This is a genomic window from Thiolinea disciformis DSM 14473 (assembly GCF_000371925.1).
Taxonomy (GTDB): Bacteria; Pseudomonadota; Gammaproteobacteria; order Thiotrichales; family Thiotrichaceae; genus Thiolinea; species Thiolinea disciformis.
The window spans coordinates 1-57,671 of sequence record NZ_AQVE01000005.1; the positions used below are offsets into that span (position 1 = coordinate 1).

58 protein-coding genes (1 of these 58 running past the window's edge) are annotated in these 57,671 nt (G+C 45.7%); 13 read left to right on the plus strand and 45 right to left on the minus strand.

Going from position 1 to position 57,671, the window contains the following annotated elements:
* Positions 1–17: 17 nt before the first annotated feature.
* The 7 genes from A3IE_RS0105060 to A3IE_RS23255 all read right to left on the minus strand — a co-directional run bounded on the left by A3IE_RS0105060 (position 18) and on the right by A3IE_RS23255 (position 7,004).
* The gene (locus A3IE_RS0105060) at positions 18–401 is read right to left on the minus strand and encodes a transposase (RefSeq protein ID WP_083900577.1); all 384 of its coding nucleotides are present in this window, start codon (positions 399–401) and stop codon (positions 18–20) included.
* Positions 402–435: 34 nt separating this feature from the next.
* Positions 436–831, minus strand: coding sequence for a transposase family protein (locus tag A3IE_RS0105065; protein WP_020394512.1), 396 nt, complete (start codon positions 829–831; stop codon positions 436–438).
* A gap of 233 nt (positions 832–1,064) precedes the next feature.
* Positions 1,065–1,649, minus strand: coding sequence for a hypothetical protein (locus tag A3IE_RS0105070; RefSeq protein WP_020394513.1), 585 nt, complete (start codon positions 1,647–1,649; stop codon positions 1,065–1,067).
* Between the two features lie 166 nt (positions 1,650–1,815).
* On the minus strand, positions 1,816–2,418 hold the full coding sequence (locus A3IE_RS0105075) for a 2-hydroxychromene-2-carboxylate isomerase (RefSeq protein WP_020394514.1): 603 nt from the start codon (positions 2,416–2,418) through the stop codon (positions 1,816–1,818).
* Between the two features lie 54 nt (positions 2,419–2,472).
* The gene (locus tag A3IE_RS0105080) at positions 2,473–3,759 is read right to left on the minus strand and encodes a replication-associated recombination protein A (RefSeq protein ID WP_026154788.1); all 1,287 of its coding nucleotides are present in this window, start codon (positions 3,757–3,759) and stop codon (positions 2,473–2,475) included.
* 9 nt (positions 3,760–3,768) lie between these two features.
* Positions 3,769–4,404, minus strand: coding sequence for an outer membrane lipoprotein periplasmic chaperone LolA (gene lolA / locus A3IE_RS22680; RefSeq protein ID WP_020394516.1), 636 nt, complete (start codon positions 4,402–4,404; stop codon positions 3,769–3,771).
* Between the two features lie 32 nt (positions 4,405–4,436).
* Positions 4,437–7,004: a DNA translocase FtsK gene (locus A3IE_RS23255; RefSeq protein ID WP_020394517.1), complete on the minus strand. Its 2,568-nt coding sequence runs from the start codon at positions 7,002–7,004 to the stop codon at positions 4,437–4,439.
* Between the two features lie 157 nt (positions 7,005–7,161).
* Between A3IE_RS23255 and trxB the strand changes: the two genes are divergently transcribed.
* Together trxB and aat are read left to right on the plus strand one after the other, a co-directional pair.
* The gene (gene trxB / locus A3IE_RS0105095; RefSeq protein ID WP_020394518.1) at positions 7,162–8,124 is read left to right on the plus strand and encodes a thioredoxin-disulfide reductase; all 963 of its coding nucleotides are present in this window, start codon (positions 7,162–7,164) and stop codon (positions 8,122–8,124) included.
* Between the two features lie 7 nt (positions 8,125–8,131).
* A complete protein-coding gene (gene aat, locus A3IE_RS0105100) occupies positions 8,132–8,881 on the plus strand; it encodes a leucyl/phenylalanyl-tRNA--protein transferase (protein WP_020394519.1) in 750 nt (249 codons plus the stop codon).
* On the opposite strand, the gene A3IE_RS0105105 is transcribed toward aat, so the two are convergent.
* The 4 genes from A3IE_RS0105105 to A3IE_RS0105120 all read right to left on the minus strand — a co-directional run bounded on the left by A3IE_RS0105105 (position 8,878) and on the right by A3IE_RS0105120 (position 14,923).
* A complete protein-coding gene (locus A3IE_RS0105105; protein ID WP_020394520.1) occupies positions 8,878–9,459 on the minus strand; it encodes a DUF3501 family protein in 582 nt (193 codons plus the stop codon). The genes aat and A3IE_RS0105105 overlap by 4 nt on opposite strands.
* Positions 9,460–9,469: 10 nt before the next feature.
* Entirely contained in the window at positions 9,470–10,816 is a 1,347-nt protein-coding gene (locus tag A3IE_RS0105110; RefSeq protein WP_020394521.1) for a (Fe-S)-binding protein, read from the minus strand.
* A gap of 95 nt (positions 10,817–10,911) precedes the next feature.
* Positions 10,912–11,331: a rubrerythrin family protein gene (locus A3IE_RS0105115; RefSeq protein ID WP_020394522.1), complete on the minus strand. Its 420-nt coding sequence runs from the start codon at positions 11,329–11,331 to the stop codon at positions 10,912–10,914.
* Positions 11,332–11,431: 100 nt separating this feature from the next.
* Positions 11,432–14,923 (minus strand): indolepyruvate ferredoxin oxidoreductase family protein, encoded by a 3,492-nt coding sequence (locus tag A3IE_RS0105120; RefSeq protein ID WP_020394523.1) that lies wholly within the window; start codon positions 14,921–14,923, stop codon positions 11,432–11,434.
* A gap of 95 nt (positions 14,924–15,018) precedes the next feature.
* Here A3IE_RS0105120 and A3IE_RS0105125 point away from each other — a divergent pair, with 95 nt between their 5' ends.
* Positions 15,019–15,924: a LysR family transcriptional regulator gene (locus A3IE_RS0105125; protein WP_020394524.1), complete on the plus strand. Its 906-nt coding sequence runs from the start codon at positions 15,019–15,021 to the stop codon at positions 15,922–15,924.
* On the opposite strand, the gene A3IE_RS0105130 is transcribed toward A3IE_RS0105125, so the two are convergent.
* From A3IE_RS0105130 to A3IE_RS0105140, 3 genes are read right to left on the minus strand one after another with little or no spacing between them, the layout of a single operon-like run.
* Entirely contained in the window at positions 15,921–16,874 is a 954-nt protein-coding gene (locus A3IE_RS0105130) for a S49 family peptidase (RefSeq protein WP_020394525.1), read from the minus strand. The genes A3IE_RS0105125 and A3IE_RS0105130 overlap by 4 nt on opposite strands.
* Positions 16,874–17,542, minus strand: a complete 669-nt coding sequence (locus tag A3IE_RS0105135; RefSeq protein WP_020394526.1) for an HAD-IA family hydrolase — start codon at positions 17,540–17,542, stop codon at positions 16,874–16,876. Before A3IE_RS0105135 ends, A3IE_RS0105130 begins: the two co-directional genes overlap by 1 nt.
* Positions 17,539–18,483 (minus strand): RluA family pseudouridine synthase, encoded by a 945-nt coding sequence (locus tag A3IE_RS0105140; RefSeq protein WP_020394527.1) that lies wholly within the window; start codon positions 18,481–18,483, stop codon positions 17,539–17,541. Before A3IE_RS0105140 ends, A3IE_RS0105135 begins: the two co-directional genes overlap by 4 nt.
* 704 nt (positions 18,484–19,187) lie before the next feature.
* Between A3IE_RS0105140 and A3IE_RS19955 the strand changes: the two genes are divergently transcribed.
* Positions 19,188–22,475, plus strand: coding sequence for an Rne/Rng family ribonuclease (locus A3IE_RS19955; RefSeq protein ID WP_020394528.1), 3,288 nt, complete (start codon positions 19,188–19,190; stop codon positions 22,473–22,475).
* A 74-nt stretch (positions 22,476–22,549) separates the two neighbouring features.
* Here A3IE_RS19955 and A3IE_RS0105150 read toward each other — a convergent pair whose 3' ends face one another.
* Entirely contained in the window at positions 22,550–23,041 is a 492-nt protein-coding gene (locus A3IE_RS0105150) for a low molecular weight protein-tyrosine-phosphatase (protein WP_020394529.1), read from the minus strand.
* A 204-nt stretch (positions 23,042–23,245) separates the two neighbouring features.
* On the opposite strand from A3IE_RS0105150, the gene A3IE_RS0105155 reads away from it, so the two are divergent.
* Positions 23,246–24,292, plus strand: a complete 1,047-nt coding sequence (locus tag A3IE_RS0105155) for a hypothetical protein (protein ID WP_020394530.1) — start codon at positions 23,246–23,248, stop codon at positions 24,290–24,292.
* On the opposite strand, the gene A3IE_RS0105160 is transcribed toward A3IE_RS0105155, so the two are convergent.
* Complete coding sequence (locus A3IE_RS0105160; protein ID WP_020394531.1) at positions 24,289–25,743, minus strand: aminotransferase-like domain-containing protein; 1,455 nt, start codon at positions 25,741–25,743, stop codon at positions 24,289–24,291. The genes A3IE_RS0105155 and A3IE_RS0105160 overlap by 4 nt on opposite strands.
* Positions 25,744–25,916: 173 nt before the next feature.
* Between A3IE_RS0105160 and A3IE_RS19960 the strand changes: the two genes are divergently transcribed.
* Positions 25,917–26,180 carry a DUF1127 domain-containing protein gene (locus tag A3IE_RS19960; RefSeq protein WP_020394532.1) on the plus strand — a complete coding sequence of 88 codons (264 nt, stop codon included), beginning with the start codon at positions 25,917–25,919 and terminating at the stop codon, positions 26,178–26,180.
* Positions 26,181–26,190: 10 nt separating this feature from the next.
* Here the strand turns inward: A3IE_RS19960 and scpB are convergent, their stop codons facing one another.
* The 6 genes from scpB to A3IE_RS0105190 form a co-directional block, all read right to left on the minus strand.
* A complete protein-coding gene (gene scpB, locus A3IE_RS0105170) occupies positions 26,191–26,748 on the minus strand; it encodes an SMC-Scp complex subunit ScpB (protein ID WP_020394533.1) in 558 nt (185 codons plus the stop codon).
* Between the two features lie 2 nt (positions 26,749–26,750).
* Complete coding sequence (locus A3IE_RS0105175) at positions 26,751–27,575, minus strand: segregation and condensation protein A (RefSeq protein ID WP_020394534.1); 825 nt, start codon at positions 27,573–27,575, stop codon at positions 26,751–26,753.
* Positions 27,576–28,616 (minus strand): tryptophan--tRNA ligase, encoded by a 1,041-nt coding sequence (trpS, locus tag A3IE_RS0105180; protein ID WP_020394535.1) that lies wholly within the window; start codon positions 28,614–28,616, stop codon positions 27,576–27,578.
* A 68-nt stretch (positions 28,617–28,684) separates the two neighbouring features.
* Positions 28,685–28,933 carry a hypothetical protein gene (locus A3IE_RS23145; protein ID WP_245539178.1) on the minus strand — a complete coding sequence of 83 codons (249 nt, stop codon included), beginning with the start codon at positions 28,931–28,933 and terminating at the stop codon, positions 28,685–28,687.
* A gap of 40 nt (positions 28,934–28,973) precedes the next feature.
* On the minus strand, positions 28,974–29,366 hold the full coding sequence (locus A3IE_RS23150; RefSeq protein ID WP_245539179.1) for a site-2 protease family protein: 393 nt from the start codon (positions 29,364–29,366) through the stop codon (positions 28,974–28,976).
* On the minus strand, positions 29,367–29,993 hold the full coding sequence (locus A3IE_RS0105190; RefSeq protein ID WP_020394536.1) for an L-threonylcarbamoyladenylate synthase: 627 nt from the start codon (positions 29,991–29,993) through the stop codon (positions 29,367–29,369).
* Between the two features lie 147 nt (positions 29,994–30,140).
* Between A3IE_RS0105190 and A3IE_RS0105195 the strand changes: the two genes are divergently transcribed.
* The 4 genes from A3IE_RS0105195 (at position 30,141) to ygfZ (ending at position 33,189) form a co-directional block, all read left to right on the plus strand.
* Positions 30,141–30,764, plus strand: a complete 624-nt coding sequence (locus A3IE_RS0105195) for a septation protein A (RefSeq protein WP_020394537.1) — start codon at positions 30,141–30,143, stop codon at positions 30,762–30,764.
* 3 nt (positions 30,765–30,767) lie between these two features.
* Complete coding sequence (locus A3IE_RS0105200; protein WP_020394538.1) at positions 30,768–31,067, plus strand: YciI family protein; 300 nt, start codon at positions 30,768–30,770, stop codon at positions 31,065–31,067.
* A gap of 19 nt (positions 31,068–31,086) precedes the next feature.
* Positions 31,087–32,085 (plus strand): peptidylprolyl isomerase, encoded by a 999-nt coding sequence (locus A3IE_RS0105205; RefSeq protein WP_245539180.1) that lies wholly within the window; start codon positions 31,087–31,089, stop codon positions 32,083–32,085.
* Positions 32,086–32,163: 78 nt separating this feature from the next.
* Complete coding sequence (gene ygfZ / locus A3IE_RS0105210; RefSeq protein WP_020394540.1) at positions 32,164–33,189, plus strand: CAF17-like 4Fe-4S cluster assembly/insertion protein YgfZ; 1,026 nt, start codon at positions 32,164–32,166, stop codon at positions 33,187–33,189.
* Positions 33,190–33,254: 65 nt separating this feature from the next.
* Here the strand turns inward: ygfZ and A3IE_RS0105215 are convergent, their stop codons facing one another.
* Together A3IE_RS0105215 and A3IE_RS0105220 are read right to left on the minus strand one after the other, a co-directional pair.
* Entirely contained in the window at positions 33,255–33,860 is a 606-nt protein-coding gene (locus tag A3IE_RS0105215; protein ID WP_020394541.1) for a DUF4114 domain-containing protein, read from the minus strand.
* Between the two features lie 179 nt (positions 33,861–34,039).
* Positions 34,040–35,080 carry an isocitrate/isopropylmalate family dehydrogenase gene (locus A3IE_RS0105220; RefSeq protein WP_020394542.1) on the minus strand — a complete coding sequence of 347 codons (1,041 nt, stop codon included), beginning with the start codon at positions 35,078–35,080 and terminating at the stop codon, positions 34,040–34,042.
* Positions 35,081–35,305: 225 nt separating this feature from the next.
* On the opposite strand from A3IE_RS0105220, the gene aceK reads away from it, so the two are divergent.
* Positions 35,306–37,066 (plus strand): bifunctional isocitrate dehydrogenase kinase/phosphatase, encoded by a 1,761-nt coding sequence (aceK, locus tag A3IE_RS0105225; protein WP_026154790.1) that lies wholly within the window; start codon positions 35,306–35,308, stop codon positions 37,064–37,066.
* Positions 37,067–37,068: 2 nt separating this feature from the next.
* Positions 37,069–37,545 carry a rhodanese-like domain-containing protein gene (locus A3IE_RS0105230; protein ID WP_026154791.1) on the plus strand — a complete coding sequence of 159 codons (477 nt, stop codon included), beginning with the start codon at positions 37,069–37,071 and terminating at the stop codon, positions 37,543–37,545.
* A 38-nt stretch (positions 37,546–37,583) separates the two neighbouring features.
* On the opposite strand, the gene A3IE_RS0105235 is transcribed toward A3IE_RS0105230, so the two are convergent.
* Together A3IE_RS0105235 and A3IE_RS0105240 are read right to left on the minus strand one after the other, a co-directional pair.
* Positions 37,584–39,758, minus strand: a complete 2,175-nt coding sequence (locus tag A3IE_RS0105235) for a prealbumin-like fold domain-containing protein (RefSeq protein WP_020394545.1) — start codon at positions 39,756–39,758, stop codon at positions 37,584–37,586.
* 51 nt (positions 39,759–39,809) lie between these two features.
* On the minus strand, positions 39,810–40,985 hold the full coding sequence (locus A3IE_RS0105240) for a pyridoxal phosphate-dependent aminotransferase (protein ID WP_020394546.1): 1,176 nt from the start codon (positions 40,983–40,985) through the stop codon (positions 39,810–39,812).
* Between the two features lie 284 nt (positions 40,986–41,269).
* On the opposite strand from A3IE_RS0105240, the gene A3IE_RS0105245 reads away from it, so the two are divergent.
* The gene (locus A3IE_RS0105245; protein WP_020394547.1) at positions 41,270–41,884 is read left to right on the plus strand and encodes an OmpW/AlkL family protein; all 615 of its coding nucleotides are present in this window, start codon (positions 41,270–41,272) and stop codon (positions 41,882–41,884) included.
* Positions 41,885–42,012: 128 nt separating this feature from the next.
* Here the strand turns inward: A3IE_RS0105245 and cysM are convergent, their stop codons facing one another.
* From cysM to A3IE_RS0105340, 19 genes are all read right to left on the minus strand, one after another.
* Entirely contained in the window at positions 42,013–42,909 is an 897-nt protein-coding gene (gene cysM, locus A3IE_RS0105250; protein ID WP_020394548.1) for a cysteine synthase CysM, read from the minus strand.
* Positions 42,910–42,915: 6 nt separating this feature from the next.
* The gene (gene acpS / locus A3IE_RS0105255) at positions 42,916–43,302 is read right to left on the minus strand and encodes a holo-ACP synthase (protein ID WP_020394549.1); all 387 of its coding nucleotides are present in this window, start codon (positions 43,300–43,302) and stop codon (positions 42,916–42,918) included.
* Complete coding sequence (pdxJ, locus tag A3IE_RS0105260) at positions 43,299–44,036, minus strand: pyridoxine 5'-phosphate synthase (RefSeq protein WP_020394550.1); 738 nt, start codon at positions 44,034–44,036, stop codon at positions 43,299–43,301. Before pdxJ ends, acpS begins: the two co-directional genes overlap by 4 nt.
* Positions 44,037–44,040: 4 nt before the next feature.
* Positions 44,041–44,745, minus strand: coding sequence for a DNA repair protein RecO (gene recO, locus A3IE_RS21915; protein WP_020394551.1), 705 nt, complete (start codon positions 44,743–44,745; stop codon positions 44,041–44,043).
* 9 nt (positions 44,746–44,754) lie between these two features.
* A complete protein-coding gene (gene era, locus A3IE_RS0105270; RefSeq protein WP_020394552.1) occupies positions 44,755–45,639 on the minus strand; it encodes a GTPase Era in 885 nt (294 codons plus the stop codon).
* Positions 45,632–46,303, minus strand: a complete 672-nt coding sequence (rnc, locus tag A3IE_RS0105275; protein ID WP_026154793.1) for a ribonuclease III — start codon at positions 46,301–46,303, stop codon at positions 45,632–45,634. The genes era and rnc overlap by 8 nt, the downstream gene beginning before the upstream one ends.
* 12 nt (positions 46,304–46,315) lie before the next feature.
* A complete protein-coding gene (locus tag A3IE_RS0105280) occupies positions 46,316–46,696 on the minus strand; it encodes a DUF4845 domain-containing protein (RefSeq protein ID WP_020394554.1) in 381 nt (126 codons plus the stop codon).
* Positions 46,697–46,766: 70 nt separating this feature from the next.
* Positions 46,767–47,537: a signal peptidase I gene (gene lepB, locus A3IE_RS0105285; RefSeq protein ID WP_020394555.1), complete on the minus strand. Its 771-nt coding sequence runs from the start codon at positions 47,535–47,537 to the stop codon at positions 46,767–46,769.
* 58 nt (positions 47,538–47,595) lie between these two features.
* Positions 47,596–49,401 carry a translation elongation factor 4 gene (gene lepA / locus A3IE_RS0105290; protein WP_020394556.1) on the minus strand — a complete coding sequence of 602 codons (1,806 nt, stop codon included), beginning with the start codon at positions 49,399–49,401 and terminating at the stop codon, positions 47,596–47,598.
* A complete protein-coding gene (locus A3IE_RS0105295) occupies positions 49,394–49,660 on the minus strand; it encodes a glutaredoxin family protein (RefSeq protein ID WP_020394557.1) in 267 nt (88 codons plus the stop codon). The genes lepA and A3IE_RS0105295 overlap by 8 nt, the downstream gene beginning before the upstream one ends.
* The gene (locus A3IE_RS0105300) at positions 49,653–51,083 is read right to left on the minus strand and encodes a DegQ family serine endoprotease (RefSeq protein ID WP_026154794.1); all 1,431 of its coding nucleotides are present in this window, start codon (positions 51,081–51,083) and stop codon (positions 49,653–49,655) included. Before A3IE_RS0105300 ends, A3IE_RS0105295 begins: the two co-directional genes overlap by 8 nt.
* Positions 51,084–51,257: 174 nt before the next feature.
* Positions 51,258–52,187 (minus strand): catechol 2,3-dioxygenase, encoded by a 930-nt coding sequence (locus A3IE_RS0105305; protein ID WP_020394559.1) that lies wholly within the window; start codon positions 52,185–52,187, stop codon positions 51,258–51,260.
* Positions 52,188–52,189: 2 nt separating this feature from the next.
* Positions 52,190–52,528, minus strand: coding sequence for a 2Fe-2S iron-sulfur cluster-binding protein (locus tag A3IE_RS0105310; RefSeq protein WP_020394560.1), 339 nt, complete (start codon positions 52,526–52,528; stop codon positions 52,190–52,192).
* 85 nt (positions 52,529–52,613) lie between these two features.
* On the minus strand, positions 52,614–53,438 hold the full coding sequence (locus A3IE_RS0105315) for an alpha/beta fold hydrolase (RefSeq protein ID WP_020394561.1): 825 nt from the start codon (positions 53,436–53,438) through the stop codon (positions 52,614–52,616).
* A 19-nt stretch (positions 53,439–53,457) separates the two neighbouring features.
* Positions 53,458–54,519: an NADH:ubiquinone reductase (Na(+)-transporting) subunit F gene (locus tag A3IE_RS0105320; protein WP_020394562.1), complete on the minus strand. Its 1,062-nt coding sequence runs from the start codon at positions 54,517–54,519 to the stop codon at positions 53,458–53,460.
* Between the two features lie 124 nt (positions 54,520–54,643).
* Positions 54,644–55,006, minus strand: a complete 363-nt coding sequence (locus A3IE_RS0105325) for a phenol hydroxylase subunit P4 (RefSeq protein WP_020394563.1) — start codon at positions 55,004–55,006, stop codon at positions 54,644–54,646.
* 10 nt (positions 55,007–55,016) lie between these two features.
* Positions 55,017–56,549: an aromatic/alkene/methane monooxygenase hydroxylase/oxygenase subunit alpha gene (locus A3IE_RS0105330; RefSeq protein ID WP_020394564.1), complete on the minus strand. Its 1,533-nt coding sequence runs from the start codon at positions 56,547–56,549 to the stop codon at positions 55,017–55,019.
* 17 nt (positions 56,550–56,566) lie between these two features.
* Entirely contained in the window at positions 56,567–56,839 is a 273-nt protein-coding gene (locus A3IE_RS0105335) for an MmoB/DmpM family protein (RefSeq protein ID WP_020394565.1), read from the minus strand.
* 10 nt (positions 56,840–56,849) lie between these two features.
* Positions 56,850–57,671, minus strand: the 3' portion of a protein-coding gene (locus A3IE_RS0105340) for an aromatic/alkene monooxygenase hydroxylase subunit beta (protein WP_020394566.1). Its footprint extends 177 nt past the window's final position; 822 of the gene's 999 nt are visible here — the last part of the coding sequence; its start codon lies beyond the right edge, outside the window; its stop codon occupies positions 56,850–56,852.

Genomic DNA, 57,671 nt, shown 5'->3' on the forward strand with positions numbered 1-57,671 from the left:
TAGACCTCTTTCATAAATCAGTGATTGATCAGTTCACGGTTATAAAGGCCAGCGATTACATTAAAGCGTAAGAGGAGTCGTTTGCGTCGATTGCGGTAACGCGTACTAAGTATTTTAAAGACTTTCAAAGCGGCAAACGCATGCTCAATGGGCATCCGACGGCGATTAATCTCGTGATTGAGCGTCTTTTGCTCGGGTGCTAACGGGCGCCCTTTAGACTTTTTGATAGGGGTTAACGCCTTAAAGTGGAGTGGACAAATACCCTCATAGCCCTTATCCATCACGAAATAAGGACGATAACGCCACGTCTTGACGGTGCGTTTAAAGAGGGTAAAGTCGTGAATCGACCCTTCAGCCCCTTGAGTATTCAAAAGGTATCCCGTGCTCACGTCTAACGCCACTTGGACTTTAAAGGTATGGCACTTTTGTTTACCACTATACCAACGCTGCTGTTTTTTTAGGACGTTCGATCAGTATCTCCGTCGCATCAACCAGTGTGACGACCGGCCTCTCTAAGCCCATCCCTGAAGGGGTCTTAGGCAGCGACAATAGGCCACTGGACATCAGCCGATCTTCGACTCGACGCACTACCCGCCACGCACTGGCCTCGCTAATGCCGTACTGGGTTCCCAGCGTCAATAAGGACGGATAGTCTCGCCAATAGGTCAAACCTAAGGTTAACTGTGATTCAGCACTCAGCTTGCAGGGACGGCCTCGACCACCCTTAAAGGTCTGTAGGTGTGACAATAACTCCATAAAGGTTGAGCGACTAACGCCTAGTACCCGTTTGAACTGAGCGTTGGTTAAGGTATGAAAGGTTGGTGTGTTCATACCCTTCAGGTTAAACGCTAATGACCCCTAATCACCTCTCTACTAGGATCAACGGGGCAACATTTTTGATTTATGAAAGAGGTCTATTGTTTGTAAATTCGTATCTTGCTTATAAATACCTCAATCTAGGGGATTTTATTCTTTTCCTATGAGTCAGGAAGTAACTAATCATGCTTTTAAAAATCAACTCCTTTGTCAACAAAGGGGCCTAGATAACAACTTTCGCACGAGACTTATTTTTTAGGCGATTTGTCATACAATTGATTCACGTTAAGAGCGTCGTGCCGTTTTTTTGCATAGGAAAAAATAGTTTCCCGCCCATCATTAGGTTGATAACCAATGTCACCAACTTGTTTCGCAGAATCGCCTTTTTCATCGTGCCAATCGGTCAACATCGTCTCTTTATTATAGGTACCCCACAGTATTTTCCTGCCATGGCTTGATATGATGGAGCGTTCCAAACTTCCTTCCGCATCATAGAAATAGTCAATGCGATCTAACTCCTGCCCCCTTTCATCTTTCTCTAGTCGAGATACATAATTAAACGAATTATCTACATAGATATATTCAAGCGTACCAATAACCTGATGAAATTTATCTAAATAAACGCTAGAAAGATGACGGCCAAGCTCATCAATTTCAAACGTTTCATCGAGAAATACCGTTCTGTCTGAGTTTAACCAGATAGTTCTTAAAGATCCCCAATTTTCATCAGGATTATCTTTTTCTTGATCTAAAAATCTTTTTCGGATTGAAATACAATCAATGACGCGCTCCATATTTTCTTCATCACGAAAAATAGTTACTACTTCTATCATACTTAGATCTCCATATTTCTTATGAGGGCCTGATAATTTTGCGGGTCGCGGTAGCAGTAAATGATTACCAATTATAAAAGGCATATCTAGAATCTAAAGTATTTTCTTTAGGCAGCTATCGCCCCACAAACGCTAAGCTAGTTATAAATAAAACTAAAGGCAAAGCTTACCAACCACCACGCGCTAGCCATAACTCGACTTGCGGCAAACGATCATTGCCCCAAAACTGTTCACCATCCACGATTACAAACGGTGAACCAAATACACCTTTGTCTAGCGAAGCTTGCACCGCCTTTTTGAAACGCGTCTTCACTGCATCCATCTGAATAGCGGCTTCCAAAGCTAACGCATCAATACCTAAGCCTTCAGCGATATCTTTAAGCGTAGCTAGCTGCAATAAATCACGCCCTTCCGCGAAAGCCGCCTTATAAGCCGCTTTGGCAAAAGCTTTTGCCAAGTCTGGATTCTGATCGTGCAACCAATAAAAGGTACGCCCTGCAGCTAAAGTTGCTGCGGGAAAGGTGGCCGGTGGCATATAGGGAACACCTTCCAAACGTGCTGTGCGCGCAAAATCATTCACTGAATAAGCGCCCAACAAGGGAATTTCAATGAGTGGTTTGGAACCCACCGCTTGAAATGCTGGACCTAATAAAATCGCATGCCAATTCACGCTACGCCCGTAACGTTCTGCAATAGCATCGATCTTATAATGGGCTAAATAGCCATAAGGTGAGTAGAAATCAAAATAAAAATCAATCGCTTGAGACATAAGAGCATCTCCTCAGTTTATGATTGAAGCATAAACCCATTAGCGCTTTATACGCTACTCACCACGCAAATGACGCAGTTTCTCACGAATTTTCAGCTCTAAACCGCGTTCTACCGGCTCATAATAGCGGCGGCCTTGGAGTAACTCTGGTAAGTAGGCTTCGCCGGTTGCGTAAGCATTCGGCTCGTCATGCGCATAGCGATACGCTTTGCCATAATCGAGCTTTTTCATGAAGGTAGTAGGTGCATTGCGCAAATGCAAGGGTACTTCGAGCGAGCCAGAAGCCTGTGCATCTTTCAAAGCGGATTTATAGGCCACGTAAGCCGCATTACTTTTGGGGGCGCACGCTAAATACAATACCGCTTGTGCCAACGCCAATTCACCTTCAGGGCTACCCAAGCGCTCATAACTATCCCAAGCATTTAAGCATAACGCTAAAGCCCGAGGATCAGCAGTACCAATATCCTCAGTTGCCATGCGCACCAAGCGCCGCGCCACATATAAAGGATCGCAGCCAGCATCAATCATGCGACAAAACCAATACAAGGCCGCATCCGGATCGGTACCGCGTACCGATTTATGCAAAGCAGAAATTTGCTCATAAAACAAATCGCCACCCTTATCAAAACGGCGTGGTGCAACTTGTACGACTTCTTGGAGAGTAAGTTCAGTAATTGCCAAACCCGTTGGCGTTTCATCGGCTAAATCCGCTGCCATTTCTAGCCAATTCAAGGCGCGGCGTGCATCGCCATCGGCTAATTGCGCCAACTGCTGCAACGCTTCCGCACTAATATCCAACGAACGCGCACCCAAGCCTTGTACTGGATCGTTGATGGCTAAATGTAATAAGGGGATTAAATCATCATGGCTTAGGCTACGCAGCACATAAGTACGCACCCGTGAAAGCAGCGCATTATTTAATTCAAAGGAAGGATTTTCGGTGGTTGCACCGATGAAAATTAAAGTACCTGCTTCAATATGCGGCAAAAAAGCATCTTGTTGCGCTTTATTGAAACGGTGAACTTCATCGACAAATAAAATAGTCGCGCGATTAAATTGCTGGCGATTATTGTCGGCCTGTTCTACTGCGGCACGAATATCTTTGACACCAGCCAACACCGCAGAGAGTGCTAAAAACTCAGCTTGCCAGTAGTTAGCAATCATACGCGCTAGAGTAGTTTTTCCCGTCCCGGGCGGCCCCCATAATAACATGGAATGGGGGTGACCTTGTTCAAGCGCACGGCGTAATGGTTTGCCTGTACCCAATAAATGCGTTTGCCCCACATAAGTTTCAAGACTTTGTGGGCGCATCCGCTCTGCGAGTGGAACTAAGGGTATCAAGGTAAACGCTTAAGATGGATTACCAATCACATCAACCCCTTGAGGTGGGGTAAAGGTAAAGCGATCGGCGGCAATCGGTGAGTCAAACTTCATATTTTGGAAATGGATATAAGTTTGTTGCCCGAATTTGTCAGACAAAACCATTTCTTGCAAGCCATTCGCGCCTAAACCTAAGTCCATGGTCGTAAAATCGGTATCCTTTTTCTTCGGCACCAAACGGAACCAAGCTAATTGGCTTTCTTGAGACTCCATTTCTTGTATGGCAAATTGGGATTCAACCGGTTGTTTATTCAACAATAAACTAACAGGAGCCGAAGACAAACCTTGTTTCATAGGCTTGACCGTGACTTGATCTAACTCACTATCATAAACCCAGACATTTTTGCCATCTGACACGATTTCATGAGAGTCCGGTGCAGCATATTTCCAACGGAATTTACCGGGGCGAGACAAATCCACCGTCCCGCGTGACTTTTGCTTTAAAGCTTCTTTATCATCAAATACTTCCTGCACAAAAGAAGCTTGCATGGTATTAACTGTCGTAAAGAATTTATTCAGGCGTGCACGGCCTTCATCTTCGGCGTGAGCCAAACTCATCATGCTCACAGCCATCACAGTCACCACATTTAATAATAATTTTTTCATACCGCGTTTTATATCCAAAAATTAACTAATGATTAATGTTCAACAGGCGGTGGCGCTAACACTTCGCGCGTTCCTTTCACCGTCGGCGCACTCACAACACCGGCCATTTCCATAGCCTCAATCATACGTGCTGCACGGTTATAGCCTACTTTTAAGCGCCGCTGTAAATACGAAATGGTCGCTGTGCGCGATTCGGTGACGATACGCACACTTTCGTCATACAAAGGATCGGCTTCTTCATCAGCTTGAGCGCCATCGATTGTCCCCGCATTTTCAAAACTTTCCACATCCGCTAGGACACCATCTATATAATCTGGTTCCTTTTGTTGCTTGAGATAATTGGCAACGTCTTCCACTTCTTGGTCGGTCACCAAAGCACCATGAATCCGTTGCGGCAAGGACAAACCCGGCGGCATATATAGCATATCGCCATAACCAAGCAATTGTTCCGCCCCCCCTTGATCTAAAATGGTACGAGAATCGATCTTGGTAGAGACTTGGAAAGCGATCCGTGTGGGAATATTGGCCTTAATCAAGCCGGTAATCACATCTACCGAAGGGCGCTGGGTGGCAAGAATTAAGTGAATGCCTGCGGCGCGTGCCTTCTGAGCCAAGCGTGCAATCAATTCTTCTACTTTTTTGCCGACCACCATCATCATATCGGCAAATTCATCGACCACAATGACAATGAAGGGCAAAGTCGTTAGCGCTTGAGGACTCAAATCCAAACCTTTAGACGGATCAAATAAGGGATCTAAAATCGGATTTCCTTGCGCCTCAGCCTCCAGAACCTTCTGATTATAGCCGCTAATATTCCGCACCTTGAGCTTAGACATTAATAAATAGCGGCGCTCCATTTCGGCTACACACCAACGCAAAGCATTGGCAGCATCCTTCATATCCGTCACCACCGGCGCTAATAAATGCGGAATATGCTCGTAACTACTTAATTCGAGCATTTTCGGATCAATCATAATCAAGCGCACTTCTTCGGGCGTCGCCTTATACAATAAACTCAGTAGCATCGCATTCACGGCTACCGACTTACCGGAGCCTGTGGTACCTGCCACTAATAAGTGCGGCATACGCGCCAAATCAGCAACCACTGGCGCACCACCTATATCTTTTCCCAAGGCCAAGGTTAGGGGTGAGGCGGAGTTTTTATAAACCGCCGACTCAATCATCTCGCTAATTGTTACAACATCACGCTTTTCATTGGGTACTTCAATACCAATGGTAGGACGCCCTGGAATAACCTCGACTACACGTACACTTGAGACACACATATTGCGTGCCAAGTCATTGGCCAAACCTGAAACCTTGCTAGCCTTTGTGCCATCCGGTAATTGCAATTCAAAACGTGTAATAACCGGACCGGGATCGCGTGCCACTACTTGCACGTCTTTCACGCCATAATGTCCCAAAGACTCAACAATTTTGGTGGCCAGTGAATCTAACGCTTCTTTGGACTGTGTAGCACGCTCACGCGGCGGTGGATTCAAAATCGAAACCCGTGGCAAGCTAATCATGCCATCTTTACGTTTTGGCGCACGAATCGGGCGTCTTTCTGCAGGCGCTTCAGTTTTTTCCACCACCCGCTCAACGTCGTTAGCCGTCTCAGCGCTGGTCTCAATTACAGGGGCTGGCAGACTATTAGCGGCAGTGGTAGTAGCTTGACTTAACTCAGCCGCTGATAAACGCGCCTCATCATGCTCAGGGTTTTTACTAGCAAATAAAGGATCGCGTGTCCCATAAACATCCTGCTCTAAGGGATTACCGCGTGCAAAAGGCCGCGCATCCTTAATGCTAGAAACACGATTCAATAACTCACTCATCTTTCCAGCCGATTCACGCGTCGATTTAAGCACTTCCTTACTGGCGGCTAATACAGCCCCTGAACTATTGGCGACCGTAGGCCCATGTTTTTCACGTACCGACTCAGCCTTTTCAAATAAACGCACAACGGTATCACCGATTTTATCCATCAATTCCAGCCAAGAAATCTCGGTAACCACCGTAATCCCGCCTAAAAATAAACTTAATAAAATCAATAAAGTACCAAAAAACCCAAAGGCTGTCCGCTGTAAACCACCACCCACAAAAGCACCCAAAATACCCCCACCAATCCCTTCGGGATAAGGCACAAATAGCAAATGCGCCAAGCCGCTACCCGCTACTAGGGTAAAAATCACGCCAATAATCAATAGGACATTTTGCAAGTCATTACTGGGAATAGCGCCAGGTGGTTTAGTAGCAGGTCGCGCTTGAAAAGCTGTTAGCCCCATGGCAACTAAAATAATAGGCACAGCAAAGGCCACATACCCAACAAGGCCATATAAAAGATCCGCAAAAAACGCGCCTAAGCAGCCAATTTTATTGACACAGCCACCACTTAAATTAGTGGCATTGCGATAAAATACCCCTGGATCACTCCGATCATGGGATAACAAAGCTACAATCATCAAGATTGCAATGCCAACCGCTAAAATCATCGTTGCCTGCTGCAAACTGGTGCGCTGACGCGGATTGAGATTTAATTTTAATTGTTGATTCTTAGCCAAGACTTTACCATCCTGTTTTGCCACTTCCTTTAACCCCATTCGTCTTGCTTACTGCTTAATGATATAACACCACATCAAACTTGAAATTTAGCCAGTAGATTATTACTTTAAACTCGCTTGGCTAGGTGTCTCAGTGACCTTAGTCGATTTTCCGGCCTAATTGATGATCACTAGGTCGACTAACAGGAGATTATACATGAACACCCAACATTGCCGACTATTGATACTGGGCTCTGGTCCGGCTGGTTACACCGCCGCCGTTTATGCGGCACGTGCCAACTTAAACCCCGTTATCATTGCGGGCTTGGAGCCCGGCGGCCAATTAACCACTACCACCGAAGTCGATAACTGGCCCGGTGACGCCGAGGGTGTTCAGGGCCCTGAATTAATGGAGCGCATGAAAAAACATGCCGAACGCTTTAATACCACCATCATTTCTGACCGCATTACCAGTGTTGATTTCAGCCAACGCCCCTTTAGCTTGACCGGCGATAGCGGTCACTATACCTGTGATGCACTTATTATTGCCACTGGTGCCTCCGCCATGTACTTAGGCATCGCTTCTGAGCAAGCGTTCAAAGGCAAAGGCGTTTCCGCCTGTGCGACTTGCGATGGTTTTTTCTATCGCAAACAACGTGTCGCGGTAATTGGTGGCGGCAATACGGCTGTTGAAGAAGCCTTGTATTTATCTAATATCGCTTCAGAAGTGATTTTAGTTCACCGTCGTGATACCTTGCGCTCCGAAAAAATTCTCCAAGACCAACTCTTCCAAAAAGCCGCACATGGTAATGTGAAAATTCATTGGAATCACGTGTTAGATGAGGTTTTAGGTGATAAAACGGGCGTCACGGGTATGCGCATTAAACATGTGCAGACGGGAGAAACGCAAACTATTGATTTAATGGGTGTGTTTATTGCGATTGGTCACAAGCCAAATACTGATATTTTTGCGGGCCAACTAGCGATGGAAAACGGCTATATTAAAGTCAATAGCGGCCTTCAAGGCAATGCTACGCAAACCAGTATACCTGGCATTTTTGCAGCCGGTGACGTGATGGATCATGTTTATCGCCAAGCCATTACGTCAGCAGGAACCGGTTGTATGGCAGCGTTGGATGCGGAAAAATACTTAGATGCCTTAGCAAAACCCAACTCATGAGCACTGTGTGTTAAGCCTCTATTTACTCGATACCAAACAACCTGATCAATCTTTTCCCTCCGTGGATATGGCGTGGGATGAGCCCAATGGCCTTTTAGCCGTTGGGGGTGACTTAAGTGTGACGCGTTTAGCCAATGCTTATCGCCATGGGATTTTTCCGTGGTTTGGGCCGCGCGAACCGATTTATTGGTGGAGTCCCAATCCACGTGCAGTCATTTATCCGCAGCAAGTACGCATTACCCGTAGCTTGCGTAAAGCACTGCGTAATCGTGGGTATCAAATTCGCTTCGATCAAAACTTCGCGCAAGTCGTCCGTGCTTGCGCTGCTCCACGTAGTTACACCAATGGCACTTGGATCACCACTGAAATGTTCAGGGCTTATTGTGCACTTCATGACACAGGGCTTGCCCATTCGGTAGAGGTTTATGATGCAAGCGGTACGATTTTGGTGGGCGGGCTCTATGGCGTCGCGACCGGAGGAGTGTTTTGCGGCGAATCCATGTTTAGCCTTGTGCCGGACGCTTCTAAAATAGCGCTGATTGCCCTCGCCTATTACTTGCACACATGGGGCTTTGCTTTAATTGACTGTCAAATCCCGAATCCGCATTTGATGAGTATGGGTGCCGTAGAAATCTCACGTAATGAATTCGTCAAGACCTTAGCTGCTCATCCCGACCAACCGCCTAAAGCGAATTGGCAAATAGATCCCAACGTCGATTTATCGCGCTGGGAACCTCAAACTGCACCCTTGGTTTAAGCTAAGTCGCCTACTAATGAACGACGCACAGGCTCTGCTACCGTGAGTTGTACCGTGTAATTGGGGTGACTAATGCCCATCATCAAGCTTGCACCTTGCTTTAGCGCCTCAATCATCGCCTTGGTTAATTCGAAGCGCAAAAAGTGTACTGCCGCAGTTTTTTCCTCAGTCTCGCGCGGCAAATCCTCATTCGCAATCGGATGCACTTTCTCAAAATCAGACACTTGTAACCATGTGGCGCGCTCGATACCGATCAACTGGGCAAGCTGAAATTTACGCTCCTCAGGATTAGGAAACTCCAACATAAAAGTCGCCTTCCAATTACTCCCATCTGGAATTAACGGATTATAAGCGTCTAATTCCGCTTGAATGCCTGCCACCTCAAATATCTTTTCGGCTCTAAGCATTTCTTGAATTTGGTATTGAATCGTGAGGCGGTCTTCAAAATACAAGGAAGCATGCTCGCCAAGGCGTACTTGCCGATTGGCTTTATGTGCAATCATTTTCGTGCGAAACGCCGCACGCTCCATTGCATATTGCTCCAAACTCATTAAATCAGCGCGGGTTAAAGCAGCCATTTCTCACTCCTTAACTGAGCCCGTAGGCCATACGCAACATGGTCATAGGATGCGTCGGGGCGGGCATCTCATCGCTTAAACCATTCTCAATTTGATGTCCCGCCATTGGGCAGTCACTCCCATAATAATTCGGCTTGGTTTGCTGAACTTTATTGAAAATGGGACGGCAAATTTTCATAGAAATATCGTGAAACTCAGATTTCACCGCATAAGTACCATCATGACCAGAGCAACGCTCTAACAATTCGACTTTAGTGTCAGGCACTAATTCCAAGACTTCGCGAGTCTTATAGCCAATATTCTGCACGCGCAAATGGCAAGAGGTGTGATAACTCACCTTACCCAAGGACTGTTTGAATTCAGTATTCAATTTGCCTTCTTTGTGGCGCAGCATTAAATATTCAAACGGATCGTAAATATGCGCTTTTACACGTTTTACGTCTTCATCATCGGGAAACATCAGCGGTAATTCTTGTTTAAACATCAGCACACAAGAAGGAACCGGCGTAATAATGTCCCAGCCTTGGTTAATCAAATTGAGCATAGCGGGAATATTGACTTGCTTGGCTTTTGCAACTGCCTCCAAATCGCCTAATTCTAATTTAGGCATACCACAGCATTGCTCTTGGTCGAGGGTCGTCACAGGAATGCCATTGTGCTCAAATACTTTGCACATATCCTCAACAATCTCTGGCTCATTACGATTGCCATAGCAAGTCACAAAAATCGCTACTTTGCCAGAAGTACGACCCGCGTGAACGGCTTGCGTTTGGGATAGCTTGGAGGTTTCGCGTACCCGCGCACGACCAGTATGGCTATGATACGCGGGCACAATCGCATCCGGATGCACTTCAAGTACTTTATTAAGAACTTTGCGGAAAGTCTTATTTTGATTCAAGGTATTCACTACACCTGAAACCACTGGAATCCCTGCTAAAGAGCCAACTAAATCCGTAGAAGTCAGTACCTTATCGCGAAATTTGACTTCACCTTTCTTATATTTCACCGCTTTCGCACGTAGCATTAAGTGAGGAAAATCGATATTCCATTCATGCGGCGGAATATAAGGGCATTTGGTCATATAACACAGGTCGCACAAATAACAATGATCGACAACCTGCCAATAATCGTCTTTCTTGACCCCATCAACTTCCATGGTTTCGGAATTATCAACGAGATCAAATAAGGTAGGAAAAGAATGACATAAGCTGACACAACGCCGACAGCCATGACACAAATCAAACACGCGCTCTAGTTCGTGCATGAGTTTGTTTTCATCGTAAAAATCAGGATTTTTCCAATCAAGCGCGTGACGCGTGGGTGCTTCCAAGCTGCCTTCGCGTTTTGGGGTCGCCATGCTGTACTCCTTTAGATAAGCCAGACCTTGCCTCCCCTGCCTAAACAGGGGAAGTGCAGTTTGTTGCCAGTGAAAGCCCTAAGGGCTAAGCGCGCTTAAGCGTCTAGATTATCGAGCGCTTTTTGGAAGCGATTCGCATGAGAACGTTCGGCTTTCGCTAACGTTTCAAACCAATCTGCAATTTCTTCAAACCCTTCCTCGCGTGCGATTTTCGCCATGCCGGGATACATATCAGAATATTCGTGAGTTTCACCGGCTACAGAAGAGCGCAGATTATCGCTAGTCGAGCCAATTGGCAGACCAGTTGCTGGATCGCCAGAGGCTTCTAAGTATTCTAAATGACCATGCGCATGACCGGTTTCACCCTCAGCCGTGGAGCGAAATACAGTAGCTACATCGTTATAACCTTCCACATCAGCTTTTTGTGCGAAGTACAAATAACGGCGATTAGCTTGTGACTCACCAGCAAAGGCTTCTTTTAAGCACGTTTCTGTCTTACTTCCCTTCAGTTCCATGATGGACTCCTCGGTTGTGGGTTGATTAAAACTTTCTCCTAGACCCGACTGTAAGGCAAAACAGCTCATGAAGCCAATCGAATACATTGAACGTATTAATCTATTTCGCCAAAAAGTCCGCCCATAAGCTAGCTTGCTTTTTACTTACGCGCGCTATACTAGCCGCTTTAACATGCCCGAACCCACGGACCTCATCATAACTATTCAGCAAAGTTTCTGCCTGTGCTTGATTAGCTAAGCTCAGATGCTGGGCAACGCGGCGAATTAATTGCAGATAGTCCTCCCGCAACGCCCGCTCTTGCTGACGTTCGGCGCTATACCCCAATATATCCAGCTTAGTGCCACGCCACTGTTTCAAACGTGCCAAATACGGAAAAATACGCAAAATCCAGCCATTAAAATTCCATTTACGGGGCGCATCCTCAGCATTTCTCGACAAAAAAGACGGCGCTAAATGTAATTGCAGTTGATAATCCTTGCCCGCTTCCCCCTCAAACTGCTTGGCTAATTGTGCTTTGAATTGCGGCGTGCTATACAAACGCGCTACTTCATACTCATCTTTATAAGCCATGAGATGCGCAAGCTGTTTGGCGGCAATGCGCGTTAAAGGGTACTGAGCTAAACCTAAACGAGCTTCGGCCTCGCGCAAGGGTTGTAAGGCTTGTAAATAACGCGCTGCATAAGCCTCATCTTGATACTCTGTGAGCCATTGCTTACGCACATTAAGCACACTGTCTAAATCATCCTGAATAACTGGTTCTGGCTGGTTTAATCCTGCCGGTAATTGGCCATGATGCGCTAAATAGCGCCCCCAATGGAAAGCGAGTTTATTTTTCTCCACTTGAACCGCATTTAATTCCACCGTTTGCATCAAGCTCTCTAAACGTAGTGGAATATAGCCTTTCTGCCAGGCGTAGCCCATCAGCAATAAATTAGCAAACACCGTATCGCCCAATAATTGCAGAGCAAGCTGATTAGCATCGAGGAATTGGCAAGTATCGCCCATGCTGGCGTTAATATCTTGGGCAATGGAAGTACTCGGAAATGCCCAAGTGCGCTGTTTGATGAAAGATGCCGTAGGCGTTTCACTGCTATTAATGACAGCATGTGTTAAACCATGGCGTGTTAAGTTAAGCGATTCTGTTGAGGCAGCCACAATTGCATCACATCCTAATAACAGTTTCGCTTCACCCGTGGCAATTTTACTGGCATTAAGCTGACTAGGTTGGGCGGCAATTTGCACATGCGATAAGACTGCCCCGCCTTTTTGTGCCAAACCGGCCATATCCAAGACACTAACACCCTTGCCCTCAAGATGTGCCGCCATCCCTAACACAGCGCCAATCGTCACAATACCTGTACCACCTACCCCTGTGATCAAAATACGGTAAGGCGTTGTTAAATCAGGTAAACTCGGTTCGGGCAACAAGGCTTCATTCAGCGTCTTTGATACGGCATCAGGTTTACGTAATTTTGCACCTTTGACCGTAACAAAGCTGGGGCAAAAGCCTTTCACGCAGGAAAAGTCTTGGTTACAACTGGATTGATTAATGCGACGTTTCGTACCTAAATTGGTTTCTAAGGGTTCGATGGATAAGCAATTAGAAACCTTGGAGCAGTCGCCACACGCTTCACAAACCTCAGGATTAATAATCACTCGTTCGTTTAGCTCAGCCAATAAACCCCGTTTACGGCGGCGGCGTTTTTCTGTTGCACACATTTGCTGATAAACCAGCACGGTAGTGCCGACAATGTCGCGCAATTCACGCTGTACTTTGTCCAAGTTATCGCGATGCACCACGTCAATACTCGCTGGAATGCGAATTTCGCCCGATTGATAGGCTTCAGGATGATCAGTCACTACCACTATTTTGCTCACGCCCTCAGCCAGCATTTGCGCGACTAAACCGCCAACCGTTAAAGTCCCGTCAACGGGTTGGCCTCCGGTCATAGCGACCGCATCATTAAAGAGGATTTTGTAAGTGATATTGGCCTTGGCCGCAATGGCAGCGCGAATCGCTAAAATACCCGAGTGAAAATACGTACCATCCCCTAAATTCACGAAAATATGCTTATCACTCGTGAAATTCGTCTGCCCGAGCCATGCAATACCTTCGCCACCCATATGACTAAACGTTGAAGTATTGCGATCCATCCAATGCGCCATGTAATGACAGCCGATCCCAGCCATAGCCCGCGAGCCATCCGGAACACGCGTCGAAGTATTATGCGGGCAGCCCGAACAGAACCAAGGTTGTCGCTCCGCGGTTACACGTGGACGTGCGGTTTCGCGTTCTTTTTGCTCAATTACCTGAATACGCTCAAGAATATGGCGCCGAATATCCTCAGGCAGTGGCATACTCAGCAAACGCTTGGCAATCGCCTTGGCAACAATCGCGGGCGAGAATTCAGCGGTAGGTGGCAAAAGCCAATCTTCATGCGGTACCGCCCATTCCCCACCGGCATTGTCTCGCGCATCAAACTTGCCATACACTTTGGGTCGAACATCATCGCGCCAGTTATATAATTCTTCTTTCAAGGCATACTCGAGAATCTGGCGTTTTTCCTCAATCACCAAAATTTCATCTAAGCCTAGGGCAAACTCACGTGCATCATGAGCGTTTAAAGGCCAGACACAAGCGACTTTCATTAAACGCAAACCAATTTGGCGGCAAGCTGCACGATCTAAACCTAAATCTTCCAAAGCTTGTCGTACATCCTGATAGGCTTTGCCAGCCGTCATAATCCCTAAGCGTGCCTGTGGAGCATCTAAGACGATCTGATTGAGCTGATTGGCACGCACATAAGCCACGGCGGCATACCATTTGTATTTCAACATACGCTCTTCTTGAGCCAACGGTGGGTCTGGCCAACGGATGTGTAAGCCATCAGCAGGTATATCGACATCGGTCGGTAAAATGATTTTGACCCGCTCAGGATCCAGTTCAATAGAAGCGGAGGTTTCAACGACTTGGGTCACACACTTTAAACCCGCCCAAAGCCCTGCAAAGCGACTCATCGCCCAACCGTGCAAGCCAAAGTCGAGAATTTCTTGCACATTAGAAGGGTATAAAACGGGCACACCCGCAGCGGCCATTAGATGCTCAGATTGATGTGCAATAGAAGAGGATTTGGCGGCATGATCGTCACCTACCACCATTAACACGCCACCATGTTGGGAAGTTCCCGCAAAATTGGCATGTTTAATCGCATCAGTAGAACGATCGGCTCCTGGCCCTTTGCCATACCACATCCCAAATACACCATCAAATTTGGCATTAGGATAAAGGTTGACTTGCTGAGTTCCCCACACAGCCGTCGCCGCAAGATCTTCATTGAGGCCAGCTTGGAACACAATGTCGTGCTCGGTGAGATGCTTTTGTGCTTGCCAAAATTGTTGATCTAAACCGGCTAAAGGCGAGCCGCGATAACCAGAAACAAAGCCTGCGGTATGCAAACCCGCACGCCGATCCATCAGCTTTTGTAACATGGGTAAGCGTACCAAGGCTTGTGCACCACTCAGGTAAGCACGGCCGTGTTGAAGGGTATAACGCTCATCTAACTTGAGTGCTGTCGGTAGTTTGGCAGTCATGATTATCCTCACCTCATTTTTTATGAGTAAAATAGTAAGGAATTCTGGCCTTATCGTAAAATGATATAAAATGACTCGAGGTATGCGAAAAATCGATGGCTAAAGATGTGAGTTTGCGCCAATTGCGTTATTTCATTGCAGCGGCTGAAACCAAACAATTATCCATGGCCGCCAAAAAGGTGCATGTAGCACAGTCCACGGTCACCAATGCGATTTTGCAACTGGAAAGCTCGATGAATGTGAAGTTATTCGAGCGTCATCCGCAAGGCGTCACGCTCACCGCGGAAGGCTATAACTTCTATCATCGGGCGCGCGAAATTTATGAACAGCTCAATAGTGCCTTAGAAGAACCGCATTTTCAGCGTTATCACTTAAAAGGTGCGATTCGTATGGGCGCTTCGTATACCTTGCTAGGTTATTTTTTGCCACCGCTGATGGCGCGTTTTCGCCAGCATTATCCAGACGTTGATTTGGATTTGCTTGATCTAGAACGTCCCATTATTGAAGAAGGCGTGCTTGTTGGGGATTTGGAATTGGGCTTAGTCTTGCTATCCAATTCCTTACAACGCCAAGCCTTTGATTATCATATTTTATTGCGCTCACGTCGCCAACTGTGGACTGCTGCCCATCATCCTTTGAGCGAACAAGCCTCTGCGTCGTTGCAAGACATTGCTGCCTACCCCTATATCCAACTCACCATTGATGAAGGCGAGCAAGCCACCCAGCGCTACTGGCAAGCCCAAGGCTTAACACCTAATATTGTCTTTCGCACCACCTCCATGGAAGGTTTACGCGGTTTGGTGGCGCATGGCTTTGGTGTCAGTATTTTAGCCGATATGGTTTACCGGCCTTGGTCTTTGGAAGGTAAGAAAATCGAAGCCATCCCTATACTAGATGTCATTCCACACCTAGAATGCGCCCTCATTTGGCGAAAGGGCGCAGTCTTATCAGAAGCGGCTCAGTCCTTCCAACAATTTCTGATTCATAGCTGTGGCAGCTAATAGAGCTGAGTACTCGGCGCGCTGCTTTCATACAAAATCGATTTTAGTGATAAACTGATTTTCTCTGTTAAGCGTTGGAATACATCCTTACTAGCCGAGAAATTTACCATATCTTCGGCGCCCACTACTTCGCGCGCCACATAGGAAGCACTGCCTAAACCATCGGCCAAACCTAGTTCCACGGCGGTCTCACCCGTCCAAAATAAGCCACTAAACATTTCTGGCGTTTCTTTCAGACGTTCACCACGCCCTTGTTTGACTACATTAATGAATTGCTGGTGAGTGATAGCCAGCATATTTTTTACATGATCAACTTGCTGCGCATTTTCCGGTAAAAAGGGATCTAACATACCTTTGTTCGTACCTGCGGTGTATAAACGGCGTTCAATACCCAATTTCTCCAGCGCAGCAACCGCCCCAAAACTATCCATGCGCACCCCAATCGAACCGACGATACTCGCTTTATCGACATAAATCTTGTCGGCGGCCACCGCAATATAATAGCCACCCGATGCACACATATCCGCCACGACTGCATATACAGGAATTTTGTCGTATTTCTTTTTCAGGCGCTGGATTTCGTCATTGATATAGCCCGATTGGACGGGACTGCCGCCCGGACTATTAATACGTAGCATGACTGCTTTGGTTTTGGGATCAGCAAAAGCTTTGCGCAAGCTTGGAATAACCAAATCAGCCCCTGCATCAGAATCGGGCATAATCGCCCCATCAATATCGACAACTGCGGTGATTTTATCGCCTTTTAGTGAACTGCCTGTCAGATCGCGCCATGAAGTGCTCACGACCAACAATAAACCGCCTAGCAAATACAGCATCAACATAAACTTGAAGAAAATCCCCCAACGCCGTGCACGACGCTGTTCTTTAAGCCCTTCCAGCGCAATGTCTTTCAAGGCTTGAATGGCATTATTATTATCATCGTTATTCATCAATCACTGTCCTGTTGCTCTAACCAAGCCGGTAAATCTTGCACACTGTTCAAACACGCACGTGGCTGACAAGCCAATAAACGCTCCACATCATGTGCTCCACAACTTACGCCGAGAGCATCCATCTGAATCGCGCGCGCCATCTCTAAATCGTAAGTGGTATCGCCGATCATTAAAGCCTCGGCTGGCTTGCGATCATACGCCTGCAAAATTTCCTGCAACATTAACGGATGCGGTTTTGACAAGGTTTCATCCGCACAACGTGTGACTGGAAACAACTGCTTTAAATCCATCTCCTGCAAGACTTTATTCAAACCAGCTCGCGATTTACCAGTAGCAATCGCTAATTCATAACCATTAGCCGCTAAATACTCCAAAGTAAGCCGCGCACCATCAAATAAAGGCAAAGGTTTATGATTGCGCAGCATAAATTCAGCCCGATACTCATCCGCGACACGCTGCTGTTGTTGCGTAGAAAGACTGGGATACAGGGTTTGCATGGCCTCCAGCAAACCGAGGCCAATAATATGGCGTATCGCTTCAGGTTTGGCTGGCTCAACACCTGCCGCTAAACTTGCACGCTCAATACAGTCGATAATATGGGCTTGCGAATCAATGAGCGTTCCATCCCAATCAAAAATCACGAGCGCATAAGGTTTAGTTTTCATGAGCCACGCCTCAGTTTAACCAAGGTTTTTAAAAAACTACTTAGATGCTCTGGCAAAGGCGCTTCGAGTTGATAATGCTGACCGCTTAATTCCAAAGTAAACTCCAGTTTCGCCGCATGTAGGAATAAGCGTTTTAAGCCTTGCTCGCTATAAACGCGGTTGAGTTTGAAATCACCATAGCGCGAATCCCCCAAAATCGGATAACCCAAATGTGCCAATTGCACCCGAATCTGGTGCATACGCCCCGTCAAGATCGTAACATCCATCAGACTCGCGCCTTGGTACAAGGTATGCGGACGGAAAATACTTTCTGAGGTTTTACCCTCCTCTGGATCAACCACCTGCATTTTCTGGCGATTATTGCCTTCGCGCTTCAAATCTAAGGTAATGTGTTGCTTGCCGCCCTGCCATTGCCCTGCCACTAACGCCAGATAATGCTTTTCCATCCCCCCATGACGCAGCTTATCATGTAAGGCATTTAAGACAGTGCGCGACTTTGCTAACACAATCACGCCGCTTGTGTCACGATCAAGGCGATGCACCAACTCGACAAAAGGTAAATTTGGGCGCAATTGCCGAAAGCCCTCAATTAAACCAATCGCCACACCACTCCCACTGTGCACGGGTAAACCAGCCGGTTTATTCAGCACAATAATATGATCATCTTCCAAGGTCACCGCATTGTCGAGCGCCTCCAATAAACCTTCTGACGCTTCACTCGCGGGTGGACGCTCCTCAATCTTTACGGGAGGAATACGAATCTCCTCCCCCAGTGACAATTTGTACTCTGGTTTTACGCGTTTCTTATCAACACGCACTTCGCCCTTACGCACAATCCGATAAATGACACTTTTGGGCACTTGGCGAAACTGTTTCATCAGGAAATTATCAATGCGCTGCCCTGCCTCATTTGGCGTCACAGTGTGGTACTTAACAGACATGAGTATTTAATGCCTTAACATATCGGTAAAACCGATCAATTGGATTGAATGCAATTAACCAAATTGATATATTTGTGGTGGGTTAATCGGCCTATATGAAGCCTATCTCAACCCCTGAAGCCATGAAATCTTGCGGATCGTTCAACAGCTAGCTGGTAGAGTGACTGCTATAAGACCCGCATGATAGGGCTCAAGACTAGATGATTCAAATAAATTCCTTTGGGAATTTATCGGTGAAGTTGCTTTTAAAGCTGCCAACTTTACCCTAACGGCGTGCTAAAAAGCCTTTTAGCGCATTTAGCATTCGATGTTTAATAGCAGACTACTGTTGTAACATCCTTGCCTGTTGTTAGAGAAGTAAAAAGAATTGCGCTTTGTAGTTACTGCGATTACTACCTAGCCCAGACTAACTGATCATTTCAGCCTGATTGTGCTCCGTTACGATACACTGAGCTAACAGCCTGACAGTAGGAACTTTTAAAATTCGCGGGAGCATCAATCTGAAGTTAAAAGACAAAGTAGGAGAAACTTAATGCACAAAGGCAAACTTTCCTGAATCATTTAATACTCTTACAAACCCATTTATTAGGGGCTGTAGCGTTTGTTGCGCTGCTTTGTATTTTCTATTAGTCCAAATGCCGAGTAACCACTTCTGACACACGCAATAACACAATAGTAGCTGCATCTCTGTTTTGGTGTAGTGAATGAAAAGAATACTAATTAATGCAACGCAGGCGGAAGAAATTCGCGTCGCGATGGTCGATGGCCAGCGTTTGTATGACCTCGATATCGAACATCCCTTTCGTGCGCAAAAAAAATCCAATATTTACAAAGGTGTAATTACACGCATCGAGCCTAGTCTCGAAGCTGCCTTCGTCAATTACGGCGCGCAACGTCACGGTTTTTTATCATTTCGTGAAATTACTCCTGAATGCTATCACCCTGACGCCAAGAAAAATGCTAATGGCCGTACCAATATCAAAGATATGATACGCGAAGGCCAAGAGATTATGGTGCAAGTGGATAAGGAGGAGCGTGGCAATAAAGGCGCTGCCTTAACGACCTATATCAGTCTTGCAGGACGTTATTTGGTGCTCATGCCCAATAATCCTAAAGCTGGTGGCGTATCGCGACGTATCGAAGGTGAAGATCGTCAGCAAATCAAACAAACCTTATCTGATTTAGAAATTCCTGAAGGTATGGGCGCGATTGTGCGCACTGCTGGCGTGGATCGCGAACTTGAAGAGCTAAGCTGGGATTTAGATTATTTAAAAACCTTGTGGAATGCGATTACGTCCGCCTGTGATGAGCACAAAGCACCCGTGCTACTTTATCAAGAAAGTAATGTCATTATTCGCGCTTTACGTGACTATTTCAGACGTGATATTGGCGAAATTATTATTGATAATCCGGCAGTGTATAACCAAGCGCGCGATTTTATGCAGTCGGTTATGCCGCAAAACTTGCGCAAATTAAAACTTTATCAAGACAACACGCCCCTCTTTAGCCGCTATCAAGTGGAATATCAAATTGAGACTGCCTTCCAGCGCACCGTCACTCTGCCTTCTGGCGGGGCCATTGTCATTGATCATACTGAAGCTTTGATTTCCATTGATATCAACTCAGCGCGTGCAACCAAAGGACATGATATTGAGGAAACGGCCTTCAATACTAATCTAGAAGCGGCGGATGAAATTGCACGTCAATTGCGTTTACGTGACTTAGGCGGCTTGGTGGTTATCGATTTTATCGATATGTTGCCCAATAAACATCAACGTGAAGTGGAAAAGCGCTTAAAAGAAGCCTTGAAAATTGACCGTGCACGTGTGCAAGTGGGGCGTATTTCACGTTTTGGTCTATTGGAAATGTCACGTCAACGCTTGCGACCGTCTTTGGGCGAATCAAGCCAGTTGGTTTGCCCGCGCTGTGAAGGTCAGGGTCATATTCGCAATACTGACTCACTAGCCCTGTCTATCCTACGTCTCATCGAAGAAGAGGCCATGAAGGAAATGACCGGTCGTGTGGTCACCAAAGTCCCTGTGCCGGTGGCAACTTATCTCTTGAATGAGAAACGTGATGCTTTAAGTGATATTCAAAAGCGTCGCAATATTCAATTGATTGTGATTCCAAACCCCCATATGGACACGCCACATTTTGAAATTGAGCGGGTGCGTAGTGATGAAATGGAGCAATTAGCACCGAGCTATAACCAACTGGATGAGATTGAACATGAGCACGAAAATGATGCTAAACCTGCCCAGACCCAAGCTGCTTTACAAGAAGCTGTCGTCGGGAATGTCGTGCCAACTCAGCCTGCACCTCAAATTGAGCGCCATTTTGCTCAACAGACTCACGAAGAAGGTGTTGAAGTTAATAGCCACCCCGGACTGTTGCGCCGTATATTAAATGGCTTATTTGGTCAGGCACGCCCTGAACCCCCGCGCCATGATTACGCACCAAGCCGCGAGCCAGCAGCTTATGAAGCACCAAAGCCTGAGCGTAACCATCAGCACACGCCAGAAGTAAAACATCAACCGACACGCCACGAGCGCAGTGAAAATAATCAGCGTTCAAACCAGTCGCACCAACAGCGTCGTCAAGCTCAAAACCAACAAACTAATGGAGCATCTGAGCAGGTAAAGACTAACGGTCAAGAGCGCCAAGCCCAGCAGCGCCAGCCTCAACAACAACGCGATTCCGTAAGGCCACCGCGTGAACGTGAGCATGAGCCACGTAAACAACGCGTGCCACGCTATGAAGAACCGGTTGTTGAAGCAGACGAGTTAGACGAAGCAGATGAAGCAATTGGCAATCAGATGCCCGTTCAAGCAGAACGCGAACCTAAGCCTAATCGTGACAGACGCGAGCGTGATAATCGCCGTCAACGGGAGAACCGTAGCGATACACAAACGCCACGTCCTGAAAAGCATGAGCGCGCAGAACGTGCACCTCGCGCTCAACAGCCACGCCAAAATCGTCAGGACACTGTCATACCTGAGCCAGAGTTAGACACTATTGAGGAAGTGGTAACACAACAACCCACGCCACATCTTGTTAATGAAGAGCCAGGTTTAGAAGCAAGTGTTGAAGGCGTAGTCGCAGATAATCTTAGTCAAGATCAAGTACTGCGCAAGGAACGTGATGGTAAGCGTCCACGGAATCGTGGTCGTCGGGAACGCAATGGACACCATGCTAATGCAGAAATAGTGGAGAGCGAGAAGGCAAGCCTGCCTAGCCATAATACAGCTTATGAGCAGCGTCCACATGAACGTAAACCCCGTCAGCACCAAGCACGTCCTGATGGATTACCGACACCGGAAACCTTAGAACCCTTAGTCATTGATTTAATTCCACGCCGGGATCGCAATGAGCGTCGCCGCAATAAGCCTATCCATGAAAAAGTGGAACAACCGGCCACTAATCTAGTGATGACACAGTTGTCCACCGTTTTTCAAGGTGAGGAAATAGATCAGCCAGCAGTATTCCGTGCTGTATCTGTTGAAGTAAAAAGCGCCGATACTGCGCCAATCGCGACTAACACACCTGAACCCACTGCAAGTGTGATAATGCCAGAATCTGAAACGGTTAAAACAGTTGAAGCAACTGTTCCGGAATCGCAACCAATGGTGCCAGAAATCCCATTAAACACTTCAGAAACGCCCGTTCAAGCCAGCATCGCAACGGAGACTCAGCTTATGGTGGAGCCTATTCAGCTTCCTACTCAGCCTGCTCCTATGCCCACAGAGACAGTACCGTTTAGGGCTAATACAAACAATATTAGCCCTGAAACCAGTATCGAATTGCCCCAAGCAAGTCAAGCTGAGCCCATAGCAGCTGCCATAGTCGAAGCTAAGCCGGAAACAACACCAGCTATCAGCGCTGAAGCAGTGAGCACGCCCTCTAGTGATCCGATGGTTCTCACGGAGTCAAGCGTAACGCCTAATGAGGCAGTTCCCCCCAAAAAGCGCCCTATTTGGATGCACTCTGACTAAAACGATTGGGATAAAAAAAGGCTCTTTTGAAGAGCCTTTTTCATAGTAGGTGTTACAAACACGCAGGCTAAAGCTTACGAACGTAAACGATGCTGTTTTGCTAAATGTGCCAATAAACCTTCTGAAGCGTCCTCAACCATATCTAAGACACGTTGAAACCCTTGCGCACCGCCATAATACGGGTCAGGCACCTCGCGCTCTTGCCAACGCTGGGCAAAATCCATCATTAAATACACGCGTTGACGCTGTTCCGAATTTGCCGCCAAGGCTTGCAATGCTTGGAAATTCTGTCGATCCATCGCGAGAATATAGTTAAACTGTTCAAAATCGGCTGAGCGCACTTGTCGCGCACGCTGCTGAGAAAGATCGACACCACGCTCCAGTGCTGCTGCCTGTGAACGCTCATCGGGTGAGCTACCAATATGATAAGCATGGGTTCCCGCCGAATCAATTTGGATTTGCTCCAGCCAACCACGCTGCCTTACTAAGGCTTCAAACACCCCTTGTGCTGTAGGTGAGCGACAAATATTCCCCATACACACGAATAATACTGAAACTGCCGCCATGACTAACTCCTTATCTTATCCGCTAAACCCTTATGAAGAAGCTGCTAGCTCTCAGTAAAGCTTAACTTAATCGCGACTTCCGGACAGTTTTGTGAGAGCAAAATAAATTTATTTTAGAGATTAGTTCAGTTTGTGCATGAATAAAACCCAAACTGGCTTTATGATTAGCATGATCTTTATACAAATAAAACTAAGGGCTTGTTTATGAAACACACCAGCATTTGGGTTCTACTCATGATGTGGCTATCTGGCTGCACCATCGCTCCTCTACCCGTCAGCTCCGTCATTCCTCCTGGCCTACTGCCACAACCGCAGCCACGCCCTATGCCACAACCAACATCTTATGCCTTTATTGCACCGAATTATAGCTCACACCCCGTAGCAACAGCGCCCGCGATAATTCCTGCGCCTGCGTCAATCCCGATTGCGACACCGCCCGCGCTTGCACCAACGGTTAATGTAAGACGTCCTGCCTATCCGATTCCCAATTCACTACCAGCGGTAGCAAACCCCAAACAAGATTTAGCTTGGGTGGCTGAACGTGTCTTTATGAACGAGGCAAATGGTGATCCCAATAAGTTAATCACGTGGAGCAACAAAGATAATTATGCCACCTTAGGCTTTGGGCGCTTTGTTTGGTATCCGGCGGGACAAAATGGTGTCGCACCTGAAACCTTTCCTGCTTTCCTTGCTTTTGCTGAATCCAATCGCACCCCGATTCCTAGCTGGTTAGCTCAACGCCCCACACGCGGTGGCCCATGGCGCAATCAAGCCGCATTTGAGCGTGCCCAAAATGATCCCGAAATGACGGAATTACGCAATTTCTTGCGCAAAACTGCCTCCTTACAAGGTGCTTTCATGGTGGGGCGCTTGAAAAGCAATCTACCCAATATGGTAGGCCATTTGCCACCAGCTGAGCGTGAGCGTGTCCTGAAGAATTTCCAAGTGATGGAACAAAGCGCTGGTGGCTTGTATCCGATACTGGATTATGTTTACTTCAAAGGCGATGGCACTAACCCAAATGAACAATATCGCGGCAAAGGTTGGGGGCTATTACAAGTTTTACAAAATATGGAAAATGTACCGGCAGGGCCGGTGGCTTTAGCCGAGTTTATGCGAGCGGCTGATGACACTTTGATGCGCCGTATTGCCAATGCTCCGGTCGAGAATGGCGAAGCACGGTTATTAAGTTCATGGCAAAAGCGTATCCAAACCTACAAACCCTCTGCGATTGCACAAGCGCGTCGTTAAGAGGCTAAACTCCAAGCCTCAGGTGGCTCTGCCACTTCGAGGCTAGCGAGCATACGTTTGGCAACCTGCCCTACTTGCACAATGGCCGCTTGAATGGCTGGCTCGTGGCCATGTGAGACATTCATACGCAGACAATGTCGATATTTTCCCGAGGCCGAGAAAATTACCCCTGGTGCGATTTGAATCTTATGTAGCAATAATTGCTTCGCTAAGTCTAAAACATCACAAGCCTCTGGTAGCTCTATCCAGAGCATATAGCCGCCGAGTGGGAAACTAACACGCGTTCCTGCTGGGAAATGCTCACGAATTAAGGCAATCGCTGTGTCACGACCCGCCTGATATTGTTGGCGCATTTTACGCAAATGCCGATCATAAAAACCTTGCTTAATAAATTCAGCAATCGCTAACTGTGTCAAGGTCACGGCGGCTGCGGTACCCACATATTTTAAATGCGCTACCCGCTCCCGATAACGTCCCGGCACTAACCACCCTACCCGCAAACCCGAAGCCAAGGTTTTAGAAAAAGAGCTACACAAAATGACACGTCCCTCCGTGTCAAAAGAATGGACTGTGCGGGGACGCGGTTGGCGATAACCCAAGCTACCGTAAATATCATCCTCAATAATCGGCACATTATAACGCTGCGCCAATTTTAATAAGCGCTGCTTATTAGCATCCGGCATACAACTACCGAGCGGATTATGATACGTAGGAATCACCAAAATCGCCTTAATCGGCCACTGATCCAAGGCCAACTCCAAGGCATCCAAACTCAGGCCATGGGTTGCATCCATAGGAATTTCCAAGGCTTTTAAATCCCGCGCTTTAAGAATCTGCATTAAGCCATAAAATCCTGGTGATTCTACCGCAACCACATCCCCGGGTTCAGTCACTGCCTGAATGGCGATCGATAACGCCTCTTGGCAACCAGTGGTGGTAATAATTTCATCAGGATGAATCACCGAGCCACTATCAACACTTAAGCGCGCAATTTGCTCACGCAACTCAAGCGAACCGTGCAATGGCTCATAGCTCAAACAGCGCGCGCTATCACTACGGGTTAAATCGGCTAAGATACGCATTAAAGGTTTTAGGGTTGGCGTATCAATATCGCTCATCCCACGACTTAATTTAATAAAACCCTCGGTATCATCACAAAGCAACGCTAGCACCTCCTCCCATTGCGACACTTGCAACGGATATTGCGCGGTACGGCTCAAATGGGGAATAGGCACTGACACTTGACGTGCTTTCACATAAAAACCTGATTTAGGTCTGACTTCTACCCATTGGCGCTGTTCCAGTAGCAATAAGGCCTGCTGCGCAGTGGATATACTCACGCCATGTTCTTGGCTTAAAGCCCGAATCGAGGGCAAACGCGCACCCGCGACATAAAACCCCTGTTCAATCCTCGTTTGCAAGGTATCCGCTAACGTTTCATAAAGTGTCATGGTCATTACTCAATACAGAAATAATTCTCAGTACAGTTTTTCACAAATCAGCCCATCACAGTTAGCTTTTTCCGCGAACTGTCACTACTTTTTTTAATTTAGCTAAATCTGTAAAGAAATGCTGATTTTTTTTAAGCTAAAACCCTATCAACAACCTTATAGAGTAAAGACTTATGAAAACAGAAACCTGTCAGACCTTAGCACAGGATGATGATTTAGCGACCACGCCTGTGGTTCAAACCGTTCATACAGAATTACGCCTAGGACCTTGGAAAATCCTGATCAGTGTTTATGAAGCGATCGAGCAGCTCTTATGGCGTTATCGTCGCCAGCAGCAGCGTTTGCAATTGATGTCGTTAAACGATTCACAACTGAAGGACATAGGCATTAGCCGTGCAGATGCTGAACATGAAGGTAGCAAAAGCTTTTGGGAATAAGATTTAACGCTCAGTCAGAGGGGGCTTCGACTACTAAAGTCGCTAAATCTACATCTCGAACTTCCATTAAACTAGGCAAATCATCTAATGATTTTAATTGGAAATAATCCAAGAATTGGCGGGTCGTACCCAGCATTTCAGGGCGACCTGGCACTTCTTTATGGCCTAACACCCGAATCCACTCTCGCTCCAACAAAGTCTTAATCACAGCCCCATTCACAGCCACGCCACGTACCTCCTCAATCTCGGCACGGGTAATAGGCTGACGCCATGCAATTAAAGCTAAGATTTCTAATAAAGTACGCGAATATTTAGCGGGCTTTTCAATATGATGCTTTAGCACCCAAGTACTGTATTGCTCTCGCGTTTGTAAACGATAGCCACTAGCGGTTTCTTTCAACTCAAAACTACGTCCCACACAATTGTCTGCTAAAACCTTTAGCGCAGCGCGCAGTTGAGGCCGTGTTACAGCTTCCTCCGAGGAAAAGAAGCTTTCTAACTGCTCTAAGGACAAAGGCTTAGCAGCGGTCAATAAAATAGCCTCTAACACTAGAGCGAGACGATCCATACTTATGCAGCAACCGCTTGAGGCGAAGTGGGCAAACTAATCATCAGTGGCGCATAAGCTTCATCAGCTTGATGTACCTCAATCAACTGCGCTTTGAGTAATTCCAATATTGCCATTAAGCTCACGACCACACCACGTCGACCTTCTTCAGGAGCAAAGAAACTTGCAAAACTGAGGGCTGATTGTCCTTGCAATTGCGCTAAAACCCGACTCATGCGCTCACGCATCGATAAAGGTTCGCGCTTAATTTGATGGTGGGTTAGTAGATCCGCACGTTTCAATAATTGCTGGAAAGCCGCTAATAGTTCCGGTAGTTTCACTTCAGGCTGCGCACGCACAGGAGGCTCAAACTCCGCCGCTGTTTGTGCTGCCCAATGCTCACGCTCAAACCGTGGCAAATTATCTAAATCCAAGGCGGCTTGCCGCACTTGCTCATATTCCTGTAAGCGTCGCACTAGCTCAGCACGTGGATCCTCTTCCAAGCTTAGCATTTCACGGCGTGGCAATAATAAGCGGGATTTGATTTCTGCCAACAAAGCCGCCATGACTAAATAATCTGCCGCTAGCTCCAACTGAAACTCATGCATCAACTTCACATAACCCATATATTGCTCAGTAATTTTAGCAATCGGAATTTCGCAAATATCCAAATTCTGGTGGCGAATCAAATAGAGTAATAAATCCAAGGGCCCTTCAAACGTATCTAACAACACTGCTAAAGCATTCGGTGGGATATACAAATCTTCAGGTACACTAGTAATGGGCTTCCCATGCACCCTAGCAACTGGCAAAGCCAATTGCCTTGGATTAACTACGTTAGCCGTCATCTAATTATAAGTCTGAGCCAAATGCTTGAAATTCATATCATCCAGCATATTACGCAGGTTGGTTTTAGCAATAGGACGCACTTTGGCAGCACTTTCGGCTAATAACGCTTTCACACGCTCAACGGAGCAGTCGGGTGATTGGTAACGCTGTTGGATTGGCTCTACTAATTCTAAAATATTTTTTGCTAATTCTTTTTTCAAATCACCATAAAAGCGCTGCTCTGCACGCTCATAACGGCCTAAATAATCTTCATAAACCGCTTTGGGCGCGCACAATTCTAATAATTTGTAGATACCCTTCATCGATTCAGTCATAGGTTCGCCAGCCACAGGACCTAAATCAGTTTGAGCTGCCATTACTTTGCGTTTAATTTCTTTCGGTGCGTCATTCAGATAAATCACATTATCCGGCCCACCCACTGATTTACTCATTTTGCCCTCACCTTTCAAGCCGGGAACACGCACTGCTTCGACTAAATGGGAACGAGGCTCTGTAAACTTGTGTTTTTTACTAAAATGGTGATTATATTTTCGGGCGATTTCGCGAGCTATCTCCAAATGCTGTAATTGATCTTCGCCAACTGGAACAATATCAGCATTACAGAATAAAATATCAGAAGCCATTAATACGGGATAAGCTAGCAAACCCAAAGAAACCATTTTGCGCTTACCTTCCATATCCGCCACCTTATCTTTATAGGTCGTACAGCGGCGTAGCTCACCTTCAGGTGTAATCATACCCAACAATAGATTAAAGAAGGGAATTTCTAAAATATCACTTTGCCGATAAATTGTTGATTTATTGGAATCTAAGCCACAAGCTAAATACCAGCGCACCACTTCGACGGAGTTTTTGTCCACATCAATATGATCTTCCATCGCGGTGGTCAGCGCATGTAAATCGGCGACAAAATAAAAGCACTGATGCCCCTGCTCTTGTAATTTGACAAAATATTGAATAGCACCAAAATAATTGCCTAAGTGTATTTCGCCTGTAGGACGAATACCCGACAAAATAACTGGCGATTTATTATTTTCCATTGATTGATTTCCTATATTTGTCATAGCTTAAGTTAGAATTACTACAATATTGCTTGGCTAATTACACTTTAATGCACAAATAAACTTAATAGAATTTTGTAGAGTGCTCCCACTGCGCCACCGATAAATCCGTTCAACACATTCGTTACTAATAATAGTAACAAAATTATAAAGCCATACGGCTCTAATCGGTCTAATACTTCGGCCACCTGACGCGGCGCTATTCCTGCCAAGACCCGAGCCCCATCAAACGAAGGAATAGGGAGTAAATTCAGCACCAATAAAATTAAATTAAACAATACACCTATTTTTGCCATCGTGATGAAGCCTCGCGCCAAGCCTTCATTCGTAATCAGCTTAGCAAATAAGCCTAGTAAGATGGCCCACAAGACCGCCATGACTAAGTTTGATGCAGGCCCCGCCAGTCAGTGCAATAAGTGCCATGTCGCGGCGTGGATGCTTCAAAAAACGGGCATTAACAGGGATTGGCTTAGCCCAACCCAAGGCAAAAGGTTGCCCCATAGTTGCAAGCGAAAGTATTAGCATCCCAACAGGCAGTGCAATCGTGCCGACTGGGTCAATATGCTTAAAGGGATTTATGGTTAAACGGCCTAGCATTTTTGCTGTGCTGTCACCTAATTTATATGCGACCCAACCATGCGCGACCTCATGTAAGGTAATCGCTAATAAAACCGGTATCGCACCAGCCGCAAGGTAGAAAATAATACTATTGATATCCAAACCTTGCATTTAATGCTCCAACAACCAATCCGTTGCGCCTTTACCTTGGCGCAATACACTCGGGCGATCGCCTGTCAAATCCAATACAGTCGTTGGCTCATGCCCACAAAATCCGCCATCCATAATCAAATCAACCTCATGCTCTAGATACACCCGAATCTGATAAGGATCTGTCATCGGCAAATCCTCCCCAGGCAGAATCAAGGTGCTCGACATCAGTGGCTCACCTAATTCTGTTAGAAATGCTTGTGCCACAATATGATCTGGAATACGAATACCAATGGTTTTTCGTTTTGGATTTTGCAAACGGCGTGGTACTTCTTTTGTTGCCTTCAAAATAAAGGTATAAGGGCCAGGGGTTAATGACTTTAATAAGCGATAATTCATATTATCCACTTGCGCGTAATGGGCTATCTCTGAAAGATCGCGGCAAGCTAAGGTAAAATTATGCTTGTCATTCAGGCGGCGAATGCGGTAAATACGCTCCATTGCAGCTTTATCACCTAACAAACAGCCAATAGCATAACTGGAATCAGTCGGGTAAACTACGACGCTGCCATTTCGTACCATATCAACCGCTTGGCGCAGCAAACGCTTTTGTGGATTCTCGGGATGGACTTGAAAATACTGGCTCATGCAGGCTTATGATCGGTTAAAATGTACGATTTTACAGGGAAATATTTAAAAATACACGCCGCCGCTAAGCTAGCAAGCACAAGCAGCCATTTTGCCAACCCAACTGCACCGTTCATGGTTTGAAACGGTAGAGAAACCCTGAAGTTTATGAAGTTTTTAGTTGATTTCTTTCCGGTTGTTATATTTTTCTTAGCTTATAGCTTTTTTGGTCAAGTACCCCCAGGAATGATTGAATTTGTCAATCAACTCCCTTTTGTAGACCTGTCTCAGCAAAATCCCAAAGATGCCATTTTATTCGCCACTTTAGTGATTATTATTGCTACGCTAATCCAAAACTTAATTCATTATTTGCACTATAAGCGCTTCGAAAAGATGCACTTAATTTCACTGGCTGTCTTGATTGCTCTTGGTAGCCTTACGCTGATTTTGAAGAATCCAGACTTCATAAAATGGAAGGTCACGATTATCAATTGGGTCTTTGCGCTTGCTTTTTTGAGCAGTGCCTATATAGGTACACGCAAGACCTTAGTAGAACGCATGATGAGCCAAGCCTTGCAAGTGCCGGAAGCTATTTGGAAAAAAGTGAATCTATTTTGGGTGCTATTCTTTGCTTTCTTGGGCGCTATCAATTTGGTCGTTGCTTATAACTTTGAAGAGCAAATTTGGGTCAAGTTTAAGCTATTTGGTGTATTGGGTTTAACCTTCGTCTTTGTTATTTTTCAAGCACTGTATCTACAAAAGCACGCTATCGAACCACCACAAGAGTCTTAAACCATGTTATATGTGATCATTGGCGAGGATGCTGAACATAAACACGAAGCACGCCTGGCAGCACGACCAGAGCATGTGGCACGCTTAAATCTCTTACGTGATCAAGGGCGTCTTGTGATTGCAGGCCCTATGCCTGCTATTGAAAGTAATGATCCTGGCCCTGCTGGATTTACGGGCAGCGTCATTATCGCCGAATTTGATTCACTGCAAGCTGCGAAAGATTGGCTTGCAGCCGACCCCTACCAAGCTGCAGGGGTTTATAAAACTGTCACGATTAAACCATTCAAAAAAGTGTTACCGTAAGGAAATGATGAAAATGCGCATGACAACAACTACGTTCATTGCAACAAGCTTAATTGGGCTGATTTTAAGTTTAGGTACTGTACAAGCTGAAGATACCAAAGCTCAGCCAGCCGCTGCTGCAGCGGATGCCAAGCCAGCAGATGCTAAACCTGCTGAAGCTAAGCCAGAAGAAAAAGCAGCCGATGCCAAATCCGCAGATACTGCTGCAACTAAAACCAATAGCGAAGAAATTTTAGCTATTGTCAATGGTACAGAAATCAAACGTGGCACTATGGATGCTGTGCTAGAAATGGCGAAGCGTTCAGGGATGGATGGTCAAATTGATCCCAAAGCTTTATTAGACGATCTAATCATGACGGAATTAGCGCGCCAAGAAGCCCAAAAATCAGGCTTAGGTGAGCGCGATGATGTTAAAGAAAAAGTCAAAGGCTTTACTGACAAGCTCATTCTTAATACATGGATGCAAGAAAAAGCGTCTGGTTTAACGATTTCCGACGATGAAATTAAAGCAGCCTATGATAAGGCTGTTGCTTCCATGCCGAAATCTGAATACAAAGCCCGCCACATTTTGGTCAAAACCAAAGAAGAAGCACAAGCTGTTATCGATGAATTAGCAAAAGGAAAAAACTTTGCTGATTTAGCGAAAGAAAAATCTGGCGGCCCTTCTGGCCCTCAAGGTGGTGACTTAGGCTGGTTCAGTCCTGCTAGCATGGTAAAACCTTTCGCCGAAGCGGTAGAAGCCATGGAAGTGGGTACGACTAGCAAAACGCCCGTTGAAACACAATTCGGCTTCCATGTTATCAATCTGGAAGAAAAGCGTGATGTTAAACTACCCGAAATGGAAAGTTTAAAACCTCAACTGAAACAACAGTTAGAGCGCGAAAAAATGCTGGCTTATATGCAAGATTTACGCAAAGGCGCCGATGTAAAAGTCTTAATGCCTGAGCCAAAAGCTGAAGCTACCGCCAAACCAGCGGAAGAAGAAGCGGAAAAACCTGCGGAAAAACCGAAGCAATAAAGCCTAAATTTACACAGCTCCATGACCTGCCTTAAGCTTATGCTCAAGGTGGGTTTTATTTTTTAGAGGGAGTGCAAGATGAAACCAGAGTGGAAGCAATTTTTACTAACGAAAGGCGCCACCTTCGAAGGCACAGACGTGGTTCATTTTGGTAAACCTGAACTTGACACTCGTCTTAGGCCCCAAAGCGCTGTTTTATGCGACTTATCACAGCTTGGATTAATCAGTGTCGTGGGTGAAGATGCCAAAACCTTCTTACAAAGCCAACTGAGCAATGATATTCAACGGGTTTCGCCTCAGCGTGCTCAATTAAGTTCTTATAATTCCCCGAAAGGCCGCACCTATACTACTTTTCACATTTTTCAGCGCCAAGGCGTTTACTATCTTTCTTGCGCTAGTGATGTCTTGGAAACCGTTCTAAAACGCTTAAAAATTTACGTATTACGCTCAAAAGTCGTTTTAGAAAATGCAAGTGATCGTTTTGTTCGTTTTGGTTATGTTGGAGCCAACAGTGAAAAAGACTTAAAAGAGCTGTTAGGTACGGCCCCTGAAAAACCTTGGGATCTAGTTCAAACCGACACACTTACCATTATGCGTCAAGCGGCAGATGTGCCACGATTTGAGATTTATGCTGAATTAGATGAAGCACGCCATTTATGGGAACAATTACACGTTCATGCTACCCCTGTTAGCGGCCATACTTGGGACTATTTTGATATTGCTTCAGGTATTCCGCGCATTACTTTGCCCAGCATCGAATCTTGGGTGCCACAAATGATAAATTTACATTTGCTGGATGGAATCAGTTTTACGAAGGGCTGCTTTCCCGGTCAAGAAATTGTAGCTCGTCTCAAATACCTAGGCCAAAACAAGCGTCAAATGTATCGTTTTCTCCAATACTCAGGACAGTTACCCGCTATTGGTGCGGACATTCTAAATGCTAATGGCGAAGCAGTAGGCCAAGTGTTAAATGCAGCCTTGAATCCGGATGGCAATGTGGAGTTATTAGCCGTGGTGAAAATTGCGCTGGCGCATGAAAACTTAAGTCTAAATGGCCTGCCTTTAACACTCCAAGCCTTACCCTATGTTTTAGACGCTGAATAAAAAAAAGCGGCAAATTCGTCAATTCGCCGCTCTTTATTTAAAAAATGAACGCTAAAGCAAACGCATTACCATTTAGCAAAAGTGCCAAAAGGATTATTTTGAATGTTCACGAATACGTCATTGTAATCACGATCATTCGGTGCAGAACCTGTACGATCTTCAAAACCGATGGTGAAACCGCCATTCCCGTTATCCACTACACGTGCACCATTTGAATTACCTGGAATAAAGGTGTCTTGTGTATGGTTATATAAGCCAATATTATCAGGCGTTAAGGCTTGGAAAGGAGGGTTACGTGGATCTAATGGTTGCCATTGGCAAGAATTTTCATCGTAATATTTAACAGTGCTACGATCCCCGGTGTCAGGACGTACAAAAATATCAACTTGTGGTGGTGCAGCTTCTGGACGGCCATGATTGTGATGATGGAAAGGACGTGTATTGGCCGGGTTATAGTTAAACGAGTTAAAGATACGACCTTGGTGCACTTGTGTTTGTGCTAAATAATTCATGTGTGAGTGCGGACCATGACCAAATGGGCGCGCATTACCATTCCATGAAGAACCCCAACCGCCATTCGGAAAGTTATTGGCACCCCATACACCCGTCGACGTAGACTGTGCAAAAGCATTACCAATAAAAGGACGGTTATTAACGTTATAATTGAACATCACGAAGCTCTCATTAGTTGTGTTGTTAGAAAGTAGGAAAGCAGCTAGTGTTCTAAGATTAAATTAATTAATAAGGCACTGCGAAAATTTTATATAAACGGTAGATTTTTAAGAATAAGCGGTAGCCAAAAACAAACGCACCCTAAGGTGCGTTTGACGGAATTGACTCCTCCGTAATTTTACTTGATATGCGTTTTCATGCGATCAATAACCACTTGAGTAAACTCGTCAGTATTCAGTTTGCCCTTCAGGTCGCGTGTGCATTCACCATCTTGAATTGCACTTAATAAGCCTAAACGCAAGGCGTGGCCAAGATCATAGCGATCCACATGATCTAATAACATACCAAAGGCCAGTAAAACGGCTGCTGGGTTGGCAACATTCTTACCAGCGATATCTGGAGCTGTACCACCGGCTGGGTCGAACATCGCAATATCTACGGTGTGATCATCATTGAATGAGTAGTTACCACTCGCGCCAGTACCTAAACTGCCCACTAAGCCAGATGCCATATCAGATAAGAAGTCACCATATTCATTTAGCGTTACCACGACCTCATAGTCTTGGGGCTTCATGATGATTTTGGCAAGCAATGCGTCGAATAACTCCACATTATGCTCTACATCTGGGAATTCTTGATGTGCTTTGCGCACCACTTCTTCGAATAAACCGTCCGTTACCTTCTGGATCGTGTGCTTAGAAGACGAGGTGACGCGGTAGTTACGACCACCATAAGTAAGACCTTTTTTACGCGCTAAATCGAAAGCGAAATGCGCCGCTTGCATACAAGGACGAGTTTCAACCATACGCACAGAAATCGCGCTATCTAAACCGATACGTTGACCTGGGTCGTCATAAGTGCCGCCAGTCGCTACACGGATAATGTGCAGATTGACGTTTTCTTTGAAATTAGAATTAATGCCTTTAATCGAAATTGCAGGACGATAGATAACACTAAAGTTCAAACGGCGACGAATCAAAGCATTAGGGCTACGGGTACGGGTTTCAGTAGGGTATTTCAGCGCTAATTTGGTTTGGCGCATGGAAGCTTCTGCTTCATCAATAGAGGCTAAACCTTTTGCTTCGCGAGTCGCGACCGACCAGTCAACAGGAACAAAACTAATATTGGCAGGTAAGGCTTCAGCCACTTGGTGAACTGATTTCGCCAACTCCGGCCCAATCCCATCTCCGAGTAATTCGGTGATTACTATTTTACTCATATAAGAGCATCCTCCTTGGTTTTAAAGCAGCTTTTTTTAAGTGCACTAATCATACGACCCTTAACCGGTATTGTCGACAATAAACCCTATTTTATCCTAAAAAAAGTCCAAATTACCGACGTATTGTTGACAAAGAAAGTTTACAAAAAAACTAAGCAATGTTGCAGTGCACACTCAGCATCAAGTAAGATTTATGCCAAATTTTTCAACCAGCAAAGGCGCGCTATGCCCGAGACTCAAAGCAAAGTTGAACGCGAATTCCGACTTTCTCGCAATATCGCGCAAACCATACTAGAAGGCTTTAATCGCCATTTTAGTATTTTCCAACAAATCACCTCTGGCGCACGCCAACGCTTTGAGGAGGCGGACTGGCAAGGTGTGCAACGTGCTTCGCGCGAACGCATTGTGCTCTATGATCACCGTATAGAAGAGACGATTGCCTTAATTCGTGAGCTGTATCAAATCAAGACGCTTGATGAGGACTTATGGCGTAATATTCGTTTATGTTATATGCGCCTATTATCCTTTCATAAACAACCGGAATTAGCGGAAACCTTTTATAACTCGGTGTTTTGCCGCCAGTTCCAACGCCGCTATTACACGAATGACTTTATTTTCGTGCGCAATGCGATTGCCACCGATTATATTGAATCCAGTGAACCTGAACTGATTAGCTATCGTTGCTATTATCCAAGCCAAGATGGTTTAGTAGATTGCATACGCCGCATTATACAAGACAGTGGTTATCAAAAACCTTTTGAAAACCTGGAGCGTGACATTAGAAGTTTACTGAAAGCGTTAGTCAAACGCTTTCCGAAAGAAAAACGTAAAATCCATCTTAATTATCAATTACAAGTTGTTTGCCGCCCTTTCTTCCGCAATAAAGGCTCCTATATTGTCGGGCAATATATTAATGGACGTGACGAAGAAGGATTCGCTATTCCTATTTTGAATAATGAAAAAGGTGGCCTATATATTGATACTCTGCTTTTAGGGGAAAAAGAGTTATCAGTAGTGTTTAGCTATTCGCAAGCTTATTTCATGATTCAGCATCAAGTACCTTCCGCCATTGTTGGCTTCTTAAGCAAGATCATGCCCGAGCATCATCGCTCCGAACATTACTCCTCTATTGGTTTGCATAAGCAAGGTAAATCAGATTTTTATCGCCACTTCTTGCACCATTTACGCCACTCTAGCGATCACTTTATTACCGCGCCCGGGATTCGCGGTATGGTCATGATGGTATTTACCCTGCCTTCGTATCGCTATGTTTTTAAGATGATCAAGGATAAATTCGCACCGCAAAAAGAATTTACCCGTCAACAAGTTGCTGAAAAATACCAATTGGTAAAACGTCATGATCGTGTAGGCCGAATGGCGGATATGTTGGAATATTCGAATGTAGCCTTGCCCTTAGATCGCTTTAAGCCGGAATTATTGCAAGAACTACACGACACCTGTGCCAGCAGTATTACGATTGAAGGAAATTTGATTATTTTCCGCCATATGTATTTAGAGCGTCGTATGATACCCCTTAATATTTACATGGAAAGTGCAAATGATGAGCAACTGGAGCATGTTATTAAGGAGTATGGCAATGCGATTAAACAATTAGCTGGTGCAAATATATTCCCCGGCGACTTTTTGTATAAAAACTTCGGTGTAACACAATTGGGGCGCGTAGTTTTTTACGACTATGATGAAATTAATTACATGACTGAATGTAATTTCCGCAAAATTCCACCGCCACGTTTTCCTGAAGATTTGTTTGGTTCAGAGCCTTGGTACTCCGTTGAACCTTTTGATGTTTTTCCAGAGGAATTTGCCACCTTCCTTTTGACGAATCCCAAAGTGCGTAAGATTTTTATGAAATACCATAAAGATCTCTTGGATCCTGCTTATTGGCAAAAAAAGCAGGCTAATATCCGCAGCGGGATTTATGAAGATGTCTTCCCCTACTCAGAAAAAATACGTTTTAAACGATAAGGATGCCTAATGTGAAAAAATTATATAAGCGAGTCCTGTTTCTAAGTGCAGTACTTATCACGACTTTAGGCTTAAATGCTTGTGGTCAAACCCCTGATGCTAAAGCAGAAACACCTAAAACCGCTACTGTACAAACAGGCGGTGTGGTCAATGTTTCAAATGCGGAATTGCAGAGCTTATTAGATCAAGGCGTGCCTTTAGTGGATATTCGCTTGCCTGAAGAATGGTCAGAAACGGGTGTAGTGGCGAACAGCCATAAAATCACCTTGTTTGATGCTCGTGGCAATGTAAATCCTAACTTTTTAGCTGAAGTGCAAAAAATTGCACCCAAAGATAAGCCTGTTGCTCTGATTTGCCGTACTGGTAATCGTACCCGCGCTGGTGCACAAATGCTGGTACAAAGTGGCTATAAGCAGGTTTATAACGTCACTACTGGTATCAAAAGCTGGATAGGTGAAGGCCGTGCGGTAACACGCTAAAAGAAAAGGCACATACTATTTGGATGTGCCTTGGCTTATTAAATATTCCCACCATCGTTGGGCGGTTTCTTAGTACGTAAACCGCCTAGCATTTTTAACACAGCGGTAAGCAATGCGAGCGCACAACCTAATTTTTCGCTATTCGCACCCTCTTCCTGCCTTGAGCCGCCTGAATACGTACTTTGATTGAGCGGTGGAAAACTCGCTTTCAGCAGGGGGCATTGCACCCAAAACTCCGATACTTCCAAATAAGGTTCACGCAAACTAGTCGTCACCCCTATTGCACTTAAACAATCACGGCGCAATGCTGGTGTAATATCCTGATCACTTTGTACTTTAGCGGCTACTAATTGACGCTCTAAGGCTTGCAAACAACGCATTTCTTGGCTTGGATCATGACTTAAGTAGGATTCCAGCACCGGCAATTTACGCCGCAAATCGGCTAGGAAACCTTGTGCTAAGCCACTCACTGTATCTGTGGCAAGATCACTATAGCGTTTATCTTCGGGGCTTACGAAAAGATTCGAATCAGCAAACTCCAGAATACAGGGCGCTAACGGTAAATCGCTTAACGTTACTTTACCTTGCTCATTGGTCACACCCTCAAAAATGGCACTGGGCTCGAAATACAATTTAAAACGTGCATTAGCTACAGGCTTTTTAGTGTCAGTACAAAGCATTAAGGCCTGCCATTGAGCAATGCGCACTACTTCATTCACTTGCTCCGCAGGCAATAAAAAACTCAACATCGCTGCACGACGGGGATTCATCAAGGCAATATCAATTAAAGGCTCGACTTTACCGTGTAGAATCGCCAAACGCTTCATCGCGAAACTACGAATCGCGGTATATTCCAAATCTACCAAGCGAATAGGCTCAGCCGTGTGTGACTGCCACGCTTTTAAGGCTGGTATTAGAAAACGTTCACCAATCGTTTTTTGCTCACTACTAACAGGCCCTAGCGGATTATGGTCGTCACGTCCTTGCGCAAATTCTTGGGTACGCAATTTCAGCCAAGCATCCAGTTGTTGCGCGCCAAAAGGATCTTTCTGACGAAATTGCCCCAAGGTTAGACTGGAATAGTCCGCTAAATACGCGTGGTAATGGAAATCACTTAAGCCCACACTCATTTTCAATAGATTGTCTGGAATCAGATGACGCTCATCATCAATCGCTAATGGTTCAGTTTGCCCATTAGCACGCACCCGCTGATTAATCGCGTTAGTTTGTACAGGCTCATAAGCTAAATGTGATTCACCTTCTTCTGGTGCAAACCCCAAAATACAAACCACGCCATCGTCGGCCATATTCCCACCAATCCGCGCTGGGAATAAACGAATGCGCGGAACTTCGCCGTCCTTCACTTCATACAGCACATTGCCGGAAATCTCACCGCCATCCAATAAACCCGCAATCGAAATAGCATGAGAACCTTTGGTAGTAATTTTATTATTCACCAAGCGCAACTGACGCTGCATCCCATCACTGGAAAAAATTCCTTGCAGCGGCCCATTAGGAGCTTCGACCGTGCAATCACACACGGAAACACCTTCTTGAATCGCACCCGCCATCTGATCCGCTAAGCGCAGATAGGTATTGCCTTCACGCTTACCCAAAGCCGGTGGAATCAATTGAATCGCGTCGCGATGCGCAATATTGTCAGAGCGCTGATCGACGATGTGAAGATTTTCTGCACGAACATGATGATTCCAAATCCGCACCGCATCCGTTTGCTCCCCAAGCAGCTCAATCACACTCTCGCCTTTGAAAGCATAGTGCGTCGTATCCGGCGTAATCACTAACTCTCCCGGATTAGCGGCGACTGCATCCCAATCGACACAACTCGCTTTACAACTTTCCTCATCCAACACATACAAATATTCCTGCTCTTTTTCTGGTGGCGCACGAAATACATGATTCGCGGCCTCGAGCGCTTTAATTTTGGCAGGATATTCGGCGAGAATTTGACGGGCGGATGCGGCGCGCGCTTGATAAGCCTCTAAATTCGCTTTTTGGGTAGCTATTTTATCTGCAATACCCGCTGGTGCTTGAGCCGATTGTTGGAGCTTTTCGAGATTAGCAATATAGGTGGGTAAATAATTCGGCGAGTTAGGATCTAAATATTTTTTAGTTTGGGCAATATCCTCATTAGCTTTGGTGACGAGACGTGTGTAGTGTGTATATAGCGTGTGGGTATTATTTTGCTCAGCCATCAAACACTCCTTGTGAAGCGGAGGGCGGGGATTCACCCTCCGTAATAAGCATCAAACAGACGCTATGCGATCAAGACATTTCTCTAGATTGTCCATACTGGTCGCGAAAGACAAACGCATATAACCCTCTAAACCAAAGGCAGAACCGGGCACCACGGCAACACCGGCTTTATCCAATAAATGACTCGCTAATGCCGTATCATCAGCCAATTTCAAACGTTTAATCATGCCCTCAACATTCGGGAAACTATAAAATGTACCATCTGCCGGTAAACAATTAATACCGTCTACTTTATTCAAACTCGTGTGAACAAAATGATGACGTTTCTCAAAAGCCTCACACATGGTTTTAATAAACGATTGATCGCCATTTAAAGCGGCAATCGAAGCATATTGTGAAATAGAGGTTGGATTGGAGGTACTTTGGGACTGCACAATACGCATAGCATCGGCTAATACCTTAGGCCCTGCACAATAGCCAATACGCCAACCGGTCATCGCATAAGCTTTAGAAACCCCATTTAACACGACCGTGCGATCATAGAGTTCAGGGCAAACATTCAAAATATTAACAAATTGTCTACCACTGAATAAGACATGCTCATACATATCATCCGTGGCAATAATAATCTTCGGATGGCGCACTAAAACTTCGGCGAGCTGCTTCAATTCCTCGGCACTATAAGCGACACCGGTTGGATTAGAAGGACTATTCAGAAACAACATTTTAGTGCGCGGCGTGATAGCCGCCTCTAATTTCTCGGGACTTATTTTGAAGTGTTCCGCTTGGCCTGCCTCAATAATAACCGGAATACCATCTGCCAATAAAACGATGTCAGGATAAGACACCCAATAAGGTGCAGGAATAATTACCTCATCACCGGCCTTAATTAAAGCTTGGCATAAGTTATAACAGCTTTGCTTGCCACCTGAAGAAACGACAATCTGATTAGGTGCATAGCTTAAATTATTTTCACGCTTAAATTTATCAACGACCGCTTGTTTTAATTTAGGAATACCATCAACCGCCGTATAACGCGTTTCTCCTTGATGCATCGCGTCAATAGCAGCTTGTTGAATATGTTCTGGTGTAGGGAAATCCGGTTCCCCTACACTCAAACTGATAATATCGCGCCCCTCCGCTTTTAATTGGACGGCTAAGGCGTTAATGGCTAAAGTCGGAGAAGGTTTGACACGCCCAATACGTGCTGCAAGTTGTATGTTCACTGGAATGAGTTAACCATGATTGGTATTAAGATATACAGGCGGAAGTTGTTGGATATTTCCCTGATCCAATCCCATCGCCCCCCAAAGTGCTAGGCACAGCCGACCCATTCTACTGCAAGATTTCGTATCAAGATAAGTGGCATTCTTACAATTTTATTTTAGGACAGGCCATCAGCACCGATTTGTGCAATGCAAACAGGCATGATTTGTGTCAATGAGCGCGTTCTCCATCCGGTTCATAATGATCTTCAACCTATTTTGATGGTTTTAACTTGGAGAACAAAATGATGCGGAAAATGGCAAGCCTGAGCTTAATGGTTTTAGGAATCCTGAGCGCTAATGCAGTCTTAGCAGGTGGTGTTGCCACGGGCAACAATAGCATTATCGTGCGCGGCGGTGCAGCGATGGTTGATCCTCATGGCGATGGATTAAAAGTCGGTGCAGCACAATTAGATGTAGAAGATAATACCCAATTAGGTTTAAGCGCGAGCATTCCCGTTGCTGGCAATGTAGCGGTCGGTATTCTTGCAGCAACGCCATTCAAACATGACATCACCTTAGCCGGTCAAAAAATCGGTACGACTAAGCATTTACCACCGACTGTGACCTTGCAATATCACTTCAATAATGGCAGTGCTGTTAAGCCTTATGTGGGTATTGGCGCCAACTACACCAAATTTTTCGATGAAGATTCCAAGCTAGGCTCATTAAACTTGGACGATTCAACCGGTTTAGCGGGCGAATTAGGTGTGGATTATAATTTTAATAAGAACTGGGGCGTGAACGGCGCAGTGTGGTATGCGGACATTAAAACCGATGCTACTTTAGGCGGTGCCAAATTAGGCGAAGTGGATATTAGTCCATGGGTGTATATGGTCGGCGTTTCTTATAAATTCTAAGTTTCCCACTCTGCTAAGGCATCCTTTGGCTGGCTACGCTCTGATTGACGTGCCAGCTTTTTTAGCGGTAACTAAAGGCAATGCAGCTTAATTAGCCGCTTTATTGCTTAGACCCGACGAGCTTAAGCTTAAGCAGGGAATACACCGGTCGAAATATAACGATCTCCACGATCACAAATAATCGTCACGATCGTGGCATTTTCTACTTCTTGAGATAAGCGCAAAGCAGCTGCCATCGCACCACCGGAAGATACACCACAGAAAATCCCCTCTTCTTGGGCCAAGCGGCGCATCATGGCTTCAGACTCGGCTTGGGTAACATCCATTTCACGATCAATCGCAGCGGCATTAAAAATTTCAGGTAAATACTCTGGCGTCCAACGCCGAATCCCAGGAATAGCATCTTGCTGTGTCGCCGGACGAACCCCAATGATTTGAATCGCAGGATTTTGGGCTTTGAGGTAGTAACTATTGCCCATAATTGTACCTGTCGTGCCCATCGCACTGACGAAATGGGTAAGGCTACCTTGGGTATCGCGCCAAATTTCAGGGCCTGTTGAGGCGATATGCGCTGCAGGATTGTCAGGATTGGCAAATTGATTCAAGACCTTACCCTTGCCATCGCGCTCCATTTGCAAGGCTATATCACGCGCCCCTTCCATACCACCCTGCTCTTTACTGACTAAAATGAGTTCAGCACCATAAGCTTTCATTGATGCGCGACGCTCCATGCTTAAATTATCCGGCATGAGCAAAATCATCTTATAGCCTTTGATCGCTGCGGCCATCGCTAAGGCAATACCAGTATTTCCGCTAGTCGCTTCAATTAAGGTATCGCCCTGCTTGATATCACCGCGCCGCTCGGCTTCACGAATCATGTTTAAGGCAGGACGGTCTTTCACTGAACCGGCTGGATTATTACCTTCCAATTTCGCCAAAATAATATTGCTGGTCGTCCCTGCCAAACGTTGTAGGCGCACCAGCGGTGTATTACCAATAAACGCTTCAATGGTCGGATAATTCATGCGCGATCAACCTGTCAAAATAACAAAAGCCACAGCATAATGGCGTTCATCCGCCAAAGAAAGGGCTGTATTTGATACCCCCAAGCGCTCTGCCGTTTCTTGCGTAATACCGTGTAATAAAAGTTGCGGCTTGCCCCACGCATCATGACGGGTTTCAATTTCATGCCATTGCGCAAATTGACCAATCCCCGTCCCAAAAGCTTTCGCAAGCGCTTCTTTAGTCGCAAAACGCTTGGCTAGCCATGCTGCTTGTTTTTCGGGCATGAGTTTCTCAAAATACGCTAACTCATCATCATGCAAGATACGACGTGTGAAGCGCTCGGCTTGGCGCTCAAGCAAATGGGCGATACGTTCAATTTCAACAATATCCGTCCCAATGCCAATCAGATTCATGCGTCAGCGCGAGCGGCTTGCATAAGCACCAACATTTCGCGTGTAGCCGCCTCAATGCCCACAAATACCGCGCGTGCTACCATGGCATGACCAATATTCAATTCACGAATAGTGGGAATCATCGCGATGGCAACCGTATTTTGATAATCCAAACCATGGCCTGCATTTACCTGAATCCCCAAACTATGCGCAAACTCAGCCGCTTGTTGAATACGCTCTAATTCACGCCATTTCGCTTCACCCGTATTATTGGCATAAGTGCCGGTATGAAGTTCAATCACGGGCGCACCAATATCGGGTACACGACGAATTTGCTCCATATCCGGCTCAATAAACAGTGACACGCGAATATTAGCCCGACTTAATTCTTGAGTGACTTTCTGAATCCGTTCAAACTGCCCAATCACATCTAAGCCGCCCTCAGTGGTCAGCTCTTCGCGCTTTTCTGGTACGACGCACACATCATGCGGCTGAACATCCAAGGCAATTTTCACCATTTCCGCTGTGGCGCCCATTTCAAAATTCATCCGCGTTGTTAACGCTTTACGCACTGCATAAACATCCGCATCCTGAATATGGCGGCGATCTTCACGTAAATGCAACGTAATAGCGTGCGCACCTGCCTTTTCAATTAAAGCGACTGCTTCCAATAAATCTGGATAAGGTGTAAAACGGGCTTGGCGAATATTGGCGATATGATCAATATTAACGCCTAATTCAATCGGTAAATTCATAATTTCACTCGCTTAATAGCTGACGTGCGTATAAGGTTTTGCCTTTTAATAAAATACGCCACAAACGATCTAATACTTGGCGCAATTCGCGCCCTAAGGGTAGCGATAATTGTGCTGGCTCACGCAAAGCAATCAATAGCTCGCCGGATAATACGGTGTCATTCGCATCAGGCAAATCGCTATGCAAATTAACTCGCGTTAAACCTTGTTCAAACTGAAAGCAATAGCGTTCGCCTGCCACAATGGCCTGCTCATCTTTATCATCGTACCACAGATTTAAATCATGGCCGCAGTGAGCCAATATAGCTAATTCAAATAGCATTACTTGGCGCATATCCGCGCCACGCTGTAAGTGAAATAAAGTCTGCTGATACTGCTCGAAAAGTTCAGGCGTGGCTTGCAAAGGCTGAAACACGCGCAACAACAATTCATTCATATACATGGCCTGCAAAAGCGCATCTTGTTTCAGGCTAAATCGTCCACGTTCTTCGGTTTGCGTCATCGTGAAAACTTCGCCACGCCCCGTCCAACTCGCCTCTAATAAACGAAAGGGCTCTAGCATCCCTTTAAGACGCATACTTTGTTTTTTAGAAAAGCGTGCAATCGCGCTAATACGCCCCTCGTGTTGCGTATATAAATCGAGCAATAAGGCATTTTCGCGATAAGGTTTACGGCGCAAAACAAACGCAGGGGATTGATTAAAAGACATATTAAGAGATTAGCGTGTAATCCCTAAACTTTGCAAATGGCGGGGACTATTTTCCCAATCCGCCTCGACACGTACCCACAACTTGAGCATCACTTTATGCTCAAGAAAATGTTCCAAAGCAATACGTGCGGAGCTACCGATACGTTTTAAGGTTTCCCCTTTATTGCCAATAATAATACCTTTTTGGCTCTCGCGGCTGACCCAAATCGTGGCATGAATTTCAGTGAGCTTTGGTTTTTCTTCAAATTTCTCAATCTCGACCGCTGTAGAATACGGTAATTCCTGATGCAAGTAGGTCATCAACTGCTCACGTATCAATTCACTACTAATAAAACGCAGCGATTGATCGGTAATATCATCTTCTTCATAAGCCCATTCCCCTGCCGGCAAGACCTTGAATAAAGCTAGCTTCAGCGCCTCAGTATTCACCGCTTTAGTAGCCGATAAAGGAAAAATCTCCGCAAACTGACGCTTAGTGGCGACTTCCGCAAGCCACGCAAAGAGCTTCTCTTTTTGACTAATGCGATCTACTTTGTTGGCAACCAAGAAGATAGGCGCTTTCACATGCTCCAAGCGACTTAAAACCAGATTATCCTCCTCCGTCCAGCTCAAAGCTTCCACCACCATCACAACCGCATCAACACCCTCTAACGCAGCAACGGCCTCTAAATTAATCGTTTTATTCAATAAGCTTTTAGCGGTTTTATGAATGCCGGGGGTATCGAGCAAAACCAGTTGATGCTCACCCTCCGTCAAAATGCCACGTACATTATGGCGAGTGGTTTGCGGCTTATTGGCAACGGCTGCGACCTTCTGCCCCACTAATTGATTCATTAGGGTGGATTTACCGACATTAGGACGACCGGAAATAGCCACATGGCCAAACTTAGTCATGGTTTGCACTCACCAATTGAAAGGCTTTAGCAGCAGCTTCTTGCTCGGCTTTGCGCCGACTGCCTGCAATGCCTTGCGTACGAATTTGAAGGGCTTCGATCACACATTCGGCCGTAAACGTTTGGCGATGCGCCTCCCCTTCAATCCCTAATAAATGATAATCTGGCAGCTCAAAACCGCGTGATTGAAGAAATTCCTGAAGGCGGCTTTTGGGGTCTTTTAAGTCATCTTCCGTGGGCAAATCGTGTAGACGCGCCCCATACACAGTGAGCACAAAGCGCTCAGCTTCTTTAATGCCTTGCTCCAGATAAATACAGCCAATCAAGGCTTCCAAGGCATCCGCTAAGATCGACTTTCTGCGAAAACCACCACTTTTTAATTCGCCAGGCCCTAAACGTAGAAAATCACCGAGTCCCAAGTCGGTAGCGATCACCGCTAGTGCATTTTCATTCACTAAAGAAGCACGTAAGCGGCTTAAATAACCTTCACTCGCTCGCGGAATGCGTCGATAAAGCTCCGTGGTAATAATCAGTCCAAGCACACTGTCGCCAAGAAACTCCATGCGCTCATTATGTCGACCATCGGCGCTACGATGGGTAATGGCTCTCACAAAGGTGTCAGTCGCCATCAACTCTGGTGCAAGTAATTTCTTTAGCCTATCCATCCAAACTCACTGTTATCTTTTCAAAACCTCCGCATGATGAAAGCTCACCAAAAACTCAATATTGGCGAACCATTTTTTGCGGACTTCATAATCCACCTGAATAGCAGGAACATTGTTTTGTTCCCGCAACAGTACTAATGAAAAGTGTTTATCTAGGACATTGCTAAAGCCATTTACGTTCAAAGGGCCAGCAAGTTTTCTGCGTAATTGCTGTGTATCCTTAATAGAACTATCTTGTGCGACTTCTTGAGTCATTGTTTTGACTGCTGAAAACTCAAGATAAATAGGTACAAGTTTTATAGCCGTTATTGCAATAAAGACTATCAAACTTACAGTAGCTATCCATGTCAAAAATGTTGCGCCACGTTGTTGTTTTTTTGAAGGCGTCATCATGCCTGTCAACTCCTACTTTATTATTTTTATATACACTTAATTCAGATTAGTTTTTAAAAATCTATTTGTACTAATCAATGGTTTGGATACGAGACAAATTTAAACCATCACCACCCATATTGAAATGAAACCAAATCAAAATTGCTTTACCGACTAAGTTTTCTTCTGGCACCAATCCCCAATAACGACTATCGTTACTCATATCACGATTATCGCCCATGACAAAATAATGTCCATCGGGGACAATTATTTTACCAACTGGCCCTGATGCAATAGGAACTTGTAAAATATCGTGCTGCACACTCCCCAAAGACTCTGAAAAGCGATTGGTAACGGTCACACGATTATCTTGATCCACCGCATTATATTCACCGATGGATTTATTGAGAGCAGGAGTGCCATTAATAAACAATTCTTTATTGCGCCATTCAATCGTATCGCCAGGCACGCCAATGACACGCTTTATATAGTCCACCTTAGGGTTTTTCGGAAAACGAAATACCACAACATCACCTGTTTTAGGCTCATTAAGCGCTAGCAGCTTATGATGGGTAACCGGTAGACGTAATCCATAGGTAAATTTATTCACTAAAATAAAATCACCAATCTCGAGAGTCGGCAACATCGAACCTGATGGAATACGGAAGGGTTCAAATACAAAGGAGCGCAGTAACAAAACGACTAATAGCACTGGGAAAAACGAGCGCGCATACTCAACATACCAAGGCTCAAGCCCGCCCTCAGTTTTAGGTTTACCGCGCGTCATTAGCCAATAAATCAATGAAATTAGCCCTGTTATTAAGGTGGCAACAACCAACCAAAACTCCATGTCCATATCCATGTTCAGTTTTTATCCTTTTTAGAACTCAGAAAGCAAAAGCTAAGCGAATAGGACAGCATTACTTGTCATTCACCCGCAATACCGCAAGAAAGGCTTCTTGAGGAATATCCACACTCCCTACTTGCTTCATACGTTTTTTACCTTCTTTTTGCTTTTCTAATAACTTGCGTTTACGACTCACGTCACCACCATAGCATTTGGCTAATACGTCTTTGCGCATTGCTTTTACGGTGCTACGGGCAATAATTTGGCTGCCAATCGCCGCTTGAATCGCGACTTCATACATCTGACGTGGAATCAATTCTTTCATCTTTTCCACTAACTGCCGCCCACGTTGTTGGGCAAATTCGCGATGCACCATAATCGCTAACGCGTCAACTTTCTCGCCATTAACTAAGATATCAACCCGCACCATAGGCGCTGGTTCAAACCGATCCAAACTATAATCGAAAGACGCATAACCGCGACTGACTGACTTAAGTTTGTCAAAAAAGTCTAATACCACTTCGGCGAGAGGCAAATCAAATGACAATTGCACTTGATTGCCGGTGTATTGCATATTTCGCTGGATGCCACGCTTTTCAATACAAAGTGTTATCACATTACCCAAATATTCTTGTGGCACAAGAATATTACCGCGAATAATCGGTTCACGAATCTCCGCTATTTTACTAATCGGCGGTAATTCAGAAGGATTATGAATTAAGGTGGTATCACCATCGGTGAGTGCAACTTGATAAACAACCGTAGGGGCAGTAGTTATTAAGTTGAGGTTATATTCGCGCTCCAAACGCTCTTGCACAATTTCCATGTGCAACATACCTAGGAAACCACAACGGAAACCAAAGCCTAAGGCCTGAGAGGTTTCTGGCTCATAAAATAAAGCCGAATCATTTAATTGCAGCTTCGATAAAGCATCACGCAGATTTTCATACTGATCCGCATCAACGGGAAAAATTCCCGCAAAGACACGTGGCTGAATTTCTTTAAAACCGGCTAAGGCTTTTTCGGCTGGCTTTTGGGCATCCGTAAACGTATCACCCACGCGTGCCGCCGTAATTTCCTTAATACCGGCAATCACAAAACCGACTTCGCCTGCTTTTAGACTTTCTTTGTCTAAAGCTTTGGGTGTGAATACGCCGACGCGCTCCACCTGAAAATCACGCCCCGTTGACATGGCACGAATTTTCATTTTTTTACGAATTTCGCCATCGACCACGCGCACTAAGGAAATAACGCCTAGATAATTATCGAACCATGAATCAATAATTAAAGCTTTCAAAGGTGCATTCGCATCACCAATAGGAGCAGGGATACGCTCCACTAATTGCTCTAATAAATCTTCAATCCCTACGCCCGTTTTGGCACTCACATGCACCGCATCTGTCGCATCAATCCCAATAATATCTTCGATTTCCTGACACACTCGATCGGGGTCTGCTGAGGGTAAATCTATTTTATTTAGAACCGGCACTACCTCTAGATTTAACTCAATCGCGGTATAACAGTTCGCGACACTTTGGGCTTCTACACCCTGTGAGGCGTCGACGACTAATAAAGCACCATCACAAGCTGCCAGTGAGCGCGAGACCTCATAAGAAAAGTCAACATGCCCAGGGGTATCAATGAAATTTAATTGATAGGTTTGACCATTGCGCGACTTGTAGTCCAAGGAAACACTTTGCGCTTTAATGGTAATACCACGCTCCCGTTCCAAGTCCATGGAATCAAGAACCTGCTCTTCCATTTCACGATCTGCTAAACCACCACAGACCTGAATAAAGCGGTCAGACAGTGTCGATTTACCGTGGTCAATGTGCGCAATAATGGAGAAATTGCGGATGTTTGGATTTACGTCACCCATGATTTAAAGCTTGTCTCACCGTATCTGCATCGAAAAAGTGGTAGCACAATACTTCATCGTTTAACGCTACTACGGGCACATCCACGTCATAACGCTTACGTAAAGCAGCATCTTGATCGATGTCAATCAATTCAAAGTCAAAGTCAATTGTTTCTTGTAGCGCTTGCTGCAATTGACTTAATTCCGCAATCAGTTGCTCACACAAATGACAGCCCGCGCGATAATACACGCTTAATTGGGGTTTTGTCTGCTTATTCAATGGTTAATGCCAAGAAACGCGCTGCACCGTCACGCTGGACTAACAAAGGTACGGTTTTACCCTTAGCAAAATCAGAGGCAATCGCTTTAAATTGTTCAGGTGATCCCACCGCACGGCCATCCAACAATAAGATAATGTCACCTGACAGCACGCCCGCTTGCTTTGCAGGTTCGCCTGTAACTTGTTCGACCAAAACACCCGCCCGCTCCCCTAAGGCTTTTTTAGCCCCTGCATCTAAGGGAACTACTTTCATGCCTAACATCGTCTCAGGCACGGGTGGAAGCGCTGGTTTAACCTCAGGTTGAGTCGATCCCATGGTTTCTTGCAGTGGCAATTCCCCAATAGTAATACTCACTACCTCGCGCTTGCCGCTACGCATAATCGTTACACTAGCTTGTTGACCAGCACCCAAGCCACCAATAATCGCGGGCAAGGCGGCTGCACTGTCTACGCTTTGACCATTGACCTCCAAAATGACATCGCCTTCTTTTAGTACATCCACTGCTGGCCCTTGGGCAATCACCTGCGCCACCAAAGCACCACTCGGCATCAACATACCAAATGACTTCGCTAAATCCTGATCAACTTCTTGAATATAAACGCCAAGCCAACCACGCGTTACTTTACCTTTGCTCTTTAATTGATTGACCACATCCATAGCCATATTAATGGGAATGGAGAAGGACAAACCCATATACCCACCCGAACGGCTAAAAATTTGTGAGTTAATCCCTATCACCTCGCCCTGTAAATTAAACAAAGGACCGCCGGAATTGCCCGGATTGATAGCGACATCGGTCTGAATAAAAGGCACATAAGAATCGGTAGGTAAATTTCGACCCGTAGCACTCACAATGCCCGCGGTGGCACTCGACTCTAAACCAAAAGGTGAACCAATTGCCAACACCCATTCACCGACTTGTAATTTGGAAGAGTCACCAATAGTGAGTGTCGGTAGATTGTTAGATTCAACCTTGATTAAAGCGACATCGCTGCGTTTATCACTGCCAATCAATTTAGCTTTGAACTCGCGGCGATCATTGAGTTTCACTAAGATTTCGTCAGCATCTTCAATGACATGATGATTAGTGACGATATAACCATCAGCAGATAAAATAAAACCGGAGCCACTCGCGCCTTGATCAAAACGTGGCAAACCGCCCCCGCCCTTTCCTTCCTCTTTAAAGAAACGTTTCAGCATCTCATCCAATAGACGTTCTGCTTCAGGCGATTGGTATTGCTCAGGCAGCATATGCGTAACCGACACTTTTGCTTTAGTGCTCACATTTACTACAGCGGGGCTACGCGTTTTGACTAAGGCAATAAAATCAGGCAGGTTATCGGCATGGACAGCACAACCACTTACCATACAAAATGACGCCATCAGACAGGCGCTTAAAAAATACTTTATCAATGTGTGCATGAGTGGCGCTCCTAAACCTAACTTTTATTGTTGAGCATAGGTGCACTAGCTTACCTGAAACTACTTAGGCTAGCCATGGATAATCTATCAGCCATTGAATAGATCAATCACAGATAAAAAAAGCCATGCCTTTTATAGGGCATAGCTTTCTCAAAAACTTAATGAAGCCTGCGATCAGGTCACGACGCTCAAGAAGCGCTCATTTAAGGATTGATTATGGTAGAAAATCGCGCCGCCTAATTCGTCTTCCGTCCACGTAATTTGGGGATGATCCGGATACCAATCGTAGGAGTCACAGAAGGTTTCATTACGGTTTCCAGATGGATCAAAGAAGTAAATGGTACGACCACGGGTAATGCCATGGCGAGTGGGCCCAATATCAATTGGAATTTTGTAGCGCCCCATAATATCCGCCGCATGTAAGACTTCTTCCCACGATTTGAGTAAGAAAGAAGCATGGTGTAATTTGCCTTTTTCGGCGTGACGAATTAAAGCAATATCGTGAGCCTTCATGCCGCAGGTTAAGAAACTGGCAATTTGGAAATCGCCATTCGGCCCTGCCATCACTTTTTCCGTTTCATTGAAGCCTAAAACGTCTTTAAATAACTTAACCGAACCGTCTAGATCGTCACCATATAACAAGCAATGGTCGAAACGATTCACTTTCATACCTTTTAAATCTTCTGGCCAAGGATGAGGATTAAGCGTCCCTACTCCATTGCCTTTAAAATCTTTCTCAGCATAAAGCTCAAAGAAATGTCCCATGGGTGAGTCAAAACGTACCCGCTCACCACAATGCTTTAACTCACCAGCAGGAATGCGCTCAACCTTGCAGCCAAACTCGCGCAAACCCTGCTCTAAGCGATCTAAAGTTGCTGTGCTGTCGACTTTAAAAGCCATGAAATCCATGCCGGGCTCGTCTGCCTCGCGCAATACCACAGAAAACCAATCCTGTTCGTCCCAGCCCTTCAGATAGACACGTCCTTGTTCATCGCGTGCGGTTTCAATCAGCCCCATCCGTTCAACATAATGCGTTAGCGATGCATCCATATCCAACACACGCAATTGCACATGCCCCGGCCTCAAAACGCCTGTCATTGCCATAACTACTCTCCTCTTTCAGTTTTAATCACGACAGCTTGCTCGGGATGAACGGCCTTCCTCATTTTGCCGACCACCTCAATCACTAAATCGCTGCTCGGTTGGCAACGACAAGCTAAGGCATAGCCATCCTGCTCCTCTTGTTCGGTCACATGAGCGCGGCTCATCTTGCCGTTGCTATATTCACCCGACTTAACATGTACCTTACAGACTCCACAACCCCCATTACGACAACCCACTGGAATACCTTTACGACCCAAGCGCACCATCGCTAGGAGCAACATCTCGTTGGGTTTGCAAGGAAAACTATCGCCAGAATCGGTAATCTGAATGGTAAAGGTCATGCATTCTCCTCCGCTTGACTTAAACCAAATAATATCGATATTTTTTTATTTCGTCGATATTTAATGATTGTCTTAGGTCAAATAATCACTCCCTCAGTAAAAAATGCTTCACTAGCATATTAAACGCCGGAGCATATTCAATTTGCGTCCAATGCCCGCACTGCCCAAACACGTGCAATTCGGCACGTTGAATCAAACCTAATAAATCATAGGCATTTTGGAGAGGAATGACTTGATCTTCGCGCCCGTGAATAATCAAGGTTTGGTGGGGTAAAGCACGAATATCCTCTAACTTGCTCGCCATCGCATCCACCCAACGTTGGCGTGGTGCGGGAAACATGGCTGAAAATGATTCTTGGAAACCGGGGCGAATACTGGCTTGATAACGCAAATTGGCTAACTCGTCATTCACCAATTCACGACTATACGCAAAAATATCCAGCAAAGCCTTCATTGCCTCCAAAGATGGCTGGTAACCCCAAACGCGATCTAAGCCTTCAGTGATCGTAAAAGGTACTCCCACACTCCCCATTAGCACCAATTTATTCACACGGTCTGGATGGCGAATCGCCAGTGCCAAAGCTAGTGCACCGCCGAATGAATTACCCACAACGGAAGCACGTTGAATACCGAGGGCATCTAATAAACCCAGCGCCTGAGTGACCCAATTATCCATGTTATACGTGTAATTCTCGGGTCGTTCGCTGAAACCAAAACCCGCCATATCGGGCGCTATGACGCGGAACGCTTCTGCTAAACTAGGCATGGTTAAACGCCAATTTGCCCACGCACTGACCCCAGGGCCAGAGCCATGAATCAGTAACACTGGCTCACCGCTGCCCACATCATGGTAATTCGTCAGAATGCCTGCCGCTTGAATCGAATGGGCAATTTCTGGATTCACACTCATGACACACTCCTCAATAGTTTTAGATGTTTTTGAATAATGGGCTTTTAACGGTCGCTCCACTAGCTTGGTTATAGAAGTTTTCCATAAACATATCGCGCTCAAATAAACGCCCCTGCATCAAGGTAGTGATACAAGCATCAATCATCGGTGGCGGGCCACACATATACGCTTTGTACCCATTAAATTTGCCATTGAAATGTGTTTTAGCGGCTTCGTGCACAAAGCCTCGCATCCCCTGCCAATTGGATTCCGTTGGCTCATCGGATAACACCGGTATATAAGTGAAATTGCTATGCTCTGCCGCCAACTCTTCAAATAAATCGCGGTAATACAACTCAGCCTGATTGCGTGCACCGTAAATGAAAGTGATAGGACGTTGTTCGCCACGCTCAAATAAATCTAGAATCATTGATTTAGGGCTTGATAAGCCCGAACCACCTGCGAGAAACAACATAGGTTCTGGTGCTGATTCACGAATATAAAAGCGCCCATAAGGGCCACTAAAACGAATTTCATCCCCCACTTTTAATTCATGGTGAATCCATGAAGTGGCTTTACCCCCCTCCACCAGAGCAACATTCAACTCAATAAGATTTTTTTCAGAAGGTGGACTCGCAATCGAAAAGGCACGCGGTTTATCTTCCAACCCTGGAATCAGCAAATTCACATAATGTCCGGCTTGAAATTCAATACCATCATGCTCAATGGCTAGAAAAATACTTTTAATGCGTGGCGTTAGTGCCTCGATTTTGGAAACCACACCAATAAAATCACGTACCGGATGATGCTTGGCATCAGGTTCTTCTTCCAAATCCGCTTCAATGGTCAGATCGCTAAGCGGTGTGGCGCAACAGGCCAAACATTTGCCCTCTTCGCGCTCCATGTCCATCAAGGCAAAAGCTGAAGCCGCACCGTGATCAATATCGCCCTCCAACACCTCAATTTTGCAAGTGCCGCATAAACCATGACCACAAGCATGGGGCAAATAAATTCCTGCACGTAAAGCCGCATCCAAGAGCGTCTGTCCTTCTTCCACCTCAATCGTTTCGCCTAAAGGCTCAATGGTGAATTGATAGCTCATAACTCGATCCTTTTCCTGATGCTTTCCGCTTACTTTCTCTAAAACCCTTCTGCTCAGAATAGGGAAGAAAGACAAGTGCTATTTGAAAATAGACCTCCCCTTTATCAGGGGAGGCTGGGAGGGATTAGTTCCCCGTACCTTTATAACCATCGAGACCCGGTGTTTTGAAGCGAATTAAGGACTTATGTCCCACGCCATTATCCTTGAGACTCTTGCTCATATCCGGCGTAAAAGCTTGCCCATCAAGCAGCCATTCGACTTTATCCCATTGAATTTTGGGGAAGTCAGGATGGGGGCCTAAAACGCTAGGCAAGACTGCTTCGGTCAAAGCACCAAATGGCATATCTGGCGGCAGCGGATAAGCATTTGCGGTACAAATACTGGTGTGATAATCCCAACCGACATACACCAATTGATTCCCGTGGAAACGATCAACGCTATCCATCATCGTGATAGGATATTCACCTGTTAGACATTTAACCGTCATAATTCACCCCTTATGCCGCTGCATTCGATTGAGAAGTGGCAGGGCTCGCCTCACCTTTCATGGCCTTCCAACGTGCCTCATCGGCTGAGCCTTTATAATCGCCACCATCTTCGGGTTTAAAGTGATACCAATTGAGGATGTCTGGAATTTCCGCGCCACCACAATTACCTTGGAAGATTTGATGGACTGGCAACCACGCATGTACATACTTTTCTGGCTCATGATCAAAAATGTCTTTGCAGCCATCCGAACAAGTATGGAATTTCTCGCCATTAAATTCGCTAACACGATAGGCAATTTGCATCGGGTCATTTTTACTGACTTCAGTAAAGCCCATCGGAATCTGGCAGACTTGGCAAAGCTGCGGTAAGCCCATATTAAAGAAACGCTTGCCTTGCGCCTCCATCTCACGCCACATCTCAATACGGGGGCGATAATACTTATCAAAAGTATTCGGGTATTTCTCGCTTAACCAATTCATTTTGGCCTCGGTCGGAAGACCAATATTGAAGGCTGCCGCATGAATATAATTATAGAAAATCCCCCACACTTGATGACTTAGATGCTCAGCTTCAGCCGTCGCTACTTCATGGTGTTTAGGCATCCTTAAGCCATAGCGCGCCAAGTCATTAAATAGCGCCCCCGAGTTCTCGACGAAATAGATGTCCCACGCTTCTTTCCACGACATCGGGCTTTCCGGTAGCATGTAGTCTTGCATCATGGATACCAAACCCAGGACGCGGTAAGCGCGCCAGAAGTGTTTATCGATCCAGCCTTGAATAATCGGTAGATTGTCTTCGTGCTGCTCCACCAAGAACTTAATAATCTCCAAGCCCAAGGTCATATGGCGCGACTCATCCGATTGTGCAGAAAAGCCGAAAGTTACGGTCGCCATATCGCCATTAAAGGCAGCACCCGACATAAAGGGCACGAACAAGAGATTGGTTAAGACATACTCGAAGGCGAAGGAAACGGAGGTAATAAACTCAAAAGGCCCCGCTGATTTCGCATCGTCAAAATACGATTTAGGCACAGACAGATACCACACCCGATCATGCATGTGGAAAGGATCGTGCATCCCATTAAAGTGCTTGTTGTAATGGCTAATGGTATGAATCTGCGTTTGGGCGTGACGCAATTCATCAATGGACTGCATTTGACAAGCAATCTGAGCCCCTTCCCCACTAAACTGACGCGCTAAACGGGCAAAGCCGCGATGCGCCTGATACTCAAGCGGCGATACCCCTTGAATAAATAGCTTCAGTGCATTCACATAACTACCGTCGGAGAGATTCAAATGCGCATTGTTCTGCGCGAAAGAATCCATGACTGCATACAATTTCTTGTCTTTCTCAGCCTGATATTTCCAATACGCATCCGCCGTTAAGCGGAAAGGGTCTTCCCACTTACTCCAGTCGGTGATTTTGATGCCTTCATAGCTTTCGTTCGAAAATACTTTTTCTTTCGCTTGATAAGTTGGTTCCCAGCCTAAGCCACGGGTGAGTAACTCATAGCGCTTACGCATATTTAATTTTTTAGCCATGTTCAGTCCTCCTCTGCTTAATGGCGCACGACACGAAAATAGTCGTCGTCTTCTTCGATATTGCCGGACAGTGAAATCAAGGTGAGATGCAACTCTTGCAAATCGACGTCTCGCCCTGCTTGCTCACACACTACCTCCCGCGTCATACCTAATTCACCCATGGCTTCAATACGCACCATACCAGGTTGATAATCGAAACTGGCCTTAGGGTTTTCTTGCTCTAGGGCATTAATGAAAGGGCGCGCTTCGGCGGTATCTTGGAAAATGAGAAATACTTTGCCTTCTGACATACGCTACCCCTTATACCTTCACGCCGTTTTTCGCCAAGCGCGTCACCAAGTCCTGCTTTACCGCCATGACTTGTTCAGCCGCTTGGTCACCGAAGCCTAGACTTGCAATCGAGGTCATAGCGGGTTCTAAACGCGCGAGCCAGTGCTGCGTCCATTGGCTGAGTAACGCCGCATTCTCCGGTGACTCGGCTGCAGTGACCTTCATGAGCTGATTCGTCCAACGTACCGTTTCGTCATACCACTCGGTCATGAATTGAATCAGCATTAATAAGGGTGCACCGCCTTGGGCGGCAAGCTTTGCCATCAAACGCTCGTAGATCAGCGGGTATAACAAACCATCCATCACCACATTTTGCGCCACCATGATTTCAAACCAATCAGCCAGCACAAAACTATCTTCCATAGCATGACGTAAAGGCTGCCATACTGGATTCGTCAACCAAGCCTCGCGGGCAGCCACTAAGGTGTCTTCTTCGTTTTCATCCAGCAATAAGGCGATGCGTGATAAGTATTGCGCCATGCCAATACGGTCAAAGCCATTAAACGAAGCTAAAGAGGTAATCGTCACCCCATAGCCACGGTCGCAAATATCTTGATTATTTAAGTTGGCTCCGTATTCAACATGCCGTAGAGGGATTAGCGTTTGCCGTACAATATCCAAGACTTCCGCCGGTATGTTTTGCAACAGATTATGCTTTTCCACCATCTCAAAACTATTTTCCATCAGTTCTTGTTGCTTAGCACGGGCAGTCACATAGGCGGTGTAATAATATTGGCGTGGGTCGGTAAAGCTATACCAATCCTTCATCTTAATGGCGGTACGTGACGCATC

Coding starts and splice junctions, on each gene's coding strand:
- A3IE_RS0105300 (WP_026154794.1), bottom strand. CDS start 51,083: ATGCACACATTGATAAAGTATTTTTTAAGCGCCTGTCTGATGGCGTCA.
- A3IE_RS0105135 (WP_020394526.1), bottom strand. CDS start 17,542: ATGAAAACTAAACCTTATGCGCTCGTGATTTTTGATTGGGATGGAACG.
- A3IE_RS0105330 (WP_020394564.1), bottom strand. CDS start 56,549: ATGGCTAAAAAATTAAATATGCGTAAGCGCTATGAGTTACTCACCCGT.
- A3IE_RS0105245 (WP_020394547.1), top strand. CDS start 41,270: ATGATGCGGAAAATGGCAAGCCTGAGCTTAATGGTTTTAGGAATCCTG.
- A3IE_RS0105115 (WP_020394522.1), bottom strand. CDS start 11,331: ATGGAACTGAAGGGAAGTAAGACAGAAACGTGCTTAAAAGAAGCCTTT.
- lolA (WP_020394516.1), bottom strand. CDS start 4,404: ATGAAAAAATTATTATTAAATGTGGTGACTGTGATGGCTGTGAGCATG.
- A3IE_RS0105305 (WP_020394559.1), bottom strand. CDS start 52,187: ATGGCAATGACAGGCGTTTTGAGGCCGGGGCATGTGCAATTGCGTGTG.
- A3IE_RS19960 (WP_020394532.1), top strand. CDS start 25,917: ATGAAAACAGAAACCTGTCAGACCTTAGCACAGGATGATGATTTAGCG.
- trpS (WP_020394535.1), bottom strand. CDS start 28,616: ATGGAAAATAATAAATCGCCAGTTATTTTGTCGGGTATTCGTCCTACA.
- A3IE_RS0105105 (WP_020394520.1), bottom strand. CDS start 9,459: ATGGCTGCTTTAACCCGCGCTGATTTAATGAGTTTGGAGCAATATGCA.
- aceK (WP_026154790.1), top strand. CDS start 35,306: ATGCCCGAGACTCAAAGCAAAGTTGAACGCGAATTCCGACTTTCTCGC.
- A3IE_RS0105220 (WP_020394542.1), bottom strand. CDS start 35,080: ATGAGTAAAATAGTAATCACCGAATTACTCGGAGATGGGATTGGGCCG.
- A3IE_RS0105140 (WP_020394527.1), bottom strand. CDS start 18,483: ATGTCTGTTAAGTACCACACTGTGACGCCAAATGAGGCAGGGCAGCGC.
- A3IE_RS0105070 (WP_020394513.1), bottom strand. CDS start 1,649: ATGATAGAAGTAGTAACTATTTTTCGTGATGAAGAAAATATGGAGCGC.
- A3IE_RS0105310 (WP_020394560.1), bottom strand. CDS start 52,528: ATGACCTTTACCATTCAGATTACCGATTCTGGCGATAGTTTTCCTTGC.
- ygfZ (WP_020394540.1), top strand. CDS start 32,164: ATGAAACCAGAGTGGAAGCAATTTTTACTAACGAAAGGCGCCACCTTC.
- rnc (WP_026154793.1), bottom strand. CDS start 46,303: ATGGATAGGCTAAAGAAATTACTTGCACCAGAGTTGATGGCGACTGAC.
- A3IE_RS0105155 (WP_020394530.1), top strand. CDS start 23,246: ATGAAACACACCAGCATTTGGGTTCTACTCATGATGTGGCTATCTGGC.
- A3IE_RS0105200 (WP_020394538.1), top strand. CDS start 30,768: ATGTTATATGTGATCATTGGCGAGGATGCTGAACATAAACACGAAGCA.
- cysM (WP_020394548.1), bottom strand. CDS start 42,909: ATGAATTATCCGACCATTGAAGCGTTTATTGGTAATACACCGCTGGTG.
- A3IE_RS0105325 (WP_020394563.1), bottom strand. CDS start 55,006: ATGACGGTTAAATGTCTAACAGGTGAATATCCTATCACGATGATGGAT.
- A3IE_RS0105075 (WP_020394514.1), bottom strand. CDS start 2,418: ATGTCTCAAGCGATTGATTTTTATTTTGATTTCTACTCACCTTATGGC.
- scpB (WP_020394533.1), bottom strand. CDS start 26,748: ATGGATCGTCTCGCTCTAGTGTTAGAGGCTATTTTATTGACCGCTGCT.
- recO (WP_020394551.1), bottom strand. CDS start 44,745: ATGTCTTTTAATCAATCCCCTGCGTTTGTTTTGCGCCGTAAACCTTAT.
- A3IE_RS0105175 (WP_020394534.1), bottom strand. CDS start 27,575: ATGACGGCTAACGTAGTTAATCCAAGGCAATTGGCTTTGCCAGTTGCT.
- A3IE_RS0105230 (WP_026154791.1), top strand. CDS start 37,069: ATGCCTAATGTGAAAAAATTATATAAGCGAGTCCTGTTTCTAAGTGCA.
- A3IE_RS0105315 (WP_020394561.1), bottom strand. CDS start 53,438: ATGAGTGTGAATCCAGAAATTGCCCATTCGATTCAAGCGGCAGGCATT.
- A3IE_RS0105125 (WP_020394524.1), top strand. CDS start 15,019: ATGGCTAAAGATGTGAGTTTGCGCCAATTGCGTTATTTCATTGCAGCG.
- A3IE_RS0105335 (WP_020394565.1), bottom strand. CDS start 56,839: ATGTCAGAAGGCAAAGTATTTCTCATTTTCCAAGATACCGCCGAAGCG.
- A3IE_RS0105190 (WP_020394536.1), bottom strand. CDS start 29,993: ATGAGCCAGTATTTTCAAGTCCATCCCGAGAATCCACAAAAGCGTTTG.
- A3IE_RS23150 (WP_245539179.1), bottom strand. CDS start 29,366: ATGCAAGGTTTGGATATCAATAGTATTATTTTCTACCTTGCGGCTGGT.
- A3IE_RS19955 (WP_020394528.1), top strand. CDS start 19,188: ATGAAAAGAATACTAATTAATGCAACGCAGGCGGAAGAAATTCGCGTC.
- A3IE_RS0105195 (WP_020394537.1), top strand. CDS start 30,141: ATGAAGTTTTTAGTTGATTTCTTTCCGGTTGTTATATTTTTCTTAGCT.
- lepB (WP_020394555.1), bottom strand. CDS start 47,537: ATGGATATGGACATGGAGTTTTGGTTGGTTGTTGCCACCTTAATAACA.
- A3IE_RS0105280 (WP_020394554.1), bottom strand. CDS start 46,696: ATGATGACGCCTTCAAAAAAACAACAACGTGGCGCAACATTTTTGACA.
- A3IE_RS0105130 (WP_020394525.1), bottom strand. CDS start 16,874: ATGAATAACGATGATAATAATAATGCCATTCAAGCCTTGAAAGACATT.
- A3IE_RS23145 (WP_245539178.1), bottom strand. CDS start 28,933: ATGGCAAAAATAGGTGTATTGTTTAATTTAATTTTATTGGTGCTGAAT.
- A3IE_RS0105215 (WP_020394541.1), bottom strand. CDS start 33,860: ATGTTCAATTATAACGTTAATAACCGTCCTTTTATTGGTAATGCTTTT.
- pdxJ (WP_020394550.1), bottom strand. CDS start 44,036: ATGAATTTACCGATTGAATTAGGCGTTAATATTGATCATATCGCCAAT.
- trxB (WP_020394518.1), top strand. CDS start 7,162: ATGAACACCCAACATTGCCGACTATTGATACTGGGCTCTGGTCCGGCT.
- A3IE_RS0105065 (WP_020394512.1), bottom strand. CDS start 831: ATGAACACACCAACCTTTCATACCTTAACCAACGCTCAGTTCAAACGG.
- A3IE_RS0105120 (WP_020394523.1), bottom strand. CDS start 14,923: ATGACTGCCAAACTACCGACAGCACTCAAGTTAGATGAGCGTTATACC.
- A3IE_RS0105320 (WP_020394562.1), bottom strand. CDS start 54,519: ATGAGCTATCAATTCACCATTGAGCCTTTAGGCGAAACGATTGAGGTG.
- A3IE_RS0105205 (WP_245539180.1), top strand. CDS start 31,087: ATGACAACAACTACGTTCATTGCAACAAGCTTAATTGGGCTGATTTTA.
- A3IE_RS0105150 (WP_020394529.1), bottom strand. CDS start 23,041: ATGGCGGCAGTTTCAGTATTATTCGTGTGTATGGGGAATATTTGTCGC.
- lepA (WP_020394556.1), bottom strand. CDS start 49,401: ATGGGTGACGTAAATCCAAACATCCGCAATTTCTCCATTATTGCGCAC.
- A3IE_RS0105160 (WP_020394531.1), bottom strand. CDS start 25,743: ATGACACTTTATGAAACGTTAGCGGATACCTTGCAAACGAGGATTGAA.
- A3IE_RS0105235 (WP_020394545.1), bottom strand. CDS start 39,758: ATGGCTGAGCAAAATAATACCCACACGCTATATACACACTACACACGT.
- A3IE_RS0105110 (WP_020394521.1), bottom strand. CDS start 10,816: ATGGCGACCCCAAAACGCGAAGGCAGCTTGGAAGCACCCACGCGTCAC.
- acpS (WP_020394549.1), bottom strand. CDS start 43,302: ATGAATCTGATTGGCATTGGGACGGATATTGTTGAAATTGAACGTATC.
- era (WP_020394552.1), bottom strand. CDS start 45,639: ATGACTAAGTTTGGCCATGTGGCTATTTCCGGTCGTCCTAATGTCGGT.
- A3IE_RS23255 (WP_020394517.1), bottom strand. CDS start 7,004: ATGGGGTTAAAGGAAGTGGCAAAACAGGATGGTAAAGTCTTGGCTAAG.